This window comes from Desulfosporosinus sp. (assembly GCF_014237355.1).
GTDB lineage: Bacteria > Bacillota > Desulfitobacteriia > Desulfitobacteriales > Desulfitobacteriaceae > Desulfosporosinus.
This window is the reverse complement of sequence record NZ_JABZFS010000027.1, coordinates 1-49,346: the sequence shown is the minus strand read 5'-3', so window position 1 is coordinate 49,346 and position 49,346 is coordinate 1. Positions and strand designations below refer to the sequence as shown.

Sequence of the window (49,346 nt, the reverse complement as noted above, 5' to 3'; positions counted from 1 at the left end):
ACCGACTTAAATACAGAAAATCTATTTTGTAATACCCCTATAGATCTAAGAGATGGAGGCGGTCAAAAAACCGATCAATTTGTGGCCAAAAAACGATCATTTTACTTGACCGCTTACACATGATCTAAGTACGTCAAAAAATATTGTTTATCTTCTTCTGCTTTATATATGTACTCTCGATTGTTTCCTCTCTTAATTACATGGAATATTGCTCCCTTAAATTGCGCTCTAGGTCTTCTACCCATCACAACCCCCGCCAACAATTATTCTGACAACAATCTATTTGCTAGTATTCGCCCTTCACTACCGTTTTCCTACTGATAAAACACATTTTTCAATAAAATACACTTATTTACTAAAAAAGACAACCGCTCTATAGAACGGTTGTCTCGTCTCTATCATTTAATTCGTCTTAAGTTGGATGTTTCTAATTGTAACACTTCGAGCTTGGCCTCAATGCGTTCCAGTGCTTGTCCAGTCTTTTGGTTATGATCTATTTGGACTTCACGAAAGTCAAAGATTGCTCCAATCTTTTGCTCTACATCATGTTCAACAACAGTTATTATTTTAGCGACGTTTTGAGCTATTGTTTCTTGATCTGTTCTAAGCTCTTTCAATTCACTGCGCATTTCGGTTTGTGTTTGATATATTTTTGCGAGAAGCTCCATAACTTTTTGGTCCATTTCACACCTCCTTGCAACATGATTATAACATAATTTGTATGCTATTAACCTGAAATATATTTTGAATTTGGTTCACTCGGGTTCGACAGTCTGTAGGCCTTTTATGACGGCAACGGCAGGACTGGAGTATTATTAATGTTTTGTATCTCGTACTAAAGGAATTGTTGGATAGCCCAATTTTATATTTGAGCCGATACATTATTATATTTGAGCCGATACATTATTCACAATAAGTCAGCATATTACACACTTTTACAGGAAGTAAGGACCAATGGAAACTGGGAGGCTTGGATTGTCTATATCCTGAAGGGTATAGAGGTAAATTCTGAGGAGACTTTGGTTCTGGTTAAAAGAATTAATAGAGAAGTGATGCTATGACAGCTGAATAAAAGAAAAGCTCCCCAAAATTTATTCGAGGGAGCTTATCGACCTACTGTTCTACGAGTTTTATACTAAAATACAGTATATTGAAGAGGGTTTAGGCGTTTTGAAACGAACTTCTGTCAATTACCTTACCGCGCTTGAAAGAGAAGGCTTTTTAGTCTCGGAGAAACTTGGTAAGGAACGGATCTACCAAAATAAGCGACTCTTTGATTTGGTTAGGTATTAAAAATGAATTACCACATGTTTCATCATATTGCATCCTGCGTCCGATAATAACTCTTACGTTCAGTAATAAGAACCTTAGTTTTCACAAGCGAAACAATAACTTGATAAGTTGGTGTCAGGCACGGGGTCCGTGACACGGGGTCCGTGATATACACTGCTTACAATTTTGTCCTTTGTATCATTTGAGTATTGATAGATAATATCATGCAAAATTCCAAAAGCGTCGTTATATCTCTGATTTATTTGAAGTTGGTCATAGGTCTTAAGATAAATATATCCCAGATGTCTATCGGCAATCTCAAGATACTTTTTAAGACTCACCTTATCATTTTGGTTATGTTCTTGTTCTATAGCAACTTCAAAGCTTTGTAGTTGCTGTGATGCGAGTGTAGGATTAAAATGATCAATCTCTTTAATCATTTTTCTAAAAGCATTGCATAATAGCTTTTTATCGGAAGGATAATTCACATTAGCAGCGACATCCGTGCTGTTATCATGAATCGCTTTGTTTTAACTAAGTCTTTTTCGATACATTTCTTTACTATCTCAGTGAAAAAATTTTCAAAGGCCTCCTCACCGAGTCGTTTGGCTCTAAAGTGACTGATAGTAGTATCATCCGGAACATCGTCATCTAAATTTAATCCAAGAAACCACCTAAAAGCTACATCCGTTCTTATTCTGCTAACTACTTCAATATCAGAAAGATTGTATAGATATTCTAAAAGGCAAATTTTCAACATCATAACAGGATCTTTAGATTGTCTTCCAGTGATGTTGCTATATTTATCTTTTATAAGGTCGTATACAAATGAAAAATCGAGGATAGAATCAATCTTTAATAACAGATGGTCTTTAGGCATAAGTCGTTCAAAAATCATACTGTTAAACAAATCAATCTGTCCGCTATTTCTACCCATCATATGGACACGCCCCCTACAAACAACATCTATTCTGTATAAAAATTATATCATTCTGTATAAATATTATAAAGTTCTGCTTTTTCGGAGGTTTCTCAGGCAGCGGAACCCTTGCGGCGAATGAGCGCCACTTTATCGGAAAAAGAGAGCCATCTTCAGGCACCGGACTCGTTTATAACAATACAATATTGTCCCTATACTTTACATTTTTAGCGGCATTTTTTGTATCAAATACCCACTTAGAATTACTTGCGACAAAATCATAATCTACGTTGCTATGGGCTGCGGTAATTACTACTAAGTCATAGTCCTTCAGTATATCTGCATTGATAATATTAAGTCCTTTGAACTTTTCTCCGTTAAACTTATACTCGCTAATAAACGGGTCATAGTAATCAACCCAAGCACCTTCTTTGTTAAGAAGATCTATAACTTTGAGAGCCGGGCTTTCTCTGTAATCATCAATATCCTGTTTATAAGCCACACCTAGTGTAAGAATTTTAGAGCCGTTAAGTGCTTTCTTATCTCTGTTTAATATCTCCCTTGCTCTCTCAACGCAATATTCTGGCATTCTATCATTGATCATCATGGAGCTTTCAATCATTGATGTGTGAAAACCGTACTCTCTCGCTTTCCATGAGAGATAATATGGATCAAGAGGAATGCAATGGCCTCCTAGTCCCGGACCCGGATAAAACGCTTGGAAACCATATGGTTTTGACTTTGCAGCATCAACAACTTCCCAGAAATTAATGCCCATCTTATTACAGAGCATAGCCAGTTCATTAACAAGACCGATGTTGACATTACGGTAGGTGTTTTCAAGAATCTTCTCCATCTCAGCTATGGCTGGGCTGGAAACTGTAAATACATCCCCATCCAGTACTGCACGATACATTGCTGCAATAACCTCAGTAGCATCTTCACCAATAGCACCTACTACTTTAGGTGTGTTTTTAGTTTTGTAAATCAGATTGCCGGGGTCAACACGTTCCGGTGAGAAGCCAAGGTAGAAGTCCTCACCACATTTTAAGCCAGAGCCTTCTTCAAGAATTGGTTTAATGAGCTCTTCTGTAGTACCTGGATATGTAGTAGATTCAAGTACTACCATCGCTTCTCTCTTCAGGTATTTTGCAACTTCCACAGATGATGCTTTAACATAGCTAATGTCTGGCTGTTGATGGGAATCCAATGGTGTAGGAACGCAGATCGCAATAAAGTCTACGTCCTTCACAAAACTAAAGTCAGTTGTTGCAGAAAGCATACCCTTTTCTACTAACTCTTTAAGATCCCTATCTACAACGTCTCCGATATAATTAATGCCAGAATTGACCATATCGACCTTTTGGGGCTGTACGTCAAAACCAATTGTCTTAAATCCGGCTTTTGCCTTTTCTACAGCAAGGGGTAAGCCAACATATCCGAGACCCACTACGCCTACTGTTATTTGCTTGTTTTCGATTTTGTTTAGTAATGTTTGCTTCATTAACACTGCCTCCGTATATTCTAATTTGAAATAACTTTCATACAATCGTGAGAATTCCACTTCAAGTGGAAGTGGGAGTGGGACCCGCACTCTGCTTCGATAGGGGTAGACTCTCCCCACTGAAATCTTGATGTTCAACTTTTTTCGAACTAGTTCACTGTCCATACTTTGTATCCGTTATCTATTAAATGACATCGTCATTCGAATATCTTCAAAAAGACCATGCGCTCCGTCAGCATAAGAAAAACTCCAAATTGCTTGAATTAAATCTTAATGGAGAGGATCAGAGTTCAAGCATTCTTATCGATTACAGCCAAAACCTCTTTAACTCTTTTAGCTATACCCTCAACATCACTCTCACTCATATACGGATGCATCGGTAGCGAAAGTACTATATCACAAAGTTCATTAGTCACCTCAAAATCCTTCTCATCAAACCTTAGATCAGCAAAAGCACCCTGCCCATGCATCGGCTTAACATAGTAAATCATGCTAGGAATTCCTCGCTCTTTAAGTTTGGCTTGCAATTCATCTCTCTGCTCTTTACTTTTTAGCTTGATAGTGTACTGGGCGAAGCTTGAATAGAACCCTTCAGGAATTACAGGGACTTCGACAACGTTTATCAGCCTTTCGTTGTAAAGCCGAAAGACCCTATTCACATCTTCAACCTCATGATCGATAAACGCTTGTAATTTCACCTTAAGTAATGCAGCTTGAATTGTATCAAGTCTTGAGTTCATACCAACTCTTACGTTATCGTACTTGTTATCTCCTTTACCGTGTACTCGGAATGATTTAAGCAGTTTTGCAACTCCATCATCATTAGTGAATACTGCGCCACCATCTCCATAGCAACCTAACGCTTTGCTGGAAAGAATGAAGTGGTTGCTGCGTCCCCAAAGCTGCAAGCTATTCTATCACCTATTCTGCCGCCGAAGCCTTGAGCTCCATCTTCCAGTACCTTTAAGCCATATTTTTTTGCAATACGCTCTATTTCTGGATAGTTAGCAGGTAGTCCGAATAAATCAACTGCAACAATAGCTCTTGGAATATACTTTCCTTCAGCAATAGTCTTTTGGATTGCCTTTTCTAATTTAACAGTATCCATATTAAAAGTATCTCTATATACATCTACAAATACCGGTGTTGCTCCTTCGAAAGAAACAATTTCACCAGATGAAAAGAAGGTGAAGTCAGGTACGAATACTGCATCACCTTCTTTTATATCCCAAGCCATCATCATCAATGTCAATGCATCTGTTCCGTTAGCACAAGTTACACAATGTTTAACACCTACGTATTGAGCCAACTGTTCTTCCAACTCCGCCACTTGCTTACCACTGATATAATTCGCATCTAGCAACACTTCTTGTATGGCGGTATCGATTTCGGTTTTATATTTGAGGTACTGTACTTTTAGATCTCTGAATTCCATTTTACACACTCTCCAAAGTTTACTTTTATTGATATAACACTCCGTACCAGCAAATACTCACTTATAAAAAAGAGTTCTTCCACTAATAGAATTATTTAATAGAATTATTCTTCCGCTTTAAGGTTAATCGTAACTTATTACATTTCGCGAGTGGCTACAAAATTAATACCAGTACCCAATATATTCTCAATAACAATCTCTCCCCGTTTGACAGGAGACGTAATGCGCACACCTTCGAGCAATCTCATAGCAGCAAAAATTTGATTTTTAGGTATGGCCCTATCGGACTTAACTGGGCATCGCTGGTGCTCCCCGCCTTTGATGTAAACTGTAGAAGTTACTACACGCGTTGGATTAGTGACCTCTGCTTGTCCATATTCTTCTCCACGTAAGCAATTATTTCCTGTTACACCATCTTCCCTTTCTTCATTAACCCTAAGGTGGCAGCCTTTAGGACATAGAATACAAATTAGTTCTGTCATTTTTCTATCTCCCCGATCGATATGGTGATGTGATCTCCTTCTGCTAGATCAAGCTGCTGACGGCTTAACGATATATGCTCCATTTCACCAGGTGCTAGATGTTGACGTTTAAACTTCGCAATCTCAACGTCACCTGCTGAAACTAGAATTACGCAATATTCATACACTTGGTTAACACGGAAAAATAGTTCAGCTTTCTCCCCGGTATTCTCAACTCTAATCTTTTGCGGAACCGTATATGTTATGCCTTTTCCATTCACCACTTCTAGCAATTGGCTCTCATTCAATCTATTCCCTCTGAGAAATTGAGCTGCAGATGTACCTGCCCGCTGACCTTCGGCAGTTACAAAATCCACTAAGTCATGTACATGAACTACGTTACCACAGGCAAATATTCCAGGAATAGAAGTTTCCATGTTTTCATAAATATTTATGCCTTTAGTACGAGGATCAATAGCAATACCAGCTTGTCTACTCAATTCATTCTCGGGAATCAGTCCTACTGAAAGCAAAATTGTGTCACAATCAAACATCATTTCACTTCCCGCAATAGGCTGTCTGTTTTCATCGACTCTAGCAACAACCGCACCTTCTACTCGTCGTTCGCCTTTAATCTGAATTATCGTGTGTGATAAATATAAGGGAATATCATAATCATTCAGACATTGCACTATGTTCCTGTTTAAACCACCGGAATAAGGCATTACCTCTATACAAGCTAATACCTTCGCTCCCTCTAATGTTAGCCGCCGCGCCATGATCAGTCCTATATCTCCGGAACCCAGAATCAATATTCGCTTCCCAACCATGTAGCCTTCCATATTAATATAGCGTTGGGCTGTACCTGCGGTAAAAACTCCTGAGGGCCGTGTACCTGGAATTCCAATGGCACCTCTGGTACGTTCTCTGCATCCCATAGCAAGAATAATCGATTTGGCTTGAATTACTTCATATCCGTTTGAATTTACAATACATATTTTGCGTTCAAATGTTACATCCAATACCATTGTATTCAACTTGATTTCGATACTAGTTTCCTTAAGCATTTCAATGAACCGTCCGGCATACTCGGGGCCGGTCAGTTCTTCTTTAAAGTAATGTAAACCAAAACCGTTATGAATGCACTGATTTAGAATACCTCCCAATTCAACGTCTCGTTCGATGATCAGTATGTTTCTTAATCCCTCTTGATACCCTTGCAAGGCTGCGGCAAGACCGGCAGGTCCGCCTCCGATAACAACTAACTCATACACGAGCCGTACCTCCTCCCTTGCTTTCACCTGACAAAATATAAGTTCCCTGCTTGTCTTGAAGAATATCTTCGGGAAGAATGTTGAGCTCACGTCTAATAATATCTAAAACCTTAGGTGTACAAAAGCCACCTTGACAACGTCCCATGCCAGCATTGCAACGACGTTTTACCCCGTCAATTGTCGTTGCTGGAATAGGGCTATTCAAGGCATCAAGTATCTCGCCCTCTGTTATTGTTTCGCATCGACATACGATATGTCCGTAGGCAGGATTTTTTTTAATCAGCTCATTCTTTTCTTCAAAAGACAGTTCTTTAAAACGCGTTTTTTTACGGGTACCAATGAATGATGGTTCTCCGATCAATTCTAATCCAAGGTCAGATAAAATAGCAACCGCCATTTTGGCTATAGCCGGAGCTGCTGATAGACCCGGTGATTTAATTCCGGCAAGATTAACAAAGTTTTTAGCGGTTGCCGATTCACCAATAATAAAATCTTCGACATCCGCTATCGCTCTAATGCCCGCAAAATTTCGGATTGATTCGTTGAGCCCAATAGAAGGGACTGACTTCAGTGCCATTTCGGCAATGAAGGAAAGTCCTTCGTTCGTCACTGATACATCTTCACTTTCAACAATGCTTTCCGAATTTGGTCCTACGATCAAGTTTCCATGCACTGTGGGCGAAATCAATACACCTTTTCCTTCAGCAGTTGGGCATTGAAAAATAATGTGTGATACCCGAGTACCTTCTGCTTTATCTAAAAGATAATATTGTCCACGATTAGGAATTGTTTTAAACGCTGGCTGCCCAATTAAATTATGAATCAGGTCGGCATAAACACCTGCAGCATTGATGATAAATTTTGCTTCATATTCTCCGGAGGTTGTTTTAATAAGATAGTTATCTAATTTCTTCTCAATTGCAGTCACACAACTGTTTAAATATAATTCTACTCCGTTGTTAACCGCTGTTTCAGCCAATGCTATTGCATACTCCCACGGATTAACTATTGCTGCAGTTGGCGCGTAAAGAGCTCCTACAGCATCTTTACTTACATATGGCTCAATTGAATGCAATTCACCCTCATCCAAAAGACGGATATCTGGCACACCATTTTGAACTCCTTGCTCATATAGCTTTTCTAAGCTAATGAGTTCTCCCCTAGAAAAAGCCAGTACCAAAGAGCCAATTCGCTCATAAGGTATATGTAATTTAATGCAAAGTTCCTGAGCGAGCTGTGCTCCCTCCACATTTAACTTTGCCATTAATGTTCCTGGTTTGGGGTCATAGCCCGCATGAATGATAGCACTATTAGCCTTCGTTGTTCCTGTAGCAATATCATTTTCTCGCTCAAGAACCACTGTGGTAAGCCGATATTTTGATAGTTCATAGGCAACGGAGGCCCCCACTATTCCGCAACCGATAATAACCACATCAACCATGTAATCACCTCTGGTACCGCGCTTCAGTTTGTGCCATTTTTCTCTACATAACTGGTTAAAATCTGCCTGTAAAATCTGTAGAAGCACAGTGCTCTAATGGAAGTTCTACCGGCTTACCTTCTGCCGAAGATTTATAAATTGCCAGAACAAGCTCTAATGCACTCCTTCCAGCACGAGCATCAATATACGGTTGACGATTATTGTTTATAGCATCAATCACATCTGCATAGAGAGGAGTGTGTCCAAAGCCATAAACATTAGACGGATTTTCATTATACTTTGCCTTTACTTCTTCAGCATCGTCCTTACCATCAGCAAAGTGCCACTCTTCGATAATATTGACGGACTTACCACCTGCTTTAATCGTTCCTGATCCACCGAATATGTACAACGTTTCCTCTAAATTCTGTGGATAAATATTAGTTGTACCTTCTACGATACCGTAGCTGCCGTTTTTAAATTTAATAAGTGCCATTCCTAAGTCTTCAGCTTGAATATAATCATGGTTCAATCTATCGGTATAAGCCATAACTTCTGAAATGTCATCACCCATCATCCAGCGAAGAAGGTCAATGTTATGAATACACTGATTCATTAATGCCCCACCGTCTTGTTCCCAAGTGCCACGCCAGGGAGCTTGCTTGTAATAGCCTTCACTTCTATTCCATCTAATATGAGCTGTTCCATGGAATAAGCGTCCGAATCTGCCTTCTTCCATCGCCTCACGTATTTTCTGGATGGATTTATTAAACCGATTCTGATGACACGCACATACTTTAACACCTGTCTCATCCGCTGCTTTGATGATTGCATCAGCTTCTTCCAAAGACATGGCCATCGGCTTTTCGATAATGATATTACATCCAGTTTTAATGCAATCTAGAGCAATTTGAGCATGTTTTCCGCTTTCTGTTGCAATGCCTGCTAATTCTGGCCTTTCCTTTTCTAACATTTCTTTATAGTCTGTGTATCTGCGTATTTCGGATGACAAATTGAATTTCCGAACCTTATCCTCTATGTTTTCAGGTACTACATCGCAAAGTGCAACTATCTGTAAATTATTATCCATTGCCGCTGCAATATGGTTCGGTGAAATGCGACCGCAGCCAATTAATACATATTTCATTTTATTTCCCCTTTCAGTAAAAAGTCTACCTCACCTCCTCCAAGGCTAAACGACGGGCAGTTGGTCTACGATACCCGGTGGAGTTCCCACCCACTATATTTTAGACCTAGACATTCTCACTGTAGGCGGCACTGTTGCCCTTTCTATCGATCAGCCTCTATGAGAGAGCGATTTTTATGCAAATGCTTTAACTATACTTCTCGTTCTATAACATCGAACCCCAGCTTTCACAAGCTATACAATAAGTTCACACGAAAATCGATTTTGGTGACTCTTTCTAGATCTTTACAGGCACCTGTCTATTTCACTAAAGAGCCCTTTTATTTAGTGCGTTGCTCCATTTCATACCCCATATTGCCGCCAGTCATGATGATCGGTAAGTTGGTGTCAACACGGATCTCCATGATGTCCATTCTAACACACAATGGATTGAACCGTTACGCCGAGTAATTTCTATATAAGGATGTTAATTCCCTGTAATACAACACTATCAAAATTAACATAGGAATTATTCCTGCTTTTATATTTCTTATGAATATCCCATTATAACTAGAGTACATTGCAAATAAAGCAATAATGATAAACATGAAATATGCTTTTTTTAATCCATAATTTACTTTGTAATATTTTAGCGAAATTGAAGTACGAATACTAAAGAAAACAACATACGAAAATGCGGTTGATATTGCTGCACCAATAGCCCCATATTTTGGAACTAAATAAAAGTTACCAGTAATATTAGTTAGGCATGAAACAATAGCAATTAAAATATGCCATTTAGGTTTCTTGTAAAAGTTTATTCCGATTACAGTTGTTTCTGATAAAGTGTACATCAAAGGCATAAATACCAAAAATGGCATGATGTATGCAGCTTCTCTATATGCCTCACCAAGAAGTAAAATAATGATATCTTTAAACGATATCGTGATAATAGTAATTAGGAACATACCGATAGCAACTATCTTAAACATACGTTCATAGAAAGATGTGTTGTGTGGATCTTTTTCAAATCTTTCATAACAAACTGGAGTCCAAAACATAGAAAAACCTACTTGAACCACGTTTAAGAGTGCAACAATCTTAAATGCTGCTGCATACAAACCTAATTCTTGAAAGTCGGTCCAATGTCGCAAGGAAACTTTATCAATGGATTGAAATAGCCAGGTAATAAGTGTTGTTAGCACAAGCGGATAACTGTATTTTAAAATTTCCAATTTGCTATGCTTTAGTTTTTTTGATGAGAAATTCTTATAATCCCAAAATTCTCTTTCATAGATAATAGCTACTATTGTCAGTATGATATAGGTTATAACCGTACTATAAATAACAATTTCATAACTTGCTCCTAAGAAAAAATGTAATAATATAATAAAGAAAAATTGAAAAGCCCTATTTAATATCTCTAGTAGGGAAAACAAGTGCCCCTTTTGTTGCATCCTAATTACAAGCACAGCATATCTGTATATTGCTTGAATTACAATCAAGATTACCAACATTAGCATAAATTCAAATTCTTCTTCTTCAAAAAGAAATATTGATATTGGTTTGTAGAGAAATAGAATAACAAGACTTGTAACTAAAGCTACTCCTATTGGCGTTTTAAAACAATTATATAATAATCCGCCTCTATTCTCTTTACATTCTTCATAGTAGAATCTAACAAACGCTTGATCAGTGCCAAATATGACAAATATCATACAAATACTTGTGGCGAGTGTAAACATTGAGAATTTCCCAAAATCCTCTGGAGAGAGAATCCTCGTTATAAACATAGTCGTGAAAATGCCTATGATTAAACCAACCCCACTACCATAGGAAAATGATAAGAACTTCTTAATCAGGTTATCTTTCATTAACTCATAATCTCCTAAAATATTCCCCAACTATCTTCAGTACTAGCTCTACTTTATATTGCTCTATATTATAATACAACGGCAACCTTAAAATCCTTTCGCTTTCCATTGTAGTGTATTGGTCTATGCCGTGAAATCTAGAATACTTCAGTCCGGCCTCTGACGAGTGAAGCGGAATATAGTGAAATACAGACAAAATGTTAGATTCTAGCAAATACTGAATCAATTCTGTTCTTTCTTTCAAAGACCTACACTTGATATAAAACATATGTGCGTTATGTTTACAATCGTCTGGAATATAAGGTAGATCAATCAAGCCCTTTTCTTCTAGTCCTTTCAATCCACTGAAATACATATTCCATGAATTCAAACGATTTTCATTGATCTTTTCCGCCTCTTCAAGCTGTGCAAATAGGTAAGCCGCGTTCAATTCACTTGGAAGATAGGAACTTCCAATATCGACCCATGAATATTTGTCTTCTTGCCCTCTGAAGAATTTACTCCTATTTGTACCTTTTTCTCTAATGATTTCGGCTCTCTCAATGAAGTCTTTGTTTTGAATTAATATAGCTCCACCCTCACCCATTGTATAGTTTTTTGTTTCATGAAAGCTGTAACAGCCAAAATCACCTATCGTTCCTAGAGCTTTTCCTTTATATGTTGACATGACTCCTTGTGCCGCATCTTCTATTACATAAAGATTGTGCCTTTTTGCAATGTCCATGATCTTAGCCATTTCGCAGGATACACCAGCGTAATGTACAGGAACAATTGCTTTTGTTTCCTCAGTGATAGCATCTTGGATTAGATTTTCATCAATATTTAATGTATCTGGCCTGATATCAACAAAGACTATCTTAGCTCCTCTAAGTACAAATGCGTTAACAGTAGAGACAAATGTAAATGATGGTGCAATGACTTCATCCCCCGGTTTAATATCTGCTAAGATAGCTGCCATTTCTAGTGCATGGGTACAAGATGTTGTTAACAAAGCCTTTGGCGTATTGAATTTCTCTTCGAACCATGTGTTACAGTGTTTTGTAAATGACCCATCCCCAGATAGTTTTTGATTGTTTTCAATTGCTACTTTTATATAATTTTGTTCCTTTCCAACAGAAGTTGGTACATTAAATAATATCATATCATCTATCCCCCAAATCTACTCCTGAATTTTTTTAAAGGTATTACAGATTTCCCATATAAATCTCTTGCTTTTTTAACTTTCAATAATCCTTCTCCGCAAATAATTACCGGGTAGCTTTCTTCTAACAAAATTACTTTTCCAACATCTCTATTTTCTATAAAAAGATCCGAATATTCTTCTACCTCATCGATAATCACTATCTCACCATTAAGCAATGTTCTTGTTCCTGTATAAGGGAATCCTAGTGAATCTACTGTTCTCCTTATAAATGCAGAACTCTTGCTCCAATCAATAAAATAGTCCTTTTCATCTCTCCAAACACTATATGTTGCCTCTGAATTATTTTGAGGAGTTCCAGTAATTGTTATATTGCCAACTATTAAATCTACTATTTCATTTACCAATTTCGAGTATAGATGAGCGATTTTCTCAATAGCAGTTGCTACCTTAATTGGATACTCTATAGTTATCGTTTCTTGCTTAATTATGTTTCCTTTGTCATAATCTTCCGATGCGAACAATGCAGTAACTCCAAGATCTTCTTCTCCATTTATAAGCATATTAACAAGTGGTGTAAAGCCTCTATATTTGGGTAAAATAGAGTCATGCAATACAATTAAATTATTTTTATCTTTAATGATCCATCTCCAACCAACTGCAAACTTATACCCTTCAAAGATTGGATAAATATCGTTTTGATTATACATTTTAATATTATTACTCGTACATACATCACTTAATTCATTATAAAAATCTTTCTCTACATTTTTATCTGTAGATAGAACTACGTATTCTATAAGACTACAATTGAATTTATTTAGAAATTCGATCAAGACATACAAACCCTTTTCATTCATCAAGTAAAATACAAATCTATTCATAATATCGCTCCGCTATTGAAAATTTGCTCCCAATCGTCTCGTAGCTTTTCTACTGAAAACTTATTTTTTACATTTTCCATATTCGCCTCTCTTAAACGTTTACCTATATCTTCAAACAAATCATCAAAATCACTATTAGAATTAAATACTTTCAACCCATGCTCAATAAAAAACTCCCATGTAGTTATGTCATCTCTAACATACACTTTTTTTCCAAGTCCCAAAAGTGTAGTTATATTCCCCATTGCTTGTTGTCTTTTATGGTTAAATATTGCAACATCTACTTGAGCTAATAAGTCTAAATATTCATTGAAGGGAATAAAAACAATTAAAGGTCTAAATTTCTCTCCAAATATCTCTTTGCCTCTTGAAATTACTTGATCTCTATATTGGGTGTTATCATAAGAAAGGGGGCATATTATCTCTAAATTATATTCTTTATATTTTTTAATTTTTTCAAATATTTCTAAGTGATTATTACTTGGATTTGCTGAATTTCCGATCAGTATAATAATCTTCTTACTTTCATTTTTAATACAGTCCAAATTGTATTCTTTGTATAAATTGCTGGGATACATAAAACAATAATAATATTTACCCTTAGCACCGTACCAAAACTTAGCTAATTCATAATCACCTTTAATATGCGTTATCAATCCACCAATATTTTTTATGACGTATCCCCTAAATTTCTCATAAAAAGCAGATTTTAGTGTTTTCTTCCTACTTTTATAATAATAAAGATCCCCACCCCACACTACCCAATTACATTTTCTTAATAACCATGGTTGAAAAAACAACAGAAAAACTATTTTTACATTAAACAAATTATGTAAGAATACCTTTTCAGATTTATTCATCTCATAAATTAAACGCCAAAAACTTTTCGTATTTCTTGTTAATTGTACTACATTGTCCCTAGGAGTAATTTTTACCTCTATACCTTTTCCTGGTATTAAAAATAAATGCTCCTTTGAATCAAAATTTTTACTTATAAACTCTATATATGGTTCTAAAAATGTCGTGCTAGGGAATATATGCACATTCTTCATACTATCACCACAAATACATTTTATTGTAATAATCTTGATAATCTCTTGAAACCACATCTTCTACCCATTTTTGGTTCTCTAAATACCACTTAATCGTTTTGACTATTCCATCTTCAAACTTTGTTTCAGGATACCAGCTTAATTCAGTCGTTATTTTCGTTGGATCAACGGCATATCTTTTATCATGACCTTTTCGATCTTTAACAAACTTTATAAGATCATAGTTAATGTTTGACAACTCTGTTTTTAATACTCTGTGATATTCTGGATTGTTTTCCATAAGATTTTTTATATGGTCTATAGTTATTTTCACAATTTCTACATTTTTCCTTTCGTTATGACCTCCTACGTTGTATACTTCTCCCACTCTCCCATTATGCAAAACAACATCTATAGCCTTACAATGATCTTCAACATAAAGCCAATCTCTTACATTAGTTCCATCACCATAAACAGGAAGCTGCTTACCTTCTAGAATATTTTTAATAATAAGTGGTATTAGTTTTTCTGGAAAATGATATGGGCCATAATTATTTGAACATCTTGTAATTAATGCAGGAAATTGATAAGTTTCTACATAGGCTTGTACAAATAAATCTGCACTTGATTTTGAAGCTGCATAGGGTGATCGTGGATTTAATGGTGTTTTTTCTGAGAAGTAGCCCACGTCTCCTAAACTCCCGTATACTTCATCCGTTGAAACTTGTAAAAATCTTACATCTTTTTTATACATTTGATCTATCATCCATGATTTCATAGCACAATCTAAAAGATTTTGTGTTCCTAAAATATTAGTCTGCAAAAAAAGCTGAGGATTTTCAATTGATCTATCTACATGAGATTCTGCGGCGAAATTCACAACAAAATCTATACCATAGTTCGTAAACACTTCTGATACCAATTTAGCATCACATATGTCACCTCTTATGAACTTAATATCTGTCAATTCTGTTTCAAGGGTCTTCAGGTTTCCTGCATAAGTTAATTTATCTAGTACTACAAGACTAACACCACTACCATTTTTTGAAAGCATATATTTTACAAAATTGGCTCCAATAAAACCTGCCCCACCTGTTACTAAGTAAGTTTTCATTATTTAACCCTCTTTAATTAAAATTAAACCATATCAGAAACTCTCGTTAGATATTTTCCATATTCTGTTTTTAATAACGGTTCAGCTGACTTTAACAATTGAACTTTATCAATAAATCCCATTCTATATGCAATTTCTTCAATACACGCTACATAAAGACCTTGCCGATTTTGTATTGCCTCAACAAAATTAGCTGCATCTAATAAACCCTTATGCGTTCCAGTATCTAGCCAGGCTGTACCTCTACCAAATAATTCAACATTCAGAGTTCCTCTGTTTAAGTATTCATTGTTTACTGACGTTATTTCTAGTTCACCTCTGTTTGAGGGCTTAAGATTTTTTGCTATTTCAATAACAGATTTATCATAAAAGTATAATCCTGGAACTGCATAATTTGATTTTGGATTTTCTGGTTTTTCCTCAATAGATAAAACCTTCCTATCTTCACCAAACTCTACAACACCAAATTCATTAGGGTTATTAACATAATATCCAAATATCGTGGCACCTTTTTTTTGATCTTTTGCCTTTTTAAGTGCATCAATTAGTCCTGTCCCATAGAAAATATTGTCTCCTAACACTAAACATATGTTTTCTTCGATTATAAAATCTTCTCCAATAATAAAAGCATCCGCTAATCCTCTTGGTTCCTTTTGAACCTTGTATTTAAAATTTAAACCCAATTGTTTTCCATCTCCAAATAATTCTTGATAAAATGGTAAGTCTCTTTCCGTGGAAATAATAAGGATTTCTTTAATACCTGCCAACATTAAAACAGATAAGGGATAATAAATCATTGGCTTATCATATACCGGCAATATATGTTTAGATATGATCTTAGTAATTGGATAAAGCCTTGTTCCAGCTCCACCTGCTAAAATTATTCCTTTCATGTTATCCCCTCTCACTTCGATTAATTATGTACAAATTACTGTCACACACACATTCTACTAATTATTTAAGGATTTATTAGTACTATACTACTGTTGCACTAATGTTCTTCGTGAGTTCGACCTCCTTATTATCAAATACGAACTCGAATGTAGTTCATCCAATTTTATCAAGATTACTCCACCCGTAAAAAAATCATCATTCAGATTCTAAGGTATCTTTGCATGAGTTAATTTAACCATATCGACTAGCTTCTAAGGCCGTGATAAGAAGTTTTCCTGAGTCATCCTATCGGTTCTGATAGATGATATTCCCAATTTATTTAATATAACCCTGCTTAAGGCAATGCAACACATAACAGCGCTTACTGTGAGATACTCTTATTCGTCAGTTGATCAAACTACCATATGCTCACATACAATTTATCAAGTTATTTACTTGTAGATAAGTCGTGTAACCCGCATGGCTTATGGATCGAGAGTTTTATCATGTGCCTAAAACAGCTTTTGACTGTCGAACCCAAGTAATCCGTATCGATAATAATAAGCCGTTTGGGCTGCTCAGTCGACCTCCATTTTCTCACCAGGCTTTAGTCCGATATGCATGGTTGCTTTGATTTTCGTTACATATTGTTGGCAATGATATCAAACTGAGAATACATGAGCGGAATTTCATCACTAAGTGAGTAGGGATTCACAGTATTCATTCCAAAGTAGACCTCGAGTTACTCCGCTTATCGCCATTTCTTTATGAATGTACTCATGATCCGAGCGCTTTCGGGATAAAGGTAAGGAAGATCCGGAAAATAAAGCTTGTGCAACTCACCATTCGTCATTTGGGTTCAACGGCCAGACAACATTGAACTCATCAGAATTTTTTACGACACTGGCGACAGTGTTTCGTGAACATTCGAAGATCACTGCGATGCTGCGTTGACTGATTCCTTGGCTGATTAGCCGAAGAATCTCTCGTTGCTTGGTCATTTAATGACCTCCTATGTTTGTTATTTACACTCATTTCCTGAGTGCATAGCTACATCCTAATAGTAAATTCCATTAAGTGGTTCTTTATCCGGAAGTGTGGCCTGAAAATATGGAGCAGTGACTCTCACGGTCCGGAATGGTGGCTCATTTCGCTCCGGATTATTCAAAAATATTGGATATTTCCCTTTTTGGGGGTTAAAAATGTAGACACCGCAATTTTTTCACAAGTGCTTCTAACCCTTGGGTTACAAGGTTTTGAGGCACTTCTCGTGCCTACAGACTGTCAGACCCGAGCTAATTTTTTACAGCATATTACCTGTGGACAATACTGATGGAACAATCATCCTGGTCCAATTCACTAGGTCAACACTATTGTCGTTAAATTTCATTGTAATGTATGCATCTTTAACTTTTTATTTCGATATTGCATATCGAGCGAACCTTGATACGCAACCTATTTGGAATATGGCTCTAGGAGACTACTCTTGAATAATTTTACTTCGAGATTACTATGTCTTTTAATAGTTGATAGAAAACTTCGTTTTGCTTAGTTCTTGAGTATTCTAGATAATTATTAGATCTATCAAGTATCTTCTTTTTGTCTCTGATTACAGTTTCAATTGCTTCAATAATTTGTTCACTTGATTGGCATACGAATGCATTTTGATATTGACTTATGAATTTAGACAAGAAAATATTTGGTGGAGAAACGGCAATAATCGGTTTATTTAAATATAAATAATCAAAGATTTTAGTTCCAAACCCAGTCGGATGGACATGTATCAAAGAGAGCATATCAACATTTTTAAGCATCGAGATTCCATCTACATAAGATTTCAATCCAGTATTTATATATCCGGCACTATCAAAATCCAAATCTTTCATTATCTTTGAATCTCTATCTTCGTATTGGCTGATATGTAGCAATTTAATGTCAATACCTTTATTTCTTAGATTCATTATTGCTCGAAATAATTCTATTCCATATCTTTTACTATAATTAGATAATTTTCCAAAATGACCTATAACAAAAGATTTATAAGTGGGTACTGACTCTGGCAAATCTTTCAATTGTATATCATCATAACCATTATATACAACATGAATCTTATCTTTATATTTCTTATATTGTTTTTGCATAATTTGTTTATCCCCAGAACTAACTGTAATGATGGCTAAGGCGTTTTTTATGGCTAAATATTCTGTACCGAAATGTTTTAAGTTGATTAGAAAAATCCTCATTTTTCCTAGAAGTATTCTTAATGAAGTTGTTTCTTTGGTATTATTAAATAACCATAAATCACGAAAATCTATAACATAATCAACATTGTGAGTTCTATGTATATTTATAACTGCGGGTAATGTATAGAACGGACCACCTGATACTATAATAATATCAAATACGCTCTTTACTAAAATATCATTCAAAGTTGTAATGTAAGCCTCTTTTAATGCTAATTCATTATTACTACAATTAACCTCATATATAGTTAAATTATCTGGAACTATACTTTTACAAGAATTATCGGGATATAGAGAATTTGCATTTTTTATAACAGTAACATTTTCACCTTCTTTAATAAAATGCTTCGACAAACTAGTCATACGGATAGCTCCAACTCCAGAATATGGTGCAAAAAAAGGTGATATGATTAGAATATTCAACTAGACCACGTTCCTTTACCTATTATTACGCTTTAACTACACATATAAGAATTAATATAATCTATCCGTATTGTTCTTAATCTTTTTCAGATTATCTATGTAAAAGTCCTCTAAAATTTTAGCATTTTCGTGTATGTCGTAACCAGCCATACATATATCTCTATACATATCGCGCCTTTGAGCATATTCTGCCATCTCGATTATCGCTGCCCATTCCTCTGCTGAAGCGGACAAAGGGATATGTACTGCTAAATTAGTTATATCTACATCTTTTGGCACACCATCAGAGCAATATGTAGGCAATCCAGCGGCTTGTGCTTCAATTGCTACAATCCCTAACCCCTCAAACAACGATGGAAAAACAAATGCATCAAATGCTTGCATAAGATCTGATATATCATTTCTAACTCCCAAGAACACAACTCTATCCAAAACTTTGATCATCATAGCATACTTTTTAACTTCTTCCATTAAAGGTCCATTTCCGACTAGAATTAATTTGCTATTATTATTTAGCTTAGAGAAAATATCGATTAGAAACTTATGGTTTTTTTGTGCTGAAAAGTTGCCAATATGGCCTATCAAAAACTCAGATCCATTTCCAAGATCATATCGCATTCTCTCTCTCGTTTCGGGTGAAAAAAGAAATTTCTTAGAATCAATTGCATTATTTATAATACAATAATTCATAGTCCTACCATACAGATATTCAGCCGCCCCTTTTGAGCAAGCCAAAAAGTCTGTTGCTACATTTTGAAGCTTGTATTTTAATAGTTCAACTCTTGCTCTTGTGAGTAAACTCAACTTAGATCCAAGATTATGAGAGTGAGATATTCTAATAGGAACTCCAACAAATTTACATATTGCAAGTGCTATAACATTTCTGTGATTCATATGAGCATGAACAATCTTATACTCCGGATGTTGTTTCAAAATTGATTTTAAATCTTTCGCATAGGAAACCAAACTCTCATTCATACTATGCATTTTGTGGATTCTACCGCCCATTTTTATAATCTCAGCATCATGGTCATAGTCAACTTCTCTTTGAATCGCAAAAGCAAACTGAACTTTTGATCTATCAATATTACGATAATAGTTCATTAGAAAAGATTGATCACCACCAATTGAAAGTTCATTACAAGTATGCAAAACCCATATCGGTTCATCGGAATTACTCATCCTTCTACAATTCCCCTTTAACTTTGACCTGTTTTATTGTGTAATATCCGGCATATACAAACGAAAAATAGAAAACAATAGATACATCAAAGAATGCACCTTCAACAAGTGTTAAAATAATCTGTGTAATTGCAATTAACCTAAACGCATTGTTTGTATTCCGTAAAAAACTCCAATAAAGATTAACCAGCAAAAAGAATCCGAATATACCATAGTATAATAAAACTGTTGACACACCATTTGCGTAATCAGCAGTTGCGGGTGTGATAATAGCTGGATCATATTGAGTAGATATTCCATTTCTCATTACATAGTTGCCCAAATTCCCGTGACCAACACCTACTATCTTAAAAAGAATTGGTAACTCTTTATAAACTGCAATACCTCTAAATATTCTTAATGATACAGAACTTCCTCCTCTGATTTCCCCTGTAACTTTATTTATTGATGATTGAACAACATCTAGCTTCAGAAAGAAAATGAGAACCACTACTGATACAGACATTATCACTAGTTTCTTTAAAAGATTATAATAATTTTCATTTGTTCTAATAAAAGATAAAACATACAATCCTAAAATAGATACGCCAATAAATATTCCTTGTGATGAAGTAGATAGTGTTAAAGCAGTGAATATTATTAATGTGCCCTTAATATCTACTTTTTGTAATTTCATCCATCCAAATAATGAAAATGATAATCCTGGTAATAAAAATTGTGCTGCATAACCTGGTTCTATAAAAATACCTGAAGGACGATAATAGTATTTTTGAGCAATTGATATTACATAATCTGAACCAAAAGTGTTTCCACTGGCCCATGGGATAGGTAAAAGTTTATATGGCAAAATCATTCCTGCAGAATTGTATATTATTACTTGCACAATTATGTAAGTAGAAGTTAATATACATAAAACCCTATAAATCTTCAGCGCGTATTTCAAATTAAAATTATTAGAAGCAATTAGTACCAGAAAAACATAAAATGAGTATCTTATAAATCGTGTAGCAATTTCAAATGTTAATTCTTGTTGTATAAATACGGAACATAATGTTACAAATGTTCCAAATAACCATAATAATAATAATGGAATAATCTTTTTTGTAATATTGTTGAATCTTAAAGATAAAAGTAAAAAAAGGCAAGAAATCCCTAAAGTTACATCTCCTAAAGTCACCCCCGGAAGCAAAGACGTATATTGCTTTAAAAAGGGAGAAAGGATTATTGCAAAAGTAAAAAACTTTATAGTCCAGTTTTCACACTTCACTTTATTCTCATGATGACAAATCATAAATAAATATCCTCGCTACTTAAATTCTATAAATTAAACACTCTATAAAAACTCTCTTGAAATGGATTATTCTTAATCAACTTTATTCCTTTCTCCACTTATTGAGTTATATATGTTTAAAAGCTTTAACTCTTCTCGATTCCAATTTAATGACTTAGCAGCATCCAAACAGTTTTTGGAAAAAAAGCTATATAGATCATTTTTAGATGATAGTTTCATAATCGCATCTGAAATATTTTTAGGTGTTATATCATCTAAAATAATACCTATATTATATTTTTCATTAATATACTTATGTTCTTCGACATTTGACATAATTACGGGCAACCCCGCATTAATGTAGTCAAATATTTTGTTCGAAACAGTCAGTTGATGATTAATCGAAGTAGGTTTAGTCAGAACAACACCAATATCCGCCTTTTCTGATATTTCATCGATTACCGCATCAGGCATTATTGGTGGTATTAAATGTACTATTCTTCCTAGATTATTATCCTGAATAATGTTAAGATACTCTTCTTTGTATGCACCATAACCCTGTAAATGTATTTTTGCTACTAATGGATCAATATATCTTCCTGCTAAAATTAATTCCTCTATACCTCTATTTACCGAAAAATTCCCTAGATATAAAACACATCTAGGTATATTAGTTGGTCCAAATATTTTATGGTTTTTCACCTTTGGCACATTTGTAATAGTCTGTATATTTTTTACACCATACTTATCAATAAAATATTTACGCGCAGAGTTACTAACACAAATCATATAATCAATTTTCTTAATTAAAAATTTCTCTGTATTCTCAATTAGCTTACTCAAAGTTTTTGATTCACTAGCAACTCCTGACTTGTGAGCACAAATTTCATATGAATCGTATATTATTTTTTTATTCTTGAAGCCATATAAATACGCTAATAAGAGCATATCTATATTACATGCATGAACAATATGGGGATCTATTCTTCTGACTTTATTAATAGAAGAAAGGAAAAACCTAAATTTCCAAATTATCTTCTTAATAATACTTGCTCTTGTATTATAAGGTATGTTGTAATCAAATATAGAAAAATTAGTTTCTCTCACGAACTCTTTATCCGCAAATCCAGCCACCAATGAGACATCGTATCCTTCATCATACAACGAATTGGCAATTTTAACTGCTCTGATATCCCTATAAGGGTCCATTGCAGTTAGTAATACTACTCTTTTTGTATTATTCATTTTGAAGTATTGCTCCTTATTACATTGCTTTTATGGCACAATAACCAGTAGAGTTGCATTTAACAAATTTTAATCATGTCAAACAAAGAGCATAATTTTTCATTGCTTTAATCTATCTGCCTTGCTTTTTATCTCCTCATGACTAGAGATAGGCAAGAACTACCTTAACTCTAATTATTAGGTTTTTTTGTTGTTTTCATAGGAATAATCAGAGATACTAAAGTTAAGCTGTTTTCCGTTGGATTTCTCTTAAGTGTACAATTTGACTTTTGAGTAGAAGCAATACTACTGTATTTTTCACTAAAATTTATCTTAACTTATTATGTTATTCTTCATTCATATTGTGAACCTCATATTATAATCAACTAGTTTATAGTGTCATCCTATTTTAAAACATCTATTAGAGAAGCAGTCAGGTTTTTAAAACTATAATCTTCAGCCGCTCTGCGAGCATTCATGCAATACTCATGATATGCCATATCATTCAAATTTTTAAAATACAGAATAGTTTCAGCAATTTTCTCGGTGCTGCTGCCACTCAGTTCTGCTCCAGCTTTATACTTATCAATTAATGAATAACCGACTTTAAAAGTCAAAAGTGTAGGCTTGCCTGACGCAAAATAATCAAACATTTTGTTCATGGAACCTCCATATTGAAAGAGTGGCATATTTTCACCGAATATTATATTCAGTTGACACTGTGTTGTAATATAAGGAACGTATTTTTTGTCCACTCGGCCCTTAAAGCAAACATTGTCTATATTCTCATCTGCAATTCGCGCCTTAAGTGTTTCTAGTTGATCACCGTCACCCCAAACAAGAAACTTAACGCCACTCTTCTTAAGTATTTTTGCTACATCAAGCAAAATTCCCATTTTATTAACCAAACGTATAGAGCCAGTATAAACCACCTTAAAGGATTCTTTATCGAGTAAATCCTTATCATCAATAATGATGTGTTCCTTGTTATAATCAAAAACTTCCAGGTCAACGCCATTATTAATGTAACAAATTTTATTTAAATCAATAGGACCACCCGATTCCATATCCCAACCACGATTAACTATATAATCTTTTGCTCCTTTCATGGTAAAAACTAAACTATCTGCTTTTTTGTATATCCACTTTTCGCCTGCATATAGGAGTTTAAGCAGTGGGTTGCTTTTCTTTATTATTTTGTATGCTACAAAGCTTTCAGGCCACAAATCTCTTACTTCAACCACCGATTTGCAATGATATTTCTTTGCCAACTTGATGGCTGCCATTGGTGCCAGAGGATGAGCAGATGAACCTAAAATCACATCCGGTCTATCAAATTCCTTAGTTACCTTACAGATATTTCTGTAGAACTCAAACATGGCATAGACCCGTTTAATTCTGCTACGGTCATAAGCACATGTTTTAACAAAAACATACGGATAGTCACAATCTTCATATATTTTATACAAAGAATCATCTTGTATCATTTGAACGTTGGAATTATGAAGATTGCTGCCTACAAAAACAACTGGATTGTATCCTGCTCGTTTCAAGTACTTTCCGAAATTATAGTGCCGATTTAAATGACCGTATTCAGGAGGCATATTATATTGATTAAATATCCAGATATTTTTCATTTTGCGATTGTCTCCTCGAATGTCCAAACGATTTATAATTCAAAATAAATATAAAAAAACCACGTATATAAATTTGATCTATCTATACTGGAACAGTGTCACTTCTATACATTCAACATCCTAAACCTCAAACATTTTTCAATTCCTTACTGAAATGGAAAGAGGTCAGCACGCACTACATTAAAACTAAAGTCTCAAAAAGACTTGGAAAAAGCATTCTAACTAGAAATCGCCCCCCCTACCAACCCTAACCCCAACCTCCACAACCGCCCCGCTCTCCACCACTACCCCACCAGCCAAAACTGCTCCCTGCGCCACATGCGCAAAATCCTCAACCCTACAATCATGATCCACCACAGCAGCCGAATTAACAATAACATGTTTACCTATCCTAGCATCAGCATTAATAATAGCCCCCGGCATCACAACACTTCCACTAAGAATCTCCACCCCACTACCAATAATAGCAGCCGGATGAACCAACTTCACATAATCCAAGTTCAACCCTACGTACCTCTCAACTATCGCTTTCCTCACCAAATTATTCCCAATCGCAATCACAAAACTAACGCCATCCTTAACCCATCTCGGTAACGTCTCAACCCTACCAAGATATAACTCTCGAGCAGTCTGTTCATCATCATCCAGATATCCCAAAATCTTATATCCATTCAACCTAGCAATGTCCGTCACAACCTTACTGTGTCCGCCCATTCCAATAATAATCAGCTCAGCCAATTTTCCCACCACCTTATCCCATTAACTTCTTACATAGAACTTTCTCTTCTCTCAACCATCTCTGGATTTCGGGCCCCTTCTCGAATCCCATCAGCCTTAAGTACCTTTAACGCGGTAAAAAATAGTATCTTAATATCTAGAGCTACATTATGATGCTCTAAGTAATATAAATCATAATCAACTTTTTCACTAAGTTCCAAACAGTCTCGTCCATTGACCTGGGCCCATCCCGATACACCCGGTCTCAATGTATGTACTCCACATTTTGTTCTCATCTCTATTAAGTCATACTGATTATACAAGGCCGGTCGCGGTCCAATAAATGTCATATCCCCTTTAATGATATTTAATAATTGCGGCAGCTCATCTAAACTACTCTTTCTTAAAAACTTTCCCACCGGTGTAATAAAACTCTGGGGATCCTTCAACAAATGCGTCGCCACATCCGGAGTCTCAGTTCGCATACTTCGAAATTTATAAAAAACAAACTCTCGGTTATTTCTTCCGATTCTCTTTTGGCAAAATAATGCCGGCCCTTTAGAATCAAGCTTTATGACTAAGGCAATTATGATTAATAAAGGACTTAAGATAATAAGTAGTAAAAAGCCAAACAAAACATCTGTACATCTTTTCAATCTAACCCCCCCAAACTAAACCCACTCACCCGTATACCAATTAAACGACTAACGATACTTTTACCTAGCACTCACGCTCTCCGCGTCCCTTTTCGCAGTCCCCTGCTGAAACCCCGGCACAACTCTCCCCAACTCCCCCACAATCTCGTCCCTCTCTAAGCACGACCCCTTCTCCCTAACCCTCTGCACCAACCCCTCAACCCCCGCAACATCCACCTCACAAGCCTTCGCCACAAAAATCCTCTGATGCCTCGTACTCGTCGTCCCTTCCTCTGCAGTCAGTAACTCCTCATACAACTTCTCCCCCGGCCTTATCCCCGTAAACTCAAGCTTAATATCAACATCGACCTCAAACCCAGACAACCTTATCAAATCCCTCGCCAAATCAACAATCCTAACCGGCTTCCCCATATCCAAAATAAAAACTTCTCCACCATGAGCCATCGCACCCGCCTGAATCACAAGCTGCGATGCCTCAGGAATCGTCATAAAGTACCTCACCATCTCCGGATGAGTCACAGTCACCGGCCCACCCTTAGCAATCTGCTTCTTGAAGGTCGGAATAACACTTCCTCGGCTCCCTAAGACATTACCAAAGCGGACTGCGACATACCGTGTCTGAGATCGCTTGTCTAAACTCTGAATGATCATCTCGGCCACTCGTTTTGTAGCCCCCATAATGCTCGTGGGATTGATAGCCTTGTCCGTAGAAATCAGCACAAAGGTTTTCACCTGGGTCAAGTCCGAAATCTCTGCAACGTTATAGGTCCCTAGGATATTATTTTTCAGAGCTTCCTCAGGGTTTCGCTCCATTAGAGGAACATGCTTATGGGCAGCGGCATGAAAGACGACTCCTGGCCTATATTTCCTGAAAACTAATTCAACCTTTTCTCGATCTTTCACATCTAGAATTTCGGTGGTAAGATTAACACTCGGACAGTCAGTACGCAGTTCTTGCTCGATATCAAAAATACTGTTCTCACCACGTCCGACAACGATAAGCTTTTCCGGGTTAAACCTACATATTTGCCGACAAAGCTCAGAGCCGATGGAACCACCTGCTCCCGTCACTAAGACAACTTCTCCTGCCAGATAGCCTGCTACTTCCTGGATATCGAGATTTACCTGCTCTCTACCCAATAAATCCTCAATCTGTACCTCACGGATTTTCAAGGTATCCACTTGTCCACTAAAATAGTTATAAATACCAGGGATGATTTTAATGACTACTCCACTTTTTTCACAAATCTCTGTAATATCCCGGATCACACTTCCTGGGGCTGACGGCATGGCGATAATGACTTCTTCTACTTTGTGGACTTTAATCACTCGCTGGATGTCCGTTCTGGTGCCTAAGACGGGAATGCCCATCAATTTGAGCTTTTGCTTTTGGGGAGCGTCATCAATGATCCCAACTGGATAACCTTCTCGATAATTAGTGTTTTTCAATTCGCGGATTCCTAAGGCTCCGGCATCTCCTGCCCCGATAATCAGGACTCGCTTCGGTATTCCGGGAATTCGAATATTGAAGACACCATCTTGTAATATTCGCCCAAGGAAACGTGAGCCACCGATTAAAAAGGTGGTGGTTAACCAAAAGAGCACAGATACCGTGTTTGGATAGCGCATAGGGGCTAAGAAATAAATGACGATTACGACACTACCGGTTCCCACCGTAACTGCATAAAGAATCGACAGCAGTTCACTGATACTGGCATATTGCCAAAGCCGATTATATAAGCCAAATAAGGAAAAGACGACTAAGTAAATGAGTGTGCCAGCCCAAGCAGTATGATAATAGGTTAGGAAGTATTCCTCAGGAATGTTTCCTTCGAAACGTAGGTAAAAGCTGCCAAACGCAGCAAGGTTGACTAGTATTGCGTCAATGAACATCAGATAAACGGATTTTCGGTTCAATATCATGAATGGGACCTTCCTTTATTTACTATATTTCCCTCCCCGTCCTTTAGACCACGCTTCAAATAAAGAATATTCTTAATATAGTTGATATTTGTTATTATTGTAAAAATACCCCAAAAACACAAAGATTTTTAATCCGCTTAACGGATTAAAAATCCTGACCTGCCCCTATCCTTATAGGTCTACAGTCCTAGGACATACGCGCTTTTATGTATTTCGCTAAAAGTAATTAATATCCTTCAACTTAAGCCTATTAAATTCTTGCATCATCCTTAGATTTTCGGGAATATTCTCTATAATAAGGGATATATTCGACGTTATCCCCCTTATTATCCTTCTATCTTCTAAATAAACTCCAAAATCCATTCCTTTTCTTTCTTCTATGCAATTCATTAAAAGTATACTCTCTTTCACCCATCAGAGCTTCCCCAGCCAAAACCGCTTGAGGGTTTTCCATCGCCACTTCCTTCACCCGCTCCTCACCCACGATCTCCTCAACCCTTTGGAGCGCTTCAAGATAGGTCGTATCCCCTTGAGATATCCGATGTGCATCAGACCCAATAAAATGAACCAGATGACTCCTAAGCATAATCTCCGCAAGCTCCTGGGACCCAGGTCCATATCTTCCCCTCAAACTCCTGAAGTTCAACTGAAAGAGAATCCCCTTTTTCGCCCAATTCAATAAATGCTCTGGCTTATCGATCAATCCCTTATTCCTTTCCGGATGAGCAAGAACCGGAGTTAATCCCTGAACCTGAAGATCGAAAAAGACCTGTTCAGTATATTGGGGAATCTCCAGCATAGGTAACTCTACCAGGAGATATTTGCCAGTGTTCCCTAGGGTCAACAGTTTCTCATCGCGAACCCACTTGGCCAAGTCTGGAAAGATATAGTTCTCAGAACCTGGTAAGATCTCAACAGGGATTCCTGCTTCAGCAACACACTTGCGTACCTGTTCAGTCGTCTCCAGAATTTCTCTAGGGCTTAAGAAGTCTCTTTCTTCTAGAACGTGGGGGGTAGCAATCAGTGTCTTAAAGCCTGCCTTGTAAAGCTGACGGACTATTGCCAGTGTCTCTTCCATACTTTTTGACCCGTCATCCAGCCCTGGCAAGATGTGGTTATGAATATCGATCATTTAAACTCCTCTAGACTCTTTAAGATTTAAAGATGCTATCCAATCTGTTATACTACACAAATCTTTCTATATCTATATTATTCGTCACGATTGTCTGAAATCCTCCAAATCCAAACCTTAAAACCATCTTTTTGAGTAAGAATAACTGTAAAATGGCAGGAGCAGTCCTTCCCACCCGGGAAGAGCTGCTCCTCATCATTTCAGCGTTTTCTATTTTCTTTTGGGCTTCTTACTAGAATCGTCAGATCCGTGATAGTAGTAGTAATAATAGTAATCACTTGTTCTCATATCCGCTTTGTTAAGAACTGCCCCCAAGATCTTAGCCCCTACTTTATCCAACTGCTCTTTAGCTCGTTGGGCGAACTCTTTGTTAACCTCACCAGAAGCCAGGACTAAGATAACTCCATCCACTTCTTGAGCTATAATAGCAGCGTCTGTCACGGCAATAATGGGGGGAGTATCGATGAGGACCACGTCAAATTGCTCACTGACTTCCTGAATCAAGTTTTTCATTCGCTTAGATCCTACCAGTTCTGCCGGATTCGGCGGAATGGGTCCTCCTGTAAGTACACTAACATTAGGTACAGCGGTATCATTGATGTAGGGCTGACAACCTTGATCCTGAACCAGACACATGGATAAGCCTTCTGAATTGCTTAAACCAAAGAGTTTGTGCTGGGTAGGATTGCGCATGTCTGCATCAATAACCAGGACAGTTTTCCCGGATTGAGCTATACTCACTGCCAAGTTGGCGATAGTGGTTGATTTCCCTTCCCGGGGACCTGAACTTGTTACCATAATCTTTTTGGTTTTGGAATCGACGCCTGTAAACTGGACATTAGTTCGAAGTGTTCGGTAGGCTTCTGAAATAGGTGATTTTATTTGTTCAAACGTAATTAATGAAAGTGCCAAATGGAATCGTCCCCTTACCCTTGTTTTCCTGTATCATAGTTTGGTATAACCCCAAGTACCGGAATTCCTAAAAGTTTCTCTACATCATCGGAGGTTTTTACGGTGTTGTCCAGATATTCTAAGAGGAAGACCAGTCCAACGGAAGCCATTAAACCCACTACAAAGGCAATTAGTATGTTAAGTGTTTTATTGGGTTTAACGGGGTGTGTTGGGGTCACCGCAGTATCGACAATGCTAACACTATCTACTTTTTTAATATCAATGACGGCTTTCGAAAACTCATTAGCCATTGAGTTGGCAATAATGGCTGACAGGTCAGGGTCAGTATTCATAACCGTAATCTCAAGGATTTCAGTGGTCTTCACCGGGTTGATGGAGATCAAACTGTCAAGTTCTGCCACGGTTAGTTCTAAATCTAAGTTATCAATCACATTTTGTTCGACGGTTCGACTCTGGGCTATGGCTGCATAAGTCTTAGCAAGCTGCAAGTTGGCTTGAAGGACACTATTATCTAACATTTGAACTGCGGATTGTCCTGCCTCTCCAGCCTTCTTTCCGACGATCAGCGTCGTGGATGCTTGATAAACTGGTTTGATTACATAAAAACTGATAATTCCGCTGGTGAGAGCGGCAATAAGCGGTAAGGCCACGACGATAATCCAACGTTTGCGAAGCATCTCCCAATATTGCCGTAAATCGATTTCTTCTTCCATTTTGACCTCCCAATTACGTCCATTAAAAACATATTCGACATATTAATATTCGCCTTAATTTGTGTTTTTCCTTCACCTCTAGAACTAAATGTTTTTGGTCAGGCGCTAATTGCAGATAAAAGGCCGTATTCTCTATACGGCCTCATAATTTTATCAATTAAATAAGGTAACGGGATAATCCTAATCTAAAAATCTCAATTTTACCGTTAGAGTCCCGACGACATTACCCTCGATTAAAAGTTTCCCTTGTAGAGTTTTAGTTTTGGTATTTTGATAAAGCGCCCTGAAAGTCTCCAGGTTTATGCCACCAGGAACGGATGTACCCAGAATTAAATCTCCCACTGTTACGATTCTTTCTTGCTCTGCTCTTAAGGAGATGTTCTGGACATCAGAAAATACTTTAAACTGTAGTGTACAATCTTGGTCGGCTGTGACGGCAAAGCCAATCACCTTATCACTATCGTCGAGGTCAGAGAGATCAATTTCCTCGCCATTATCAAATGTTCCCAAGGAATTTGCTGGATTTGTGATCACCCGGAGATTGCTAACCTTTACTGAGGCTGGAGTCGTTGGGGCCGTCGGAGTGGTCGGATCAGTCGGCGTAGTTGGCGGGGTAGGCGTGGCAGGCGGAGTAGGTGGCTGAAATGCCTTTGCTCCACTTCCGGTAATCGTCACAGTATTTCCTCGTTTATCAAAACTAGAGACGTTTGCTCCTAGATCAACGATCAAAGATGCTTTACCCAGAGTTAAAAGATCTTTTATGACAGCGGATGCAGTAAGATGAACCTGTGCTTGATTATGGAGCACTACAGGCTGAGTAAAGGCCCCTCTCAACTCGACAATAGGGCTCTGCCCAGGCGTGCTTAATATGGTTACTTCACCAAGGGAACCGCTTTTGACGTCAAGCACTGCAAAGGAACGTGCCACAGTGTTGCCGATTGCTGTAGTACCATTTGACTCAATTCGGGTTTCACTATTACTATCCACCGTGAGGACTTCAGCGGATGTATTTTTTAGGTGGATACTGTCCTTTGCTCCGGAAAGTATGACGATCTTACTAGCGCTTACATCGTTTAAGGTTGCCGATCCATTGTCACCGGGGTCTAAAAACACAGTTCCTAAGACCTTTAGGTTACTAAGTGTGACATTATCCCCATTGACATAAACACTATAATCCAGGTTAGCGTTTTCTAGGGTTATGTTGTCACCGGATATTTGGACACTATCCGTCAACTTAATAGGCTTTGCAGCGTCTGCGGCACCCGCTTTAGTGTTATTCACTGAATAAGGGATATTAGAGGTTATTGTGTTCATTCCTGCAGAAGGAACTACCGCTTCTCCACCTAAAGCTATCATTTTTGCCGTTGATAGGTTCAACTTGACAAAGGTTTTTGTGGCATTTTCTAATTGCCGGTTAACAAGTAATAAAGGCGCTTGGGCTGAAGCTGCCAAAGGCACCCCAGCCAAAGCGTCGACTAAGGTTTCTCCATTAGCGACGTACACCTGGTTATTTTTATAGTCTTTAGTAAAGTTCCTAAGGATTTGGATGTTGGTGTCATATTTAGTCTGCCCTGAGAATCGACTGACGTTACCTGGCAAATCCCCTTTAACTCTATCAGATACGACGGCTGAGCCACCAACGACATAGGATTCTTTGACTTGGGCCTTGATGCTGTCCAGATAGGCTTTTACTGAAGTCGGGAGTTGACCCTGGGTTGTGGTTAGAATGGGCATTTCCTGAGCAGCAGCAATGGGAGCCACAGACAGGGCATCAGCGGGGCTTAACCAACCTGCAGCCAGGACGACTCGGGAAAACCCAGCACCCTGACGAGCCAGTTCTTTGGCAATGTTAACTGAGGTCTCATACTGATCATAACCACCCAGTTGAACCGGGGTAATACCTAAGGTCTTGAGTTCCTCAATAGCTTGAGGTTTAATGACCGCCGTCCCGCTCGTTATATAAACTGTTTTGGGCTGAAGGCGTTGTAGTTCGGCCTTCGCGGCTGGATTGAGGCTGTTCCCCCCATCCGTTAGGAGGATCGGTGCGTTTAATTTTGCCGCAAGTGGTCCTGCAGCCAAGGCATCCACCAGTGAATAGTTCATTCCAGCTGAAAGTACGACATTATCCGTAGTGCCGGGCCAACCCTTTTGGGCCATGAGGGCTGCTGTTGCGTACTGATCCACTCCACCGATGCGAGTGTAGGTATTGGAGGCAGGGGGCGTGGCAGCGTCCGCTGCAATAGGTGTTAGGGTTGAAGACAATGCAACAAGTCCTGCTAAACAACCGCTTAGCAGCCTTTGTTTTGTTTTTTGGCGCATGATACTTCCTCCTCGTTTTGTTTCAACTAAGTGTCTATGATAGTAGTTTATGGCATATTAGTTATTAACAGTTATTATTCGCCAAACTACGCTTTTTTCCTGCAGTAAAGTGCGTACCAACCTTTTAAGGTTTGATGGGAGGCCTGGGACAAATATTGGGGCCAGCCTCTTAAAGCTGGCCCCATTTCGATACTTAACTCTTACTTGTTAATAATGACATTATAGGTTTTGGTATTGCCTGCTGCATCGGTTAAGTTAACAGTGACCATGACGTGGTCTACTACTGCGCCGGTGCTAGTTGATCCACATAAGTTTACAAGGACTTGGAAGATGGCATCTCGCTTGGTTGCTCCATAGACTAAGGCATCGAGCATTTCAGCACGTGAAATGTTAGACGCTTCAATGGTATTCATGACGTTGACCAGATTATCTGTAATCGCAGCTTTTTGGATATCATCAGCCGACTTCATGGCGGTAAAGAGATCCGTGAAGTTGACCGCTTTAAACATTGCTGCTCTCGTCGTAGGACTCAGGTCACTCATAACTGCTTCAAAGAGAGCTGTATAATTCATCAGATCCAAGATAGATTCTTTTTGTGCAAGGCTTAAATTAACACTCTCAAATAAGGTTGTGACATCTGTGTTTCCTATGAAATTCAGTAAAGCCTCTTTTTGGTCAGCGGTTAAGGCTGGGTTAACTTCATCTAACAGAGGGAACAGGGCTACTATGACGGACATTTTAAATTCAGAAGCATTGGTGTCCGTTAATGCCAGATCAAGAACTTGAGTCATATTATCTAAGATTTTCACTTTTAGAGTTGGATCCGCGTTCCTGATGGCTGCATAAAAGTCCTCAAAACCAATTTGTGCAAAGACAAGATCTTGGGTAGCTTGATCAGCGCCTTGAACAAGCTCTAAGACCTTCGCAAAATCCACGGTGTTGAGAAGAGCTTGCTTATCAGAAGGCTCTAAATTCTTTATGGCATTGAAAATCGCGGTCATATTGGTTTGGGTCAAATTAAGATCTTGATTCGTCGGCAGGGGAGCATTTAATAAGGTATTTGGTTCGCCGGCTTTAAGGTTAAAGTATCCAATTGTTTCGGATGCACCAATGGTAAGGGATAGTTTACTGTCTTTAGTCACTCCTATTCCGGAGGATCGCTTCACTTGGCTAAAGGATAAGGTTAAGGTATTGTTTATCTTGTCAAGAATCGCACCTGAAATGGACGATACATCATTAATTAGGGGCTTAATGGCAAGTCTGAATGCAGCTGAACCATTCGTTAAGGCCGCAACTTGAGCATCAACTTGGTCCTGTTTAGCTAGTAAGTTATAATTAACGGCTTTGGCTGCATTGATCACAGCTTGGAACGCAGTGCGGGCTTCTAGAGATACATCATCGACATAAGTCTTTCCGAGTAAGGCTGTTGCTTTATTTATTTCAGTTGTTAACGTGGCTTTGTTTACTGGGTCCGTGGTGATGACAGCATTATTAAACGCCGTGGTTGCATTCGCTAGAGCCTGTACTTGATAATCTACTTCCGCTTGAAGTGCGTTAGCATCATTATAAACTGCTTTTGCCGAATCAATCACTGCTTTAAAGGCATTGTATGCAGTCTGTGACACATTTCCTTTTGCCGTTCCAACGGTTATGCTTCCTAGTAGGGAATCGGCACTATCAAGGGACGTGTCTAAAGACGTCTTATTGACAACTACTCCAACTTCGACGATGACCCGATTATTGAAGACCGCAGTCGCCGTTGCCAAGGCTGCAACTTGAGTCTCAACTTGGGTCTTAGTCGCAGTCGCATTATCCTTAACTAGCGTAGCTGCATCGATGGCTGCTTGGAAAGCATTCCGAGTAGCTTGAGATACCTGACCAGCTTCAGTACCAACTTCTTTACTAGTTATTAACGTTTCAGCATCACTAATCGCAGTCGTTAGGGCAGTTTTATCAACCGGGGCAGTTACATTACCTGCTACGGTTCCTCCTCCAAGAGCGCTTGATCCGGTAGCTCCTGCATCAATAATCGCGTTTGTTATTGCAGCACCTGCTGGGACGAAGATATCCGCTAGTGAGTTTGTCACAACATTGTTTACAGTCGTTGCATCTCCAAGGGTTACCGATACGGCTTCTTGGCTGCTCACGTCGACGGTTCCAAAGGTTCCAGCCCCTTGCAAGGCAACCGTTTGTCCTGATAGATTTGTGGCGACAACCAATTGGCTAACCTCAGCACCCAATGGAGCAACAATATTTGCCCCTGTGTTGGCTACAAGGTTAGAAATTCTTGAGCCAGTTGTCGTAGCTATCGTAGTATTATCTGAACCATTGACAACGACGTTTTGCATAGCACCTTTTAAGGTAACCGTTTTTCCAGGTTGTTTAGTAGCTACTAATACTTCCGGAATAACAGCTCCCTCAGCCGCGGTTAGTTCTACCCCTCCCCCGACTTCAATGGTTTCAGCAAAGGTACCTTTAAGTACCACTTTCGGTTCACCATCGGGAGATTGGTCTGAGAATTCGATTGTAATAGTACCAAGTGAACCATCACTTGTTTCGAAGCTAGCTGATGCATAAGACTCTGTACGAGTGATAGATCCTCCGGACGCCTTAATATGTGTAATATTCGGATCTGCATCATCGTCTTCGTTTTTGCTAAGATTCTTTAAGAGTGCTGCTATTACGTTTTCTAAATAGATCGAATTCTTTCCTCCGGAAAGTACGATAATGTTATTCGCTTGGACATTGCGCAACGTGACGGTACCCATTGCTCCCGGATCCAAACTAATATCAAATTCAGACTTAGCGTTTTTGATTATGACACCATCAGCTGTTACTTTGATCGGTGAGGTTATCACATGTAATGGCTGGCCATCGGCTGCTGAGATAGCATCAGCCTTTACCTGACTGTCGATAATAACTTCGACGAGGACAGCTGCGTTAAAGACGTTCGTCGCAGCAGCTAAGGCGTCTACTTGAGCAACTACTTGGGCTTGGGTGGCGCCGGCATTATTTTTAACCGCATTAGCAGCATCAATTGCAGCTTGGAACGCATTTTTAGCTGCTAGGGTAACGTTTCCATGACCTGTACCGACTGTTTTACTCCCGATTAAGGTTGTGGCATCTGTTATGGCTGTGATGAGGGGTGCTTTGTTGACGATAATGACGCCACCGACGTTACCCCCACCACCGCCGCCACCGCCGCCACCTGGGGTGGCAGGTTCTTCGGGCTCAACGGGAGTTTCAGGCTCAGGAGGAGTTACTTTATCTATTACACCTTCAGGAACAACGGCCGTACCACCTAAAGCAGTAACGATGCTTGTCGAGGAAAGTTTACTTTTTGCATAGGCCGTGGCTTCGTTAGCCGTTCCTTTCGTGAGGACGATACCCGCATTGAACAAAGCAGCTAGAGGAGCTCCGGCTAAAGCATCAATGGCTGTTTCACCATTAGCTATGAAAAGACGATCAAACTTAAGCACGCCATCATAGGCTTTAAGTACGGCAAGGTTCGTATCATAAGCCGTATACCCGAAGTGGCGGGTTGCGTTGGGAAGCTGATTCTTAACACTTTCACTAACGACACCTATGCCGCCAATGACATCGGCTGCGACAATGCTGGGATTTTCGTTCAAAAACTCTCTTACACTAGCAGGAATGTTATCTTTGTCCGTTAAGAGAATCGGCTGAGTCTGAGCAGAAGCTATAGATGCAATGGAGAGTGCATCTTGATTAAGCCAACCATAAGCAACAGCAATTTTGCTAATATTAGCTCCAAGAGCCATCATTTGCTTGGCAATGTTGACCGAGGTTTCAAAACGGTCTTTTCCACCTAAGGAGACAACCTTAATTCCCATGCCGGTTAACTGATCGAGAACCGCTTGGCTGATAACTGCCGTTCCACTGGTTACATAAACGGTATCGACATTGAGTTTAATAAGTTCTGCTTTGGTGTCTGGATTAAGGACGTTTCCAGCTTCCTGTAGAAGAATAGGCGCTTTTAGGTACGTAGCAAGTGGGCCAGCTGTCAGGGCATCGACCATACCATAGGAGGTCGATGAGGATAGAATGGCTGTACCAGTCCAACCTGTTTGTTCAGCAATTTGCACGGCTGTTTGCGCGGCGGTGTATCCACCTAAACGAGCAGGTGCTGCTACCGACGCTGCGTCCTGTGCGAGCACATTAAAGGGAATCATCGAAAGGGCCATACCCGCTATAGCTAGTGAGGCTATAACTTTTTTAGTTCTTTTCATATAGTGAATTTCTCCTCTCACCTTTGTCGGATCGTATCCTTCAAATAACTAAATCGACGCTTTTTATGCTAAGGACGTTTTGTTTCGTCCCTCACCTCCTAAATTATAAACAATGTTATCAATAACTTTATACAGCCTATGGAAAGCTTTCAATGGGACATTAGTCCCATAAATACGTTTATCCTGCTTTTTTTGGACGAAATTCGCCCTTCACCCCCTTAAAAAAGGCAAAACCGCCCGTATAAAATTATTAGATTGAAATTCCTAGGATTTTGATGAGTAATGTCTATTAACGAAAAATTACACGAATCTCCTCAATCTAGCATATTTGTCTAAACGCTATACCTGCTTTTTATGATTCTCCATGAAAAGCAGGTATTCCTGCTTGTTTCAATGCAAAATATTCTCTCATTTATCTAAACTTTGCTACTCATTCGTTAGGCAGGGTGTAAATCGAATCAAAAGTGTCATTTCTTAAATCTGCTAAATACTGCAATAAGGCTACAATGTCTTTGATATTGGTTTGAACAAAGTTCTCGCCGAGTCCTGGTGGTAGAATTGAAGCCATGTTAATAGTGTTAACATCCCCTTCACTCAGACCTGACTCGCGTAACCCAGCTAAGTACTGTAATCCTGCAACTGTATCAACAATATTTGGTCCAGATCCGTCCAAGGGGCTGATTATTTTGCCTCTTTGAAAAGGCAAAATCGTTGCTATTGGAGGTTTGATCCTATTTAAGTCCTGATCCCCAAGGTCTAGAAAACGTACTTTTATGTTGGTAGGGGACTTGGTTGATCCTGTCAAGGCAAGAGAAATAAATATAAGCTTATCCACCGAATCCGTATTTACAGATCCAGCGTCTGTGACAATAATCTTGCCCGGCTCGTTGAGGTTCTTAGTAAATTGACCAAGCTGAGCCACATCAACAACGTCTAAAATTCGAACGTTTTCGGGGTCATAATCTACTTCTATCTTATAACCTGCTATGGTTCTGTCAGGACATACATTGCCCTGAGTATCTTGGATTGCCGTTAGCCCAATGTACAATCCAGCATCATTATTAGTAGGATTTTCCCCTAACTGAACTAAAGAAAGAGCCGAGTACTCATTAGAACTCTTTGCCCAACAAGTAAATAGGAGTTCTGTTTGTGCTTTAGTACCTGTGGCGGAGGTGACAGTTATCTCAAGGGTTGTTGTTCCCGTAGTATTGGGGGTTCCCGTAATCACTCCTGTGCTGGGATCAAGATTCAATCCTTCCGGGAGTCCCTCCGCGCTCCATTCGTAAGGAGCAATTCCGCCTGTGGCCTGAAGTATCCCTTGATACTCCACTCCTTGAAAAGCACCCGGGAGTATTGGCGTAATAATAGTTAGTGCCTGCTCGCATTGTATTTGCAGTAATTTGAGTGTATCTGCACTAGCTACTCCACCTACTTCGGCAATCAAGCATACTGTACCTGAAGATGATGAAGAGGTAAATTGTGCAGTTGCTACTCCATTCCCATCTGTTTGAACAAGTGGTAGATCATACCAGGCGTCTTCATTTTCCATAAAGTAATAATAGAATGTAACCCCGGCATTGGGAATGGGATCACCCATTTGATCAGTTACGACTGCTGTGAGTGTCGCCGGTGAGCTGTTAGGTACTAAGGTGGTTTTATCGCTTAATAGAGTAATGTTAATTTCAGAATCATTGATGGTTATTTGTGGGGACGTGAAATCCTTAGGTGCAGATAACGATTTAGAATATCCGGGCTGAGAGCTTTGCACATTAATACTAGCAACTGATAACAGGGCGCTGGGATAGTCCTTTAAATCACTTTTACTGACAACGTATTGTCCTACTAATGAGTTACTGGCAGGATCGTACAAACAGTGGGCAATTCCTGTCGATTCAGCATTGATTGCTAACCTTACATCCGCCGCCTGAATTGGGTGACCCTCCTCTTGAGCCTCAAGGTTTATTTCCACAATCTGGCCTATAGAGGCTGTACTCGGACTTAGACTGACCGACTGGATTGATATTTCGGGGATATTCTGGATATATATTTCTACTGCTGAGGAAGGCTCACTTGGACCAGTTTGGGTAACGGCAGATACCTTGTAAAAATAACTACTATAAGTAGACAATCCTGTATCTAGATACTCTGGTTCTGTAGAAGCACCAATTAGTGTGTAGTTTTGATTTCCATACCAATTTTGTGTGCGGTAGATATTATAAGATTCTGCACCAGGTACGGAGTTCCAACTTAGATAAGTTTCTTGAGGATTTGTCAACTCTACCTTAAGTCCTGTCGGGGTATTAGGATCTAAGGCCTTCGCACTAACCTCCGACGATAATGGGCTTTCACCATTGCTATTTTCCGCACTAACTTTGTACCAATAAGTTGTTGTAAACACTAGATCCTTATCCGTATAGCTAGGGTTAGTACTGGTACCAATCTTTGAATAGATACCGTTAGAGCTTTTCGCTCGGTAAATATTATATGATGTTGCTCTTGATTGAGATTGCCAAGCGAGACTTATCTCAGTGGTACTTATTCCCGAAGCCCGTAAACCATGAGGGGTGTATGGTTTCTCATTACCTAGTGCATAAAGCAAATCTTTAGTCGCAATATAGATTTTTCCATCTGAACCAAGGGCAGGTGAACCCGAATCTCCACCTATCCAGCTAGCCCATTTTAACCCCCCAATAGGATTAAAAGCTATAAGTTCCGAGTTATTCGAACCCACATACACTGTGCCATCTGAGCCTATGACTGGCGCGGATAGAAATTTATAATGACCACTCTGATATTCCCAGCGCTCACTTCCGTCTGGTTTAACGGCATAGAAGTTGCCGTCATTGGATCCAAAGAAAATTGTCTCATCGGAAGAAATGGCTGCCGAGGACCGGATAGTACCTCCCGTGGGGAAATCCCATTTTTTTGTCCCATCGGGATTAAGCGCGTATAAGTTCTTATCGTCAGAGCCAATATAAATTGTTCCATCTGCCCCGATAACAGGTGATGAAGAGACTATCCCCCCTGTTGTAAACTGCCACTTAATGGTTCCATCCGAATTGACGGCGTAGATTTTTTTATCACCACATCCGATATAAATAGTACCGTCTAAAGCAACAGCTGGAGAAGATTCTATAAAACCTTCAGTGGGGAACCTCCATTTAAGGCTCCCATCTGAGTTAATAGCATAGAGGGAGGAGTCAGCGGCACTAATGTAAACCGTTCCATCGGAGGCAATAGCTGGACTGGTTCCTAGTGCAACCACTGCTGCAAAGTCCCATTTCTTATAGCCGCTTTTGTCGATGGCATAAAGTTTATCTGCTCCGTCATAAATCGTTCCATCCGTACCTACTGTAGGATTGGAATTCACGTTTACTACTGCGGCGCAATTCCATTTCTCAGTTCCATCCTGATTTATGGCGTAGAGTTTATCTCTTCCAATAAAAATTGTGCCATCAGAACCTATTACAGGAGAAAGTGGTATTCCGTAGTATCCCACAGAGTTAATATCGAATCGCCATTGAATTTGTGCTGAACTGGGCCCGGGACCTTTAAAACGGGATTGTCTCGTCCAGTTGAAGACAGTGGGCTGCTCTGCGAAACGATCATATTGACCTTGCTGATATCCTAGGCCTTGCTCAAATTGCGTTAATTCAGCCTTGGCAATATTCGGAGATATTGGGATTACCCCGACGAAAAGCATTAGACCGACTAAGCTAAGCGCCAGAATTTTTTGCTTTAGAACTTTGCTTAAGAGCTTTTTTCTTATGCCCATTCTCGAATCTCCTTCCCCTAAAGAATCCTTTACTACACTACTCAACCCAACTTCAGTATAGGTTGGGCTGAGTAGTCATTGATTATTTTGATGAAACCCGCGTTAGAACGGTTTCAGGAACAGCAGCTTTACCACCGAGAGCTGTCACAACACTGGTAGAGGTGAGCTTACTTTTCACAAAGGTTGCGGCCTCCGGAACGACTTGGTTTGTGAGAATAATAGCCGCCTTGGATTGAGCAGCAAGTGGTGCGCCTGCAAGAGCATCAATCCCTGTCTCACCATTAGCTAGGTAAACATGATCATACCTAATGGATGCGTCGAAATCTTTGAGAACTTGGGTGTTCGTGTCATAGGCTGTGTTACCAGCATGACGTGTTGCACTTGGTAGCTGAGTTATTAGCCCATTACTTATTACACCAGTTCCACCAATAACATCTGTAGCTTTAATGTTGTTTGTGATCAGGAACGTTTTTACACTATTAGGGATTATTTCTTTTTCGGTTAAGAGAATGGGCTGAGTTTGGGCAGAAGCAATGGAGGCAATGGAAAGGGCATCTTGGTTTTTCCAACCATAAGCGATGGCTACCTTGTCCACTTGAGCTCCCAGGTCGACCATCTTCTGAGCAATATTGGCCGAGGTAGCAAATCGATCCACCCCGCCAAGGGACTCAACGCTAATGCCCATCCCCTTAAGCTCATTTAAGATCGCCTGACTGATAACACCCGTTCCACTGGTCACGTAGACGGTCCTGACCTTGAGCTTGATGAGTTCTGCTTTAGTATCTGGGTTTAGTGTGTTTCCGGCCTCGGTCAACAAAATAGGTGCTTTCAAGTAGAACGCTAAAGGTCCAGCGGTCAGGGCATCGACCATGCCATAGGAGGTTGAGGAGGCGAGAATGGCTTGTCCTGTCCACCCAGTTTGTTCGGCGATTTGGACGGCTGTCTGGGTAGCGGTCGTTCCAGACACTCGATGAGTTTCAACCACCTGGGGGGTAGGTATGGGTTGTTCCGGTTGTGGTGCAGCCGGTTGGCCTTGACGGGAGTTGCCTCCTGAGTTTAATTCTTCAACTTCAAGGGGGAATTCTATAGGGACGGTTTGAGCGGGAGATTGACTATCCCTAACGGTGATTTGAACAATGCTAGTGGTTGCGTTCGAAGCGGGAGTCCCTGAAATCGTTCCAGTTTGGGAATTGATCGTTAATCCCTTGGGCAATCCTACTGCTGACCATGTGTAGGGTGGAACTCCATTCCTTGCCCTCAGGGTAGTACTATAGGCTTGATTAATCGTTGCCGGGGGTAAATTCACAATGTTGATGGATAAAGGACTCATTGGTTGGGGATTTTGACTGGATCCTGATGAGATGTCGACTTGACCATTGGCAACTTGTACATCCAGACTCTTTAAATCTTCTAACACGACGTCTTTAACGGTAAGCTTTAACTCACTGCTGCCTGAAGCTATATCTCTAGCCTTTACTCGTAAGGACGCCAAGGTTATGTCTCCGTCGACACCGGTGGTTTGAACAGCGGAAAGTCCGATGTTGCCCGATATAGTCGTATTAGGAAACAGCATTTTAAAGGAATCTGCAGACGTTTTTTCTAAACTCACTTCGAGTTTGAGAGGATCGTATTGAATGCTGATTTGATAGCCTGCAATGCCAGGGCTTGGTATGTTTTGACCCTTAATAGCGACAACAACCGTTTCACCTGGCGCGATTTGGCAAGATTCGATTTTAACTGAAGGTTGGGATCCTGCTGCGAAACTACTCTGTGGATTATTGATCAGTAAGGAACTCGTAAACATGAGTATAACGAGCAGGAGTGCATAAAAACGAGGTAAGACTTTTGACGTTAGATGAACCATCTTGATAACCCCTCTCTCAGTATTATCAGTGTACGTATCTAAATCTAGGGTTATAAATCATAAGCCCTGATCTCATGAGAGAGACTAGGGCTTACGCTGTTATTTGTTAGGATTACAAGATTCATAGAGTTAAGGTGCTGTATACGTTCCAGAAAGTTTACCAGACCTGACTATATGGCCATTAATCTTCTCTCTTAATTGGTTGTAAGTATAGCCATAAATAGTTTCGTCCGTGGTGTCAATATATGGGGTATCTAATTCAAAGACTTCGATTACATAGTGGTGGGTTCCACTACCGGAAGGAGGTTTTGGCCCATAGTATCCGTTAGTGAATCTAGCATCTTGACCCCAAGTGGTCAGCAGTTCTTCGCTACCTGAGGGCATGCTGCCTGTGCCTGGTTGATCACTTGTCTCAGATGCACCCGCATTAAGCGAGGTGATCGTATTGGGGATATTTTTCACGACCCAGTGATTCCAGTTATTAGCATAAATATCCGTCATGATGATAAAGAAGGAATGTCCTGCTTGTGCCGTGGTTCCCCAATTCAGTGGAATACTCTGATTTTCCGCTCCAGGAACGGTGTAGTCGTTCTCGTCTCCTGAAAGTATATGGACATTAGGTATAACACCTCCTTCCTCAAACGAGCTTGAGGTGACATTTAGGTAGGGATTAGGTGTTACATCTCCGCCACTTCCTCCTGAACCGCCGCCGCCACCGCCAAGGTCACAAGGCACTGCCCAACTCATACTGGGGACCTTGTCAGCTAGACCTTGTAAACGAATAAGTAGCGTCGTTTCTGCTGAAGGGATCGTTAAATTGGCTATATACCCACTACCAGTCAAGGAGACATGGGGCTGATTATTAATCTCACCCGTCCATATGTCGGAGCCTACTTTGATTTCATAAGGTTTACCTGAGATATCTCCACCTAGAAGTACCTCATCGCCCGTATTGTAACCATCGTTGCCAGGATCCCTTTCCAAGTTTATGGGGGCTTCTCCGATGCTGCTAACGGTTAGAAGAGTGACAAAAGGACTGGCTGGTGTCAGGCTATTAGCGGGCTTACGTATTTCGATGGTCTCTGCTCCAAGCGAAGCTAACGTTTCCATTTGGGCCTCGGTAAATTGGATGCTCTTGTTTTCGTCTGTCGTGACTTCAATGACCGAGTTATCACTGAGGCTGAGCTCATAATCCGTTAAGGCCTCCAGACCGGTCGTATTGATTTTCCAATGTTCGAATTCTCCAGTTACGGTTCCTGGATCCAATACTTGCACATCAGGTCCGCTTACGGTTACCACATAGGCTGGGCTGATAGCTTTTCCTGCCGATTGGGCGGATACGGATATGACATTACCTTGGGAAAGGGTCAGTCCGGAGACTGTCCAGTTACCGTTAAGATCTGCAATTACAGGTAAGGCTGCTACTCCGTCAATGCTTAATCGGATGGTTGCTTCTGCAGGTGCTGTACCTGAGATACTGGTATCTCCTGCTCTGATAGTACCTGTAATGGCTGGAGTTTCGGTTACTACCGTGCTGGGAATCGGCGATTTAATTTTCTGCCAGTTGGAGTGGACAGTACCTCTTACGACTTCTATCTGATACACCTGAGGAACTAAATCCCTTAAAGTGACTTGGCTGTTGGCATCTGAGGATAAACCTTGCTTCCCGGCAATCGGTACACCATTAATGTCGTAGAGATTGACAACGTCCCCGCTGATCAGTCCTCCGACAATGATTGTTTCAAGGCCGTTTGCTGTTTGTTCTACATGCCAGTAAAAGTTAATAAGTTTTCCCCAACTTTGAAACATGCTTGGAGTTAAGCTGTCCGGGTTTGGACGCCTTATCTGAACTTTGATCCCATCTTCATTTGTCAGGCTCACGTTATTGAAGACAGTTTCCGTGCTTCCAGCTGCGATTATCTGAGTGCTTCCGATTTGTGGTCCGCTTGCCTTGAATAGGGTAACTTCATCTCCACTAATCAGGCCTTCAACATAGATACTCGTTGAGTTGTTCGACTCCAAGGTTCCCATACCAATGGACAGATTCTCAAAAACTTCACGCATGCCGACTAAGCCATTGCGCATAACACGAACTTTAAGGAACAATTCATTGCCAAAACTAACGTTGTCAATGATAAATGGGCTCGGTTTAGCGGCATCAACGATTATAGGATTGATTAGAGAGAAATTATCGCTACCTCTAAAAACCTCAACTTCGTCACCAATTTGCAAATCATATAGATGAAGTTGTTTACCACTCTGGGTACCCTCATGAATGCCGACCCCAAACTCCACACGACCTATGGGTACCTTTGTCATTTTCTTTCGAGAGTGAAAGCCGCCACGGATTACTTCGACATAGTACGCAGTGAGGCTTAAATCATTTATAATGACTTTACCGTCAACCGCCGGCAATCCTACTCTTCCGGGTACGGGGACACTTGCTATGTCGAATAGATTAACAACATCGCCACTTTCAAGGTATTCAACCGTAACAGACATAAGCCCATTTGAAGATAGTTCTGACTTTAAGCCAAAGTTGATCATGTCTTCCCAACGGAAGAAGAGTTTTGGCGTTCTGCTCACTGGATTGGGGCGGATGATCTCTACCCTTAACCCACTATTAGCGATGTTGATATTACTAAAGGTAACAAGCGAGGAACCTGCCGCAACGGTTAGTGGACTTCCAATTTGTGTCTCGTTTTCTGCATAAAGGTTTACTTGGTCACCTGTTTGAAGTCCGCTTACAGTGATGTCTGTCACATCTTCGTTATCTACTACTTTAAAACCAGCCATGCTCACTTTCATGCTTTCAAAGATCAGTCGTTCTCCCACAAGGTTACCCCTTGTGATTTTTAATCTAAGGTATAGTTCACTGTCAAAGGTGATATTATCCAAAACAAGAGGGACTCCCGCGGCTGTTTTTTCCACGGTTACCGGTGAAATAAGGTCGGTATTGTCGCTTCCTCTCAGTAGCTGGACTAAGTCACCGTTTTCCAGTTCGCTGTCAAAGATTTCTAGTTTTATACCGTTGTTAGTACCGACTGTTCGGTGATAGCCAAATTCGAGTTTACCGGGTACTACGTTAAGCGGCTGAAACTGATCGTCCCGTAAATTCACGGTGTACTGTAAGAGGGCTATGATATCTTTGACACTCGGGTTGGCTATCGTATTTTGTGTCTCAATAATTGATGCCATGTTGACGGGATTAACATAATTCGGGCCTAAACCGACACTCCTGCGGTTTGCCAGATATTGTAGACCGGCGATAGCATCCGCAACTCCTGGCTTTGGCGCAATACTAGTCTCGGGATAGGTTAGGTCCTCGTTAAAGATTTTCCCTTTCTGGAATCTAAGATTACCTACGGTTGGGATTTGAATTCTATGGATATCGTCGTCCCGAACATCTTTATAGACCACGGAGATACTTGTCAGGTCTCTTGCAGACCCTTTGAGGACTATTGGGATAAAAAACAGTTGATCGAAGGACGAAATCTCACTTCCTGAGGCACAAGAAACTAGAACTTTGCCAATACCATTGGATGTTTCAACGTTATGGCTGAACAATTCCCCTGAGTTTGACTGATCTAGTGCATAAGGGATGAATACTTGGTCGGGATCGAAATTTACTTCGATTTCATAACCTGAGATTAGGCTGTTCGATACAGGATTATTTGCTGAATCTTTGATCCCGGCTAGTCCGATGAACAATCCTGCACTATTACTATCGTTAGGGTTAACCCCTAGTTCTACGATTGGGGTGGCGCTGAAACCAACCCTTCCAGCTTCAAATATCTTAGCCGCATCTACTAAGTTTAAAATTGCTTCGGTAAATTGAGCAGCTGTTGTCTGTTCATTATTAGCAACTGCTTGAGCTTGTGTTATTGCAACTTGTAAAATCGCCTTTGAGCCAATAGCGTATTGACCAACGTCCGTTCCTTCGATCGCTTGATCATGGATAGTTTGAACTTGTGTTATTGCCGATAGAAGAGCAGTCTTGTATTCCTCCAAATTCACAGTAACAACGCATTGTGTATAGATTTCTGGATTGGAATCGCTGGTAACTAGGATCACAGCTGTTCCTGGATTAATGGCCGTCACCACTCCGTCCCTTGACACAGATACAATATTGATTCCGCTCTCGTTGGTTACCGTCCAGGTCACGCTCTTGTTTGTCGCATTAGTCGGCATAATAGTGGCTATGAGTTCTTCTGATCGCCCTACTGTTAGTGTTAATTCGGTTTTGTTTAGGGTTACTGTACTAACTGGTTCTGGGGTTGTATTTGTTTCGGTTACACTAAGTTGGTACTCTCCCATTTCTTCTGAATTGTACATTTCGACCATAATGTAATAGTCTTGGCCTGCAAGTAAATAATCAGTTAATAGAAAATTATTACTATCGCCGCTATCATCATCGAATGTGATCTGATCTCCATTGGTGTCAAGTAAGCAACCATAGGTATCCGAATCAGATAACGTGGTAAAAGTGTAATTGCCCGAATGGTCAGGGGTATACTTAAATACGTCGATATCTCCTCCGGGGTCAATTCGCCCGGTCACGTTTGTTCCTAAGCTAATCTGTGTTGCTGAAGTAATCGTATTGCCATGATCGTCTGGCATAGGGGGGGAGTCAGTAACACTTAGTTGATAATTTCCTGTTTCTAATGAATCGTACATTTCGACTCTAATGTAGTAGTCTTGGCCTGCAAGTAAATCCCGTGCAATTAAAAAGTTTGAACTATGTCCACCATCATCGTTTTCAGTTAGCAGACTTTCCTGGGAATCAAAGAGGTAGCCATAAGTATCATAATCAGATATTGTAGTGAAACAATACCTGCCTGCAACAGCAGGTGTAAACCTGAAAAAGTCAGCATCACCGGCAGGATCAAGTTGACCTGATATATTCACTCCTAGGCTAATCTCTGTCGCTGAACCAAATGAGTTGCCATGATCATCCGGTACAAGAACTCGCTTCAATATTGTGAGATCTATGCTAGAATTTTGACTTAGACTTGGATTCACCGGCGTCGCTATACTCTCATTCAGCGTCGTTCCCGCCAATGAATAATATCCATCTTCAAAGTATTCAATAGAATCATTAAATAAGTGGTAACTAACTTTGACACTTGAAATATCCAAAGGTACCGTTATTGAGTAATTCGATGAGTTACTATCTTCAACAATTTCAAAGTACGAGGAATAATTGCCATTGATCCCCTCGGGGTGGACCCAAATGTTTCCATCCATGCCCCCAGCTTGAGCTCTTTGACCATCTGGCAGTTCAATTTTTCCTGTTATTGTATTACCTTGATATATGTCGAAATTAATTCCAGATAGATTACCATTATTTATATTAAAAAGGGCTGCACTATCAAATTCTATTGTCGTCTCATTAGTTACAGAATAATAGCCGCTCCCCACCAAACCCGGATAACTTTCGTTTAAAACGTACCTTACACGATACTCTGATATTGAACTTTCTCCAGGTATAGTAATCGTGTAGTCGATAGAACGCTCTGTTACAGGTATAGTAAATGTAGTATAGTAGTCCTGGTCTCCAGAAACTCTGACCCTTCCTACTATTCCCTCAGTAGGAACGGTATAATTTTCAGGTAGTGATATTGTTCCAGATACTGTGATTCCCGTCTCAGCAAGTCCTTTTGATGGTAGAAGTAAGGTTCCCGACATGATGACTGCCACTGCAATGACTATGGAAATGAGTTTTTTTATTTTCCTCACCATTCTATCCCCCCCTCGATCATTTGAGATTTCTTCGGCTTATAACAAAGCGTGCTACAGCGCTCCTATTTTAGAACACTGTAGCGCGTTTGCTTCGGATTGATAAGGATTAACGGATTACGGATTAGGTTTATCTTGAACTTAATCCTGTTTTTCTTTTACGGCGTTGAACGAACATAAATGTTATAGCCGATAGAACACCCACTAAAAGAACAGGGTGGAATAACATGTAGACGATGACCACTAAAGGTAAAAGCAGGACTCGAGTTACAAACTTTAATATTACGCTGCCTGCAATGGTCTGCGCTATCGGAGGAGAATAGGTGTAGTAAGTTTCTACGAACGCCTTACCTAATGGGTTGGAGAGCAAGAATTGATCACGGAATTGGCGAAGGAGAACAACGTCCGACTGGTTCTTTGAACCAAAGGCTGCTGTTGCGATGAAGCATTCATCAACTTGGCCTGTTGTAATCGCCGGTGTTGTTAAGACTTCCGTCTGTACATTACCATTGCTATCTTTTAGGCTATTTGCTGCAATTTGTAGTTTATTATCTGTTCCTGTGAGAGGTGAACTAAAGGTTACATTCAGTTTCTTAGGATCTGTGCTACTTATAGCAACCGTATCGTTTGCTCCCAAAGCGTTAAAGTTGCTGCCATCCTCTGCAAAAGTAATTGCAGATTTAAGATCAGTTACGTTACTAATCAGCGATTTATCAAAAACTAGGGTAACTATTTTTTCGGTAGCATCCAGGGAAACATTTAGGAGAGATGGTCCTTGGACTGCAGGTTGTACGGTTACTGTCACAGTATACTCTTTGGTCGTTCCATTCTCAGCAGTTACTGTGTAGGTTAATGGATTAGTGAAGTCTTGCGCTTCTCCTGATGCTGGTGAAACTGTTGCTTTCGCTGATACCGCTATTGTCGGTACTAAAGCGGTTACACTTGTTCCTGCTGGTACCGTCGCTGTGATATTCGTTCCAGCTATCGTTGCTGTTACATCCGGGTCTAATCCTGCAAAGGTGAAGTTGGTTATTTCCTT

The 49,346-nt window shown here is 39.5% G+C and carries 33 protein-coding genes and 1 pseudogene; 1 reads left to right on the top strand and 33 read right to left on the bottom strand.

Going from position 1 to position 49,346, the window contains the following annotated elements; genetic code table 11:
• Nucleotides 1–398: 398 nt before the first annotated feature.
• The gene (locus HGJ98_RS06230; protein WP_291350199.1) at nucleotides 399–683 is read right to left on the bottom strand and encodes a hypothetical protein; all 285 of its coding nucleotides are present in this window, start codon (nucleotides 681–683) and stop codon (nucleotides 399–401) included.
• A 385-nt stretch (nucleotides 684–1,068) separates the two neighbouring features.
• Between HGJ98_RS06230 and HGJ98_RS22340 the strand changes: the two genes are divergently transcribed.
• Nucleotides 1,069–1,293, top strand: coding sequence for a hypothetical protein (locus HGJ98_RS22340; protein ID WP_367142679.1), 225 nt, complete (start codon nucleotides 1,069–1,071; stop codon nucleotides 1,291–1,293).
• Nucleotides 1,294–1,367: 74 nt separating this feature from the next.
• Here the strand turns inward: HGJ98_RS22340 and HGJ98_RS06225 are convergent, their stop codons facing one another.
• The 32 genes and pseudogenes from HGJ98_RS06225 to HGJ98_RS06070 all read right to left on the bottom strand — a co-directional run.
• Nucleotides 1,368–1,760 carry a hypothetical protein gene (locus HGJ98_RS06225; protein ID WP_291350198.1) on the bottom strand — a complete coding sequence of 131 codons (393 nt, stop codon included), beginning with the start codon at nucleotides 1,758–1,760 and terminating at the stop codon, nucleotides 1,368–1,370.
• Entirely contained in the window at nucleotides 1,757–2,212 is a 456-nt protein-coding gene (locus HGJ98_RS06220) for a transposase (protein WP_291350197.1), read from the bottom strand. The genes HGJ98_RS06225 and HGJ98_RS06220 overlap by 4 nt, the downstream gene beginning before the upstream one ends.
• 169 nt (nucleotides 2,213–2,381) lie before the next feature.
• Entirely contained in the window at nucleotides 2,382–3,695 is a 1,314-nt protein-coding gene (locus HGJ98_RS06215; protein WP_291350196.1) for a nucleotide sugar dehydrogenase, read from the bottom strand.
• Nucleotides 3,696–3,985: 290 nt separating this feature from the next.
• Nucleotides 3,986–5,130 (bottom strand): annotated as a pseudogene (locus tag HGJ98_RS06210) (DegT/DnrJ/EryC1/StrS family aminotransferase).
• 137 nt (nucleotides 5,131–5,267) lie between these two features.
• Entirely contained in the window at nucleotides 5,268–5,612 is a 345-nt protein-coding gene (locus HGJ98_RS06205; protein WP_291350195.1) for a DUF1667 domain-containing protein, read from the bottom strand.
• The gene (locus HGJ98_RS06200; protein ID WP_291350194.1) at nucleotides 5,609–6,865 is read right to left on the bottom strand and encodes an FAD-dependent oxidoreductase; all 1,257 of its coding nucleotides are present in this window, start codon (nucleotides 6,863–6,865) and stop codon (nucleotides 5,609–5,611) included. Before HGJ98_RS06200 ends, HGJ98_RS06205 begins: the two co-directional genes overlap by 4 nt.
• The gene (locus HGJ98_RS06195) at nucleotides 6,858–8,306 is read right to left on the bottom strand and encodes an NAD(P)/FAD-dependent oxidoreductase (protein ID WP_291350193.1); all 1,449 of its coding nucleotides are present in this window, start codon (nucleotides 8,304–8,306) and stop codon (nucleotides 6,858–6,860) included. Before HGJ98_RS06195 ends, HGJ98_RS06200 begins: the two co-directional genes overlap by 8 nt.
• 55 nt (nucleotides 8,307–8,361) lie before the next feature.
• Nucleotides 8,362–9,432: a Gfo/Idh/MocA family oxidoreductase gene (locus tag HGJ98_RS06190; protein ID WP_291350192.1), complete on the bottom strand. Its 1,071-nt coding sequence runs from the start codon at nucleotides 9,430–9,432 to the stop codon at nucleotides 8,362–8,364.
• 437 nt (nucleotides 9,433–9,869) lie between these two features.
• Complete coding sequence (locus HGJ98_RS06185; protein WP_291350191.1) at nucleotides 9,870–11,285, bottom strand: oligosaccharide flippase family protein; 1,416 nt, start codon at nucleotides 11,283–11,285, stop codon at nucleotides 9,870–9,872.
• Nucleotides 11,286–11,289: 4 nt separating this feature from the next.
• On the bottom strand, nucleotides 11,290–12,426 hold the full coding sequence (rffA, locus tag HGJ98_RS06180) for a dTDP-4-amino-4,6-dideoxygalactose transaminase (RefSeq protein ID WP_291350189.1): 1,137 nt from the start codon (nucleotides 12,424–12,426) through the stop codon (nucleotides 11,290–11,292).
• 5 nt (nucleotides 12,427–12,431) lie between these two features.
• Nucleotides 12,432–13,310 carry a formyltransferase family protein gene (locus HGJ98_RS06175; RefSeq protein ID WP_291350188.1) on the bottom strand — a complete coding sequence of 293 codons (879 nt, stop codon included), beginning with the start codon at nucleotides 13,308–13,310 and terminating at the stop codon, nucleotides 12,432–12,434.
• On the bottom strand, nucleotides 13,307–14,419 hold the full coding sequence (locus HGJ98_RS06170) for a TDP-N-acetylfucosamine:lipid II N-acetylfucosaminyltransferase (RefSeq protein ID WP_291350187.1): 1,113 nt from the start codon (nucleotides 14,417–14,419) through the stop codon (nucleotides 13,307–13,309). The genes HGJ98_RS06175 and HGJ98_RS06170 overlap by 4 nt, the downstream gene beginning before the upstream one ends.
• A complete protein-coding gene (rfbB, locus tag HGJ98_RS06165) occupies nucleotides 14,367–15,455 on the bottom strand; it encodes a dTDP-glucose 4,6-dehydratase (RefSeq protein ID WP_291350186.1) in 1,089 nt (362 codons plus the stop codon). Before rfbB ends, HGJ98_RS06170 begins: the two co-directional genes overlap by 53 nt.
• A gap of 23 nt (nucleotides 15,456–15,478) precedes the next feature.
• On the bottom strand, nucleotides 15,479–16,348 hold the full coding sequence (gene rfbA, locus HGJ98_RS06160) for a glucose-1-phosphate thymidylyltransferase RfbA (RefSeq protein ID WP_291350185.1): 870 nt from the start codon (nucleotides 16,346–16,348) through the stop codon (nucleotides 15,479–15,481).
• A gap of 819 nt (nucleotides 16,349–17,167) precedes the next feature.
• A complete protein-coding gene (locus HGJ98_RS06155) occupies nucleotides 17,168–17,329 on the bottom strand; it encodes a helix-turn-helix transcriptional regulator (RefSeq protein WP_291350184.1) in 162 nt (53 codons plus the stop codon).
• A gap of 495 nt (nucleotides 17,330–17,824) precedes the next feature.
• Nucleotides 17,825–18,994 carry a glycosyltransferase gene (locus HGJ98_RS06150; protein WP_291350183.1) on the bottom strand — a complete coding sequence of 390 codons (1,170 nt, stop codon included), beginning with the start codon at nucleotides 18,992–18,994 and terminating at the stop codon, nucleotides 17,825–17,827.
• A gap of 51 nt (nucleotides 18,995–19,045) precedes the next feature.
• Nucleotides 19,046–20,176, bottom strand: a complete 1,131-nt coding sequence (locus HGJ98_RS06145) for a glycosyltransferase family 1 protein (RefSeq protein ID WP_291350182.1) — start codon at nucleotides 20,174–20,176, stop codon at nucleotides 19,046–19,048.
• A gap of 4 nt (nucleotides 20,177–20,180) precedes the next feature.
• Complete coding sequence (locus HGJ98_RS06140) at nucleotides 20,181–21,443, bottom strand: hypothetical protein (RefSeq protein WP_291350181.1); 1,263 nt, start codon at nucleotides 21,441–21,443, stop codon at nucleotides 20,181–20,183.
• Between the two features lie 96 nt (nucleotides 21,444–21,539).
• The gene (locus HGJ98_RS06135) at nucleotides 21,540–22,691 is read right to left on the bottom strand and encodes a glycosyltransferase (RefSeq protein WP_291350179.1); all 1,152 of its coding nucleotides are present in this window, start codon (nucleotides 22,689–22,691) and stop codon (nucleotides 21,540–21,542) included.
• Nucleotides 22,692–23,074: 383 nt separating this feature from the next.
• Complete coding sequence (locus HGJ98_RS06130; RefSeq protein WP_291350177.1) at nucleotides 23,075–24,307, bottom strand: glycosyltransferase family 4 protein; 1,233 nt, start codon at nucleotides 24,305–24,307, stop codon at nucleotides 23,075–23,077.
• Between the two features lie 222 nt (nucleotides 24,308–24,529).
• Nucleotides 24,530–25,045, bottom strand: coding sequence for an acetyltransferase (locus tag HGJ98_RS06125; protein WP_291350176.1), 516 nt, complete (start codon nucleotides 25,043–25,045; stop codon nucleotides 24,530–24,532).
• Between the two features lie 29 nt (nucleotides 25,046–25,074).
• Complete coding sequence (locus HGJ98_RS06120) at nucleotides 25,075–25,680, bottom strand: sugar transferase (protein ID WP_291350175.1); 606 nt, start codon at nucleotides 25,678–25,680, stop codon at nucleotides 25,075–25,077.
• Nucleotides 25,681–25,740: 60 nt separating this feature from the next.
• Nucleotides 25,741–27,603 (bottom strand): nucleoside-diphosphate sugar epimerase/dehydratase, encoded by a 1,863-nt coding sequence (locus HGJ98_RS06115; protein ID WP_291350174.1) that lies wholly within the window; start codon nucleotides 27,601–27,603, stop codon nucleotides 25,741–25,743.
• 334 nt (nucleotides 27,604–27,937) lie between these two features.
• Nucleotides 27,938–28,735, bottom strand: coding sequence for a CpsB/CapC family capsule biosynthesis tyrosine phosphatase (locus HGJ98_RS06110; protein ID WP_291350173.1), 798 nt, complete (start codon nucleotides 28,733–28,735; stop codon nucleotides 27,938–27,940).
• Between the two features lie 210 nt (nucleotides 28,736–28,945).
• Nucleotides 28,946–29,647 carry a CpsD/CapB family tyrosine-protein kinase gene (locus tag HGJ98_RS06105; RefSeq protein WP_291350172.1) on the bottom strand — a complete coding sequence of 234 codons (702 nt, stop codon included), beginning with the start codon at nucleotides 29,645–29,647 and terminating at the stop codon, nucleotides 28,946–28,948.
• Nucleotides 29,648–29,661: 14 nt separating this feature from the next.
• Nucleotides 29,662–30,360 carry a Wzz/FepE/Etk N-terminal domain-containing protein gene (locus tag HGJ98_RS06100; RefSeq protein ID WP_291350171.1) on the bottom strand — a complete coding sequence of 233 codons (699 nt, stop codon included), beginning with the start codon at nucleotides 30,358–30,360 and terminating at the stop codon, nucleotides 29,662–29,664.
• 180 nt (nucleotides 30,361–30,540) lie between these two features.
• Entirely contained in the window at nucleotides 30,541–32,679 is a 2,139-nt protein-coding gene (locus HGJ98_RS06095; RefSeq protein WP_291350170.1) for a cell wall-binding repeat-containing protein, read from the bottom strand.
• A gap of 200 nt (nucleotides 32,680–32,879) precedes the next feature.
• Entirely contained in the window at nucleotides 32,880–36,929 is a 4,050-nt protein-coding gene (locus HGJ98_RS06090; RefSeq protein WP_291350169.1) for a cell wall-binding repeat-containing protein, read from the bottom strand.
• Between the two features lie 430 nt (nucleotides 36,930–37,359).
• Nucleotides 37,360–40,704, bottom strand: a complete 3,345-nt coding sequence (locus tag HGJ98_RS06085) for a PQQ-binding-like beta-propeller repeat protein (protein WP_291350168.1) — start codon at nucleotides 40,702–40,704, stop codon at nucleotides 37,360–37,362.
• An 82-nt stretch (nucleotides 40,705–40,786) separates the two neighbouring features.
• Nucleotides 40,787–42,568 carry a cell wall-binding repeat-containing protein gene (locus tag HGJ98_RS06080; protein WP_291350167.1) on the bottom strand — a complete coding sequence of 594 codons (1,782 nt, stop codon included), beginning with the start codon at nucleotides 42,566–42,568 and terminating at the stop codon, nucleotides 40,787–40,789.
• 129 nt (nucleotides 42,569–42,697) lie between these two features.
• Nucleotides 42,698–48,310, bottom strand: coding sequence for a YbhB/YbcL family Raf kinase inhibitor-like protein (locus HGJ98_RS06075; RefSeq protein WP_291350166.1), 5,613 nt, complete (start codon nucleotides 48,308–48,310; stop codon nucleotides 42,698–42,700).
• Between the two features lie 127 nt (nucleotides 48,311–48,437).
• Nucleotides 48,438–49,346: CFI-box-CTERM domain-containing protein (locus HGJ98_RS06070; RefSeq protein ID WP_291350165.1), on the bottom strand; the 909-nt coding region annotated here is incomplete at its 5' end.

Excerpts from the sequence above, each read along its gene's own strand:
- HGJ98_RS06185 (WP_291350191.1), bottom strand. The coding sequence starts at position 11,285 with ATGAAAGATAACCTGATTAAGAAGTTCTTATCATTTTCCTATGGTAGT.
- HGJ98_RS06110 (WP_291350173.1), bottom strand. The coding sequence starts at position 28,735 with ATGATCGATATTCATAACCACATCTTGCCAGGGCTGGATGACGGGTCA.
- HGJ98_RS06230 (WP_291350199.1), bottom strand. The coding sequence starts at position 683 with ATGGACCAAAAAGTTATGGAGCTTCTCGCAAAAATATATCAAACACAA.
- HGJ98_RS06195 (WP_291350193.1), bottom strand. The coding sequence starts at position 8,306 with ATGGTTGATGTGGTTATTATCGGTTGCGGAATAGTGGGGGCCTCCGTT.
- HGJ98_RS06170 (WP_291350187.1), bottom strand. The coding sequence starts at position 14,419 with ATGTGGTTTCAAGAGATTATCAAGATTATTACAATAAAATGTATTTGT.
- HGJ98_RS06115 (WP_291350174.1), bottom strand. The coding sequence starts at position 27,603 with ATGATATTGAACCGAAAATCCGTTTATCTGATGTTCATTGACGCAATA.
- HGJ98_RS06130 (WP_291350177.1), bottom strand. The coding sequence starts at position 24,307 with ATGAAAAATATCTGGATATTTAATCAATATAATATGCCTCCTGAATAC.
- HGJ98_RS06205 (WP_291350195.1), bottom strand. The coding sequence starts at position 5,612 with ATGACAGAACTAATTTGTATTCTATGTCCTAAAGGCTGCCACCTTAGG.
- HGJ98_RS06175 (WP_291350188.1), bottom strand. The coding sequence starts at position 13,310 with ATGAATAGATTTGTATTTTACTTGATGAATGAAAAGGGTTTGTATGTC.
- HGJ98_RS06190 (WP_291350192.1), bottom strand. The coding sequence starts at position 9,432 with ATGAAATATGTATTAATTGGCTGCGGTCGCATTTCACCGAACCATATT.
- HGJ98_RS06085 (WP_291350168.1), bottom strand. The coding sequence starts at position 40,704 with ATGGGCATAAGAAAAAAGCTCTTAAGCAAAGTTCTAAAGCAAAAAATT.
- HGJ98_RS06155 (WP_291350184.1), bottom strand. The coding sequence starts at position 17,329 with ATGACCAAGCAACGAGAGATTCTTCGGCTAATCAGCCAAGGAATCAGT.
- HGJ98_RS06095 (WP_291350170.1), bottom strand. The coding sequence starts at position 32,679 with ATGCGCCAAAAAACAAAACAAAGGCTGCTAAGCGGTTGTTTAGCAGGA.
- rfbB (WP_291350186.1), bottom strand. The coding sequence starts at position 15,455 with ATGAAAACTTACTTAGTAACAGGTGGGGCAGGTTTTATTGGAGCCAAT.
- HGJ98_RS06075 (WP_291350166.1), bottom strand. The coding sequence starts at position 48,310 with ATGGTGAGGAAAATAAAAAAACTCATTTCCATAGTCATTGCAGTGGCA.
- HGJ98_RS06135 (WP_291350179.1), bottom strand. The coding sequence starts at position 22,691 with ATGAATAATACAAAAAGAGTAGTATTACTAACTGCAATGGACCCTTAT.
- HGJ98_RS06220 (WP_291350197.1), bottom strand. The coding sequence starts at position 2,212 with ATGATGGGTAGAAATAGCGGACAGATTGATTTGTTTAACAGTATGATT.
- rffA (WP_291350189.1), bottom strand. The coding sequence starts at position 12,426 with ATGATATTATTTAATGTACCAACTTCTGTTGGAAAGGAACAAAATTAT.
- HGJ98_RS06090 (WP_291350169.1), bottom strand. The coding sequence starts at position 36,929 with ATGAAAAGAACTAAAAAAGTTATAGCCTCACTAGCTATAGCGGGTATG.
- HGJ98_RS06145 (WP_291350182.1), bottom strand. The coding sequence starts at position 20,176 with ATGAGTAATTCCGATGAACCGATATGGGTTTTGCATACTTGTAATGAA.
- rfbA (WP_291350185.1), bottom strand. The coding sequence starts at position 16,348 with ATGAAAGGAATAATTTTAGCAGGTGGAGCTGGAACAAGGCTTTATCCA.
- HGJ98_RS06100 (WP_291350171.1), bottom strand. The coding sequence starts at position 30,360 with ATGGAAGAAGAAATCGATTTACGGCAATATTGGGAGATGCTTCGCAAA.
- HGJ98_RS06080 (WP_291350167.1), bottom strand. The coding sequence starts at position 42,568 with ATGGTTCATCTAACGTCAAAAGTCTTACCTCGTTTTTATGCACTCCTG.
- HGJ98_RS06215 (WP_291350196.1), bottom strand. The coding sequence starts at position 3,695 with ATGAAGCAAACATTACTAAACAAAATCGAAAACAAGCAAATAACAGTA.